Source organism: Bradyrhizobium sp. i1.15.2, from assembly GCF_040548425.1.
GTDB lineage: Bacteria > Pseudomonadota > Alphaproteobacteria > Rhizobiales > Xanthobacteraceae > Bradyrhizobium > Bradyrhizobium canariense.
This window is the reverse complement of record NZ_JBEPRQ010000001.1, coordinates 296,740-352,525: the sequence shown is the minus strand read 5'-3', so window position 1 is coordinate 352,525 and position 55,786 is coordinate 296,740. Positions and strand designations below refer to the sequence as shown.

The 55,786-nt window shown below is 64.9% G+C and carries 53 protein-coding genes (2 of these 53 running past the window's edge); 33 read left to right on the top strand and 20 right to left on the bottom strand.

From position 1 onward, the window contains the following. Nucleotides 1–183: the 5' portion of a hypothetical protein gene (locus ABIB80_RS01705; protein WP_354126953.1), read on the bottom strand. 42 nt of this gene lie to the left of the window's left edge; 183 of the gene's 225 nt are visible here — the first part of the coding sequence; its start codon is at nt 181–183; its stop codon lies off the left edge, out of view. A 276-nt stretch (nt 184–459) separates the two neighbouring features. Here ABIB80_RS01705 and ABIB80_RS01700 point away from each other — a divergent pair, with 276 nt between their 5' ends. Further along, nucleotides 460–906: a hypothetical protein gene (locus tag ABIB80_RS01700; protein WP_354126952.1), complete on the top strand. Its 447-nt coding sequence runs from the start codon at nt 460–462 to the stop codon at nt 904–906. Nucleotides 907–981: 75 nt separating this feature from the next. Here ABIB80_RS01700 and ABIB80_RS01695 read toward each other — a convergent pair whose 3' ends face one another. Then, on the bottom strand, nt 982–3,276 hold the full coding sequence (locus tag ABIB80_RS01695) for an MHYT domain-containing protein (protein WP_354126951.1): 2,295 nt from the start codon (nt 3,274–3,276) through the stop codon (nt 982–984). Between the two features lie 447 nt (nt 3,277–3,723). Here ABIB80_RS01695 and ABIB80_RS01690 point away from each other — a divergent pair, with 447 nt between their 5' ends. Continuing rightward, nucleotides 3,724–3,882, top strand: a complete 159-nt coding sequence (locus ABIB80_RS01690; protein WP_354126950.1) for a hypothetical protein — start codon at nt 3,724–3,726, stop codon at nt 3,880–3,882. Between the two features lie 30 nt (nt 3,883–3,912). On the opposite strand, the gene ABIB80_RS01685 is transcribed toward ABIB80_RS01690, so the two are convergent. From ABIB80_RS01685 to ABIB80_RS01675, 3 genes are all read right to left on the bottom strand, one after another. After that, nucleotides 3,913–4,935 (bottom strand): LLM class flavin-dependent oxidoreductase, encoded by a 1,023-nt coding sequence (locus tag ABIB80_RS01685; RefSeq protein WP_354126949.1) that lies wholly within the window; start codon nt 4,933–4,935, stop codon nt 3,913–3,915. A gap of 75 nt (nt 4,936–5,010) precedes the next feature. Then, complete coding sequence (locus ABIB80_RS01680; protein WP_354127104.1) at nt 5,011–5,973, bottom strand: AraC family transcriptional regulator; 963 nt, start codon at nt 5,971–5,973, stop codon at nt 5,011–5,013. Between the two features lie 135 nt (nt 5,974–6,108). Beyond that, nucleotides 6,109–7,077, bottom strand: coding sequence for an AraC family transcriptional regulator (locus ABIB80_RS01675; RefSeq protein WP_246648925.1), 969 nt, complete (start codon nt 7,075–7,077; stop codon nt 6,109–6,111). 355 nt (nt 7,078–7,432) lie between these two features. Here ABIB80_RS01675 and ABIB80_RS01670 point away from each other — a divergent pair, with 355 nt between their 5' ends. Both ABIB80_RS01670 and ABIB80_RS01665 read left to right on the top strand, forming a co-directional pair. Beyond that, nucleotides 7,433–11,068, top strand: a complete 3,636-nt coding sequence (locus tag ABIB80_RS01670; protein WP_354126948.1) for an autotransporter domain-containing protein — start codon at nt 7,433–7,435, stop codon at nt 11,066–11,068. A gap of 45 nt (nt 11,069–11,113) precedes the next feature. Beyond that, on the top strand, nt 11,114–11,980 hold the full coding sequence (locus tag ABIB80_RS01665; protein WP_354126947.1) for an outer membrane protein: 867 nt from the start codon (nt 11,114–11,116) through the stop codon (nt 11,978–11,980). A gap of 4 nt (nt 11,981–11,984) precedes the next feature. Here ABIB80_RS01665 and ABIB80_RS01660 read toward each other — a convergent pair whose 3' ends face one another. Both ABIB80_RS01660 and ABIB80_RS01655 read right to left on the bottom strand, forming a co-directional pair. After that, nucleotides 11,985–12,668: a class I SAM-dependent methyltransferase gene (locus ABIB80_RS01660; RefSeq protein ID WP_007597664.1), complete on the bottom strand. Its 684-nt coding sequence runs from the start codon at nt 12,666–12,668 to the stop codon at nt 11,985–11,987. A gap of 27 nt (nt 12,669–12,695) precedes the next feature. Continuing rightward, nucleotides 12,696–13,154: an Rrf2 family transcriptional regulator gene (locus tag ABIB80_RS01655; RefSeq protein ID WP_007597663.1), complete on the bottom strand. Its 459-nt coding sequence runs from the start codon at nt 13,152–13,154 to the stop codon at nt 12,696–12,698. A 141-nt stretch (nt 13,155–13,295) separates the two neighbouring features. Here ABIB80_RS01655 and ABIB80_RS01650 point away from each other — a divergent pair, with 141 nt between their 5' ends. Further along, nucleotides 13,296–14,537: an MFS transporter gene (locus tag ABIB80_RS01650; RefSeq protein ID WP_354126946.1), complete on the top strand. Its 1,242-nt coding sequence runs from the start codon at nt 13,296–13,298 to the stop codon at nt 14,535–14,537. A gap of 218 nt (nt 14,538–14,755) precedes the next feature. On the opposite strand, the gene ABIB80_RS01645 is transcribed toward ABIB80_RS01650, so the two are convergent. After that, the gene (locus tag ABIB80_RS01645) at nt 14,756–16,777 is read right to left on the bottom strand and encodes a YgiQ family radical SAM protein (RefSeq protein ID WP_354126945.1); all 2,022 of its coding nucleotides are present in this window, start codon (nt 16,775–16,777) and stop codon (nt 14,756–14,758) included. Nucleotides 16,778–17,043: 266 nt separating this feature from the next. Between ABIB80_RS01645 and ABIB80_RS01640 the strand changes: the two genes are divergently transcribed. Further along, a complete protein-coding gene (locus tag ABIB80_RS01640; RefSeq protein ID WP_007597654.1) occupies nt 17,044–17,208 on the top strand; it encodes a hypothetical protein in 165 nt (54 codons plus the stop codon). 6 nt (nt 17,209–17,214) lie between these two features. On the opposite strand, the gene ABIB80_RS01635 is transcribed toward ABIB80_RS01640, so the two are convergent. Next, entirely contained in the window at nt 17,215–17,880 is a 666-nt protein-coding gene (locus tag ABIB80_RS01635) for a GntR family transcriptional regulator (RefSeq protein WP_354126944.1), read from the bottom strand. Nucleotides 17,881–17,888: 8 nt separating this feature from the next. After that, the gene (locus ABIB80_RS01630) at nt 17,889–19,301 is read right to left on the bottom strand and encodes an FAD-binding oxidoreductase (protein WP_007597645.1); all 1,413 of its coding nucleotides are present in this window, start codon (nt 19,299–19,301) and stop codon (nt 17,889–17,891) included. Between the two features lie 180 nt (nt 19,302–19,481). On the opposite strand from ABIB80_RS01630, the gene ABIB80_RS01625 reads away from it, so the two are divergent. From ABIB80_RS01625 to ABIB80_RS01615, 3 genes are all read left to right on the top strand, one after another. Continuing rightward, nucleotides 19,482–20,366: a dihydrodipicolinate synthase family protein gene (locus ABIB80_RS01625; protein ID WP_354126943.1), complete on the top strand. Its 885-nt coding sequence runs from the start codon at nt 19,482–19,484 to the stop codon at nt 20,364–20,366. A gap of 206 nt (nt 20,367–20,572) precedes the next feature. Then, nucleotides 20,573–22,897 (top strand): TonB-dependent siderophore receptor, encoded by a 2,325-nt coding sequence (locus tag ABIB80_RS01620; RefSeq protein WP_354126942.1) that lies wholly within the window; start codon nt 20,573–20,575, stop codon nt 22,895–22,897. 63 nt (nt 22,898–22,960) lie between these two features. Further along, the gene (locus tag ABIB80_RS01615) at nt 22,961–24,154 is read left to right on the top strand and encodes a PepSY-associated TM helix domain-containing protein (RefSeq protein WP_354126941.1); all 1,194 of its coding nucleotides are present in this window, start codon (nt 22,961–22,963) and stop codon (nt 24,152–24,154) included. Nucleotides 24,155–24,211: 57 nt separating this feature from the next. Here ABIB80_RS01615 and ABIB80_RS01610 read toward each other — a convergent pair whose 3' ends face one another. Then, complete coding sequence (locus tag ABIB80_RS01610; protein ID WP_219682492.1) at nt 24,212–24,880, bottom strand: hypothetical protein; 669 nt, start codon at nt 24,878–24,880, stop codon at nt 24,212–24,214. A 182-nt stretch (nt 24,881–25,062) separates the two neighbouring features. On the opposite strand from ABIB80_RS01610, the gene ABIB80_RS01605 reads away from it, so the two are divergent. The 3 genes from ABIB80_RS01605 to ABIB80_RS01595 all read left to right on the top strand — a co-directional run bounded on the left by ABIB80_RS01605 (nt 25,063) and on the right by ABIB80_RS01595 (nt 29,377). Then, complete coding sequence (locus ABIB80_RS01605; protein ID WP_354126940.1) at nt 25,063–26,295, top strand: rhodanese-like domain-containing protein; 1,233 nt, start codon at nt 25,063–25,065, stop codon at nt 26,293–26,295. A 99-nt stretch (nt 26,296–26,394) separates the two neighbouring features. Next, a complete protein-coding gene (gene serA, locus ABIB80_RS01600) occupies nt 26,395–27,639 on the top strand; it encodes a phosphoglycerate dehydrogenase (RefSeq protein WP_007597639.1) in 1,245 nt (414 codons plus the stop codon). Nucleotides 27,640–27,715: 76 nt separating this feature from the next. Beyond that, on the top strand, nt 27,716–29,377 hold the full coding sequence (locus tag ABIB80_RS01595; protein ID WP_354126939.1) for a tannase/feruloyl esterase family alpha/beta hydrolase: 1,662 nt from the start codon (nt 27,716–27,718) through the stop codon (nt 29,375–29,377). Between the two features lie 25 nt (nt 29,378–29,402). On the opposite strand, the gene ABIB80_RS01590 is transcribed toward ABIB80_RS01595, so the two are convergent. After that, nucleotides 29,403–30,170, bottom strand: coding sequence for an AAA family ATPase (locus ABIB80_RS01590; protein ID WP_354127103.1), 768 nt, complete (start codon nt 30,168–30,170; stop codon nt 29,403–29,405). Then, nucleotides 30,152–31,111 (bottom strand): ATP-dependent Clp protease adaptor ClpS, encoded by a 960-nt coding sequence (locus tag ABIB80_RS01585; protein WP_354126938.1) that lies wholly within the window; start codon nt 31,109–31,111, stop codon nt 30,152–30,154. The genes ABIB80_RS01590 and ABIB80_RS01585 overlap by 19 nt, the downstream gene beginning before the upstream one ends. Nucleotides 31,112–31,331: 220 nt before the next feature. Here ABIB80_RS01585 and ABIB80_RS01580 point away from each other — a divergent pair, with 220 nt between their 5' ends. The 6 genes from ABIB80_RS01580 to ABIB80_RS01555 all read left to right on the top strand — a co-directional run bounded on the left by ABIB80_RS01580 (nt 31,332) and on the right by ABIB80_RS01555 (nt 38,244). Then, nucleotides 31,332–31,805: a MarR family winged helix-turn-helix transcriptional regulator gene (locus tag ABIB80_RS01580; RefSeq protein WP_354126937.1), complete on the top strand. Its 474-nt coding sequence runs from the start codon at nt 31,332–31,334 to the stop codon at nt 31,803–31,805. Between the two features lie 11 nt (nt 31,806–31,816). Then, complete coding sequence (locus ABIB80_RS01575; RefSeq protein WP_354126936.1) at nt 31,817–32,587, top strand: enoyl-CoA hydratase; 771 nt, start codon at nt 31,817–31,819, stop codon at nt 32,585–32,587. A 130-nt stretch (nt 32,588–32,717) separates the two neighbouring features. After that, nucleotides 32,718–34,799 carry a methyl-accepting chemotaxis protein gene (locus ABIB80_RS01570; protein ID WP_007597630.1) on the top strand — a complete coding sequence of 694 codons (2,082 nt, stop codon included), beginning with the start codon at nt 32,718–32,720 and terminating at the stop codon, nt 34,797–34,799. Nucleotides 34,800–34,923: 124 nt separating this feature from the next. Continuing rightward, nucleotides 34,924–35,865 carry a dihydrodipicolinate synthase family protein gene (locus ABIB80_RS01565; protein WP_007597629.1) on the top strand — a complete coding sequence of 314 codons (942 nt, stop codon included), beginning with the start codon at nt 34,924–34,926 and terminating at the stop codon, nt 35,863–35,865. 307 nt (nt 35,866–36,172) lie between these two features. Next, nucleotides 36,173–37,573, top strand: coding sequence for a selenium-binding protein SBP56-related protein (locus ABIB80_RS01560; protein ID WP_354126935.1), 1,401 nt, complete (start codon nt 36,173–36,175; stop codon nt 37,571–37,573). Between the two features lie 77 nt (nt 37,574–37,650). Then, nucleotides 37,651–38,244, top strand: a complete 594-nt coding sequence (locus ABIB80_RS01555) for a hypothetical protein (protein WP_088941049.1) — start codon at nt 37,651–37,653, stop codon at nt 38,242–38,244. Between the two features lie 3 nt (nt 38,245–38,247). On the opposite strand, the gene ABIB80_RS01550 is transcribed toward ABIB80_RS01555, so the two are convergent. From ABIB80_RS01550 to ABIB80_RS01540, 3 genes are read right to left on the bottom strand one after another with little or no spacing between them, the layout of a single operon-like run. Next, nucleotides 38,248–38,946 (bottom strand): DUF1045 domain-containing protein, encoded by a 699-nt coding sequence (locus ABIB80_RS01550; RefSeq protein WP_007597626.1) that lies wholly within the window; start codon nt 38,944–38,946, stop codon nt 38,248–38,250. 18 nt (nt 38,947–38,964) lie between these two features. Beyond that, nucleotides 38,965–40,158 (bottom strand): alpha-D-ribose 1-methylphosphonate 5-triphosphate diphosphatase, encoded by a 1,194-nt coding sequence (locus ABIB80_RS01545; protein WP_354126934.1) that lies wholly within the window; start codon nt 40,156–40,158, stop codon nt 38,965–38,967. After that, entirely contained in the window at nt 40,155–40,814 is a 660-nt protein-coding gene (locus ABIB80_RS01540; protein WP_354126933.1) for an LbetaH domain-containing protein, read from the bottom strand. The genes ABIB80_RS01545 and ABIB80_RS01540 overlap by 4 nt, the downstream gene beginning before the upstream one ends. 183 nt (nt 40,815–40,997) lie before the next feature. Between ABIB80_RS01540 and phnC the strand changes: the two genes are divergently transcribed. The 4 genes from phnC to phnE (ABIB80_RS01520) all read left to right on the top strand — a co-directional run bounded on the left by phnC (nt 40,998) and on the right by phnE (ABIB80_RS01520) (nt 44,612). Next, nucleotides 40,998–41,807 carry a phosphonate ABC transporter ATP-binding protein gene (gene phnC / locus ABIB80_RS01535; protein ID WP_007597623.1) on the top strand — a complete coding sequence of 270 codons (810 nt, stop codon included), beginning with the start codon at nt 40,998–41,000 and terminating at the stop codon, nt 41,805–41,807. A gap of 63 nt (nt 41,808–41,870) precedes the next feature. Next, nucleotides 41,871–42,806 carry a phosphonate ABC transporter substrate-binding protein gene (gene phnD / locus ABIB80_RS01530; RefSeq protein ID WP_007597622.1) on the top strand — a complete coding sequence of 312 codons (936 nt, stop codon included), beginning with the start codon at nt 41,871–41,873 and terminating at the stop codon, nt 42,804–42,806. A 76-nt stretch (nt 42,807–42,882) separates the two neighbouring features. Continuing rightward, a complete protein-coding gene (gene phnE, locus ABIB80_RS01525; RefSeq protein ID WP_354126932.1) occupies nt 42,883–43,767 on the top strand; it encodes a phosphonate ABC transporter, permease protein PhnE in 885 nt (294 codons plus the stop codon). Beyond that, entirely contained in the window at nt 43,764–44,612 is an 849-nt protein-coding gene (gene phnE / locus ABIB80_RS01520) for a phosphonate ABC transporter, permease protein PhnE (RefSeq protein WP_473367338.1), read from the top strand. The genes phnE (ABIB80_RS01525) and phnE (ABIB80_RS01520) overlap by 4 nt, the downstream gene beginning before the upstream one ends. Before the next feature lie 109 nt (nt 44,613–44,721). Here the strand turns inward: phnE (ABIB80_RS01520) and phnF are convergent, their stop codons facing one another. Beyond that, nucleotides 44,722–45,453 (bottom strand): phosphonate metabolism transcriptional regulator PhnF, encoded by a 732-nt coding sequence (phnF, locus tag ABIB80_RS01515; RefSeq protein WP_035993736.1) that lies wholly within the window; start codon nt 45,451–45,453, stop codon nt 44,722–44,724. Nucleotides 45,454–45,623: 170 nt separating this feature from the next. On the opposite strand from phnF, the gene phnG reads away from it, so the two are divergent. The 11 genes from phnG (at nt 45,624) to ABIB80_RS01460 (ending at nt 54,230) form a co-directional block, all read left to right on the top strand. Then, a complete protein-coding gene (gene phnG, locus ABIB80_RS01510) occupies nt 45,624–46,037 on the top strand; it encodes a phosphonate C-P lyase system protein PhnG (RefSeq protein ID WP_219682478.1) in 414 nt (137 codons plus the stop codon). Nucleotides 46,038–46,041: 4 nt separating this feature from the next. Beyond that, the gene (phnH, locus tag ABIB80_RS01505) at nt 46,042–46,650 is read left to right on the top strand and encodes a phosphonate C-P lyase system protein PhnH (RefSeq protein WP_007597614.1); all 609 of its coding nucleotides are present in this window, start codon (nt 46,042–46,044) and stop codon (nt 46,648–46,650) included. A 2-nt stretch (nt 46,651–46,652) separates the two neighbouring features. Beyond that, complete coding sequence (locus ABIB80_RS01500) at nt 46,653–47,756, top strand: carbon-phosphorus lyase complex subunit (RefSeq protein ID WP_354126931.1); 1,104 nt, start codon at nt 46,653–46,655, stop codon at nt 47,754–47,756. Then, a complete protein-coding gene (locus ABIB80_RS01495) occupies nt 47,753–48,649 on the top strand; it encodes an alpha-D-ribose 1-methylphosphonate 5-phosphate C-P-lyase PhnJ (RefSeq protein WP_354126930.1) in 897 nt (298 codons plus the stop codon). Before ABIB80_RS01500 ends, ABIB80_RS01495 begins: the two co-directional genes overlap by 4 nt. Then, the gene (phnK, locus tag ABIB80_RS01490; protein ID WP_007597609.1) at nt 48,642–49,439 is read left to right on the top strand and encodes a phosphonate C-P lyase system protein PhnK; all 798 of its coding nucleotides are present in this window, start codon (nt 48,642–48,644) and stop codon (nt 49,437–49,439) included. The genes ABIB80_RS01495 and phnK overlap by 8 nt, the downstream gene beginning before the upstream one ends. A gap of 22 nt (nt 49,440–49,461) precedes the next feature. Continuing rightward, entirely contained in the window at nt 49,462–50,160 is a 699-nt protein-coding gene (gene phnL, locus ABIB80_RS01485; RefSeq protein ID WP_007597608.1) for a phosphonate C-P lyase system protein PhnL, read from the top strand. 11 nt (nt 50,161–50,171) lie between these two features. Beyond that, on the top strand, nt 50,172–51,326 hold the full coding sequence (locus ABIB80_RS01480; protein ID WP_007597607.1) for an alpha-D-ribose 1-methylphosphonate 5-triphosphate diphosphatase: 1,155 nt from the start codon (nt 50,172–50,174) through the stop codon (nt 51,324–51,326). Beyond that, nucleotides 51,323–51,919 carry a phosphonate metabolism protein/1,5-bisphosphokinase (PRPP-forming) PhnN gene (gene phnN, locus ABIB80_RS01475; protein WP_354126929.1) on the top strand — a complete coding sequence of 199 codons (597 nt, stop codon included), beginning with the start codon at nt 51,323–51,325 and terminating at the stop codon, nt 51,917–51,919. Before ABIB80_RS01480 ends, phnN begins: the two co-directional genes overlap by 4 nt. Nucleotides 51,920–51,941: 22 nt before the next feature. After that, nucleotides 51,942–52,553: a pyridoxamine 5'-phosphate oxidase family protein gene (locus ABIB80_RS01470; RefSeq protein ID WP_007597605.1), complete on the top strand. Its 612-nt coding sequence runs from the start codon at nt 51,942–51,944 to the stop codon at nt 52,551–52,553. Between the two features lie 480 nt (nt 52,554–53,033). Beyond that, complete coding sequence (locus ABIB80_RS01465; RefSeq protein ID WP_354126928.1) at nt 53,034–53,255, top strand: hypothetical protein; 222 nt, start codon at nt 53,034–53,036, stop codon at nt 53,253–53,255. A gap of 21 nt (nt 53,256–53,276) precedes the next feature. Then, entirely contained in the window at nt 53,277–54,230 is a 954-nt protein-coding gene (locus ABIB80_RS01460; RefSeq protein ID WP_007597603.1) for an aliphatic sulfonate ABC transporter substrate-binding protein, read from the top strand. A gap of 11 nt (nt 54,231–54,241) precedes the next feature. On the opposite strand, the gene ABIB80_RS01455 is transcribed toward ABIB80_RS01460, so the two are convergent. The 3 genes from ABIB80_RS01455 to ABIB80_RS01445 all read right to left on the bottom strand — a co-directional run. Further along, nucleotides 54,242–54,745 (bottom strand): DUF6496 domain-containing protein, encoded by a 504-nt coding sequence (locus tag ABIB80_RS01455; protein WP_354126927.1) that lies wholly within the window; start codon nt 54,743–54,745, stop codon nt 54,242–54,244. A 69-nt stretch (nt 54,746–54,814) separates the two neighbouring features. Next, nucleotides 54,815–55,597, bottom strand: a complete 783-nt coding sequence (locus ABIB80_RS01450; RefSeq protein ID WP_354126926.1) for an alpha/beta fold hydrolase — start codon at nt 55,595–55,597, stop codon at nt 54,815–54,817. A gap of 4 nt (nt 55,598–55,601) precedes the next feature. Beyond that, nucleotides 55,602–55,786, bottom strand: partial view of an O-acetylhomoserine aminocarboxypropyltransferase gene (locus tag ABIB80_RS01445; protein ID WP_354126925.1) — the 3' end only. Its footprint extends 1,111 nt past the window's final position; only the last 185 of its 1,296 coding nucleotides appear in the window; its start codon lies off the right edge, out of view; it ends in the stop codon at nt 55,602–55,604.

Sequence of the window (55,786 nt, the reverse complement as noted above, 5' to 3'; positions counted from 1 at the left end):
CCCCTTGCTGGTCAGCAAACGGTTGAACTGATCCGCGAAGAAAAGCTGCCCGTTCGGAGCCGTGATCGAAACCACAAAACCATTCAGCGCGTGCTTGCGGGCCAGGATCACCGCAACGATCGCGCTGTCACGGAAATCCACGGTGCGGCAGTCGTCTTTAATAGCTTCGATGATAAATGTCATTTGGCCCATGACCACAATTGGCGCGCGCCAATTGCGCGCCCGGCAACTCAACCTCGTATCGGTGAAAATGATGTTGCCGACAAGCCAGCTATTGACCCGATGGAACCGCGACCATACCCATATTGGGGGAAACAGCAGACCGGTCCTGCCTCACGCGGTGCGCCAGGGAGACATATAACTGGCTTGCAACCGACTTGTGGACGTCGGACCGGACATCCGTAGAAGCGGGCACTGGCCATGGTTGGTACGACTGAAGGCGAGGACATCGCGGCGGATTTGATCCGAACCGTCTCCCGCCACTCGTTGGCTTACATGCTGTGCGCAGCCAGCGAAATGTTCCGCCACTACGATTTCGATCCGCTGGACTTGATGATCATTCATGCGGTCTTGAACGCCAACGTTCTCAATATCATGAAGAACCCCGAACTGGACCGGCAATTTGGCAGCATCCAGGCGGTTGAGCCGGACAAGATCAAGCAGGGCGTTTCCCGTGCCGCCCTGTCCCGCTTTTTCGGTCTGCCGATCGAAACCGTCCGGCGGCGCGCCGATCGCTTGAAGAAGCAAGGCATTTTCCGCGAGACCGACCAGGGACTGATCGTGACCGAAGCCAATCAGTTCAAGTTCGGCAATAATCACGAGCTGCAGAGAACCAACATGCTCCTGGTGCGGAAATTCCTCCGTGACCTGACGGAAGCGGGCGTCGAGCTTCCCGGCGGGATTTGACGGACCATTGCCTTGGAGTCTCCGAACCGGGACCGCACCGCGCGCAGGCGGCGTGCGCCATTCATCATCCGGCTTTCACGCGCTCTTCGGCCGAAAGGCGACGATGGATCCGGTTGGCTCGTCTTCGCGCATTGCCGCCTCGATGGCCTTCGCCAACGCAGCCTGGTCGAATGGTTTTGACAATCGCGGCAGGCTGGATCGTTCGTCGCTGGGAATCTCTGCGTATCCCGTGCTCAGGAGGATGACCGTCCCGGGGCGCTCCGCGGCGACAGCGCTGGCCAGCTGCAGTCCAGTCATCCCAGGCATGGCATAGTCGGTCACGACCAGGTCGACGGTACGGGTGCGGCGGAGCAAAGCCAGTGCCTCGTCGCCCGAGCGCGCCTCGACCACGATGTGCCCAAGATCGTCCAACATCGCTGCCGTGTTCTCGAGCACCAGGAGATCGTCGTCGACGACAAGTACGGAAAGCTGTCGGCTGGCCCGCGGTACGGGCGCCGGAGCTTCCGCGCGCGGGTCAGGCACCGCGGTCTCCCCGGCCATCGGCAGCCAAATTTCGGCTGTCGTGCCCTCCCCGGGAAGGCTCCTCAAAGCGAGCTTGCCGCCGGACTGCTCGGCAAGTCCGTGGACCATTGACAGGCCGAGCCCGGTGCCTTTGCCGACGCCTTTGGTCGTAAAGAACGGCTCCTGGGCGTGCCTGAGGGTCTCGTCATCCATGCCGCAGCCGGTGTCGCTCACCGAGAGCGCAACATAGTCGCTCGTCCGAAGGCCGCCATCGCCCCGCTCTTCGCGAGCGGCAATGGTAATCAGGCCACCGCCCGGCATCGCATCACGTGCGTTGACCGCCAGGTTGAGGACAGCCAGTTCGAGCTGGTTCGCGTCGACCCTCACCTTCGGCAGGTCCATCGGAAACAGCGTCTCGACACGAATTCCGGCCTCGAATTTCAGCAATGAGGCCATGCCGTGCACCAATTCGTGGATATCGACGACCGCCGGCCTGAGATCCTGTTTACGCGCAAAAGCGAGCATACGCTGGGTCAGGGACGCGCCCCGCTGCGCGCCTAGCGTCGCGTTGTCCACCAGGCGCTGCACCTTCGCATCGCCCGGCGGCAGGCGCCTCTTCAGAAGTTCGAGGCTGCCGAGAACGGCTGCGAGCAGGTTGTTGAAGTCGTGGGCCACACCGCCGGTAAGCTGGCCGATGGTTTCCATCTTCTGCGACATCATCAGTGCTTCGCGCGCCCGATCCAGCGCATCCTGTGCCCGTCGCCTTTCGCTGACGTCGCGCACGATCTTCGCAAAGCCGGCGATTGCGCCGCTCTCGTTCCGTACCGCAACGATCGTTGCTTCCGCCCAGAAGCGGCTGCCGTCCTTGCGGATACGCCAGCCTTCGATTGCCGACTTCCCCTCGCGCTCGGCTTCAACAAGGGCGCGCGCCGGGGCCCCGGCCGCGCAATCTTCCTCGGTGTGAAAGATCGTGTAGCTCGTCCCTACGATGTCATCGCCATAGCCCATCAGCCGGTGCGCGCCGAGATTCCAGTTGCCCACGCGCCCGTCCGGATCGAGCATGAAGATCGCGTGGTCGACGATACCTTCGACAAGGAGCCGAAAGCGTTCTTCGCTGCGCCTCAGTGCGTCGGCCTCGCGTTGAGCGCGCTCCGCGGAAGCCCTGTCATAGACGGCAGCCGCGATTCCGATGCTCAGGATCACAATGGTGATGCCGGCGAGCAGGAACGCGAGCGGCGCCTGACCGACGCCGAGATGTCCTGCCTGCCGGGCCATGGTGTTCGTCGGCAGGAACATGGCGCCTTCCATCGCGGCGTAGTGCATGCCGGAGACCGCAAGGCCCATCACCAGTCCCGCGAACAGCCGCTGGACCGCGTTGGTGTTGCGAAAGGCGAGCCAGAGCGCCACGACGGAGGCGCTGATCGCGATCAGGATCGAGAGCACAACCCATCGGGGATCGTACTCCATGAGCGCCGCCATGCGCATCGCGGCCATGCCGGTATAGTGCATGCCGGAGATACCAAGTCCCATCGCGAAGCCGGATGCGAGGAGCGCCCGTGGCCGTCGTCCGACGACGGCAAAGGCCGCAGCGGCGACGACGATCGGAATGACAAGCGAGAGGAGAGTCAGGAATGGATCGTACGAGATCTCGATTCCAGGCAGGCTGAAGGCCAGCATACCGACGAAATGCATGGACCAGATGCCGCCGCCCATGGCGATCGCGGCGGCTACCAGCCAGGATCGGCGGGCCCTTCCCGAAGCAGCTCGCATTCGGGTCGCCAGGTCCAACGCCGTATAGGAGGCGAGTGCCGCGATCAGAATCGATAACGCGACCAGAACGGGATCGTGAAAAGCCGCATGATGATGCATTTCGGCCGACGCTAGCCGAACTTACGTTCGCGTTCGCGTTCCCGCAAATTGTCCTCCCCCGACGACGCCGAATCATCCTCGGCACCAAGATCGTTTCCGCCTGACAGGACGGCGCCGATGACCGGCCGCGGCATCCGTACCTCGCCAGACGAGAATCAGTTGAGAATAGTACCGACGACGAGCCTGCACCGCAAAGGTGGCAGCAAGTCGGCTGGTTCCCGCAAAAGATGCATGACGAGCAGCCGCTCGTCATACGCGAGGGCGGCGTCACGCGCTGCTACGCCGGCAAGGGCGTGGTGCGCTACCGATGGTAAGATCCAGGCAGGCTCGGCCGGCGGTGTGAGGTGCAGCACGCGAGATCACCTGTAATCTGCTTCACACGCAAACGCGCCCAATGACGCTAGATGGAACCAGGCGCGCCTCCGCGCGGCCTGTTCGGAGCTGGCGATGATGGCTGCACTGGCAAAGGCGATATCCCGCGCGACGAGAACCGACGTTGATGTCGAAACTCTGAAAGTCCTCGTGATCTTTTCGGGCGCGGGCTTGCTGCTCTCTCTCGTGGCCGCAATGATCTACGGACAGGCTGTCAGCGCCGCCTTGTTTTGAGAGCGCGCTTCGCCAAATCGACCATTCGCCTCACCGCCACCCGAGCGCCGGCGCCACGTGCGTGAGGATCGCCTCGATGGCGTGCGCGCAATAGTCGACGCCGAGCTGGTTCGGGATGGTCAGCAGCAACGTGTCGGCCTCGGCGATCGCCTCGTCCGCTCGGAGCTGCTCGATCAGCACATCCGGCTCCGCCGCATAGGAGCGGCCGAAGATCGCGCGGGTGCGCGGGTCGATGAAGCCGACCTGGTCCTCGCTCCCGCGCTCGCCGCCGAAATAGGCGCGGTCGCGATCGTCGATCAGCGCGAAGATGCTGCGGCTGACGGAGACGCGGGGCTCGCGGGGGTGGCCGGCTTCCTTCCACGCAGCGCGATAGTTACGAATCTGAGCGGCCTGCTGCACATGGAAGGCTTCGCCGGTCTCGTCGTTCTTCAGCGTCGAGCTCTGCAGATTCATGCCGCGCCTGGCGGCCCAGACCGCCGTGGCGTTCGAGCCGGCCCCCCACCAGATCCGTTCGCGCAGGCCTTCCGCATGCGGCTCGAGCCGCAACAGGCCCGGCGGATTTGGGAACATCGGCTGCGGGTTGGGTTTTGCAAAACCTTCGCCGCGCAAGATATCGAGAAACACTTCGGCATGACGCCGGCCCATATCGGCGTCGCTCTCGCCGTCGGCCGGCTGGTAGCCGAAATAGCGCCAGCCGTCGATCACCTGCTCGGGCGAGCCGCGGCTGATGCCGAGCTGCAGCCGCCCGCCGGCGATGAGATCGGCAGAGCCGGCGTCCTCCGCCATGTAGAGCGGATTCTCGTAGCGCATGTCGATCACGGCCGTGCCGATCTCGATCTTGCTGGTCTTGGCGCCGACCGCGGCGAGCAGCGGAAAGGGCGAGGCGAGCTGCCGCGTGAAATGATGCACCCGGAAATAGGCGCCGTCGGCGCCGAGTTCTTCCGCCGCAACCGCAAGCTCGATCGATTGCAGCAGCGTGTCCGCGGCCGAGCGGGTCTGCGATTGCGGCGAGGGCGTCCAGTGCCCGAAGGAGAGGAATCCGATCTTTTTCATGGGCGCAATCTAATGACGATCAGGACGGTTTGCGAGACCATCGTCGGCCCAATCGCCTAAGACTCGCGCCTCGCCTCACGCGCCGCGCATGTCGGACGGTGTGACGCTGAAGCGCCGTCGAAACACGCGGTTGAAATAGGAGACGTCGGCGAATCCGGCCGAATGGGCGAGGTCGCTGATCTTGCGCCAGCGGTTGAGCGGGTCGAGCAGCAGCCTGCGTGCCAGCAGCAGGCGCTGTTCAAGCAGAAACTCGGTGAACGTTGTTCCGGTCTGTTCGAACGTCCGCTGGGCATGACGCGGACTGAGACCGGCCTTCCGTGCGACCGAATAGATCGTCAGGTCAGCTCGGCCGAGATTGGCGATCACGTCGGCGCGCATGAGGTCGAGCCGCGCGGCGGCATGTCCTCGGCCGTTCGCCAGTTCGGCGCGATCGGCGTCGGTTCCCAGCAACAACGCAATCAGGTCGACCATGTGCTGCGACATCAGGTGCCGACTGACCATGTCCGTATGCGGGCCAACACTGGCGGCTAGGGCGTGGTAGCGAACGATTGCTTCACTGATGGGACCTTGATCGCCAACAACTGTCCCCAGCCGATCCTCGGCCTTCGGGCAGATCGCCAGGAGCAGGGATCGCGGGATGCGTATGGCCTTGGCCTCGCAATCGTCGCTCATGCGCGTGCCACAGAGCACGCCCATGTCCCCCAGACCCATTTGCGATTCCGACAATTCGATCGAACACTTCTCCTGCGATACAAGCACGCGTCCGGACGTGGCGATGACCAGGCATAGCCCGTCGTAGCCGTCCTTCAAGGTTTCGCGCGTGCGCGAGAATTCAACAGACGATCCGCTGGCGACGGCCATCATGATGTCGCCCAGCAGGCTGACCTGCAATTTGCAGTCGATGCTGTCGCCGGCGCCGGGCTGGACGTCGATCCGGAACGTCCATCGATACATTTCCTCGCGCCATCGCTCGTAATCGCGCCCGCTGGGCGGACCCGTGTAACGGTCGACAAAAAAATTCGGCGCGCTTGTTTGCATCATGCTTCCCGTCGATTCCGGCTGCCCACAATATCCGGAGATTCCCCGAGCGAAAGGCCGGGAGACGTGGTTGGCGCCTCATTCTACACGATTGGCGCTGGAGTCCAATCGCACCGCGCCGGTATCGCCCGCACCTCAGGCGCCGCGCAGGTCGGACGGAGTGACGCCGAAACGCCGTCGAAACATGCGGTTGAAATAGGACACGTCGGGGAAGCCGGACGAGTGGGCGAGATCGCTGACCTTGCGCCAGCGGTTGAGTGGATCGAGCAACAGCCTGCGCACCAGCAGCAGGCGCTGTTCGAGCAGGAACTCGGTGAACGTGGTTCCGGTCTGTTCGAACATCCGTTGCGCCTGGCGCGGGCTGAGCCCCGCCTTCTGTGCCACCGAATAGATCGTGAGCTTGTCCGTGCTCAGATTGGCGATGATGTCGGCACGCATGAGGTCAAGCCGTGCGGCGGCATGTCCCCGGCTGTTCGCCAGTTCGGTGCGATCGCCGTCCGTCCCCAGCAACAGCCCGATCAGATCGACCATGTGCCGCGCCATCAGGTGCTGCCCGACCACATCCGCGTGCGGACCAATGCTGGCGGCCAGCGTATGGTAGCGTGCGATCGCTTCTCGTATCGGAGCCTGGTCGACGAGAGCCAGCGCGAGCCGGTCCTCGGCTCTGGGGCAGATCGTCAGGAGCAGCGACCGCGGGATGCGTATGGTCTTGACCTCGCAATCGCTGCTCATGCGCGTGCCGCAGAGCACGCTCATGTCGCCGAGACACATTTGCGATTCCGACAGTTCGATCGAATGCTGCTCGTGCGATATGAGCACGGGGCCGGATGTGGCGATGACGAGGCACATGCCGTCGTAACCATCCCTGAGAATTTCGGGGGTGCGCGAGAATTCAGCCGACGTTCCGACAGTGGTGCCCAACAGGATGCCGCCCAACAGGCTGATCTGCATTTTGCAATCGATGCTGTCGCCGGCGCCGGGCTGGACGTCGACCCGCAGCGTGCACCGGTACATTTCCTCGCGCCACCGTTCGTATTCGCGTCCGCTTGGCGGACCCGTGTAACGGTTGACGAAGACGTTCGGCGCGCCCGCACGATCCATCATGGGTCCCTTCAATTGCGATCGCACACCATACCGGGAGATTGCCGAACCGAAAGGCCGGCGCCGGAGGATAGCGCCTCAATCTCGACGATTGGCGCTGGAGTCCAATTGTACCGGTGCCATTCGAGAGTGCGCAGGAAGCCGCCGCTTTTAGGGGCTTTCGTCCGTGGCCGTTCTGCATCAGAGCGCCGCTGTTGCGCTCGCGGGGCGCTGGGAGTGAAGCGAATGGCGTTGCGTTCCAAGACAGAAAACCCCGCATACCTCATTGATGCCACGCGAAGTTTCAGTGCGATTCAGTCTCGCCAAACGGCCGGGCCGGTTCGCGCGAGATCGATGTTCGATTTGTGCGAGGTCATGCATGCCGCATCTTTCATTCAACCGCGACGCGGCTGCGCAACTGGCTCCCGCGCGGAGCCGCTTTGCCTCACGCGCGGCGTCGTTGATGGCATTGATGATCGGCTCGACCGCGCTGACGGTGGTGTCGCTGGCGCTGATCAGCCCCGCAAGCGCCGGCAATCCGGTCTGGGTCGGCACCATCTCGACCGACTGGTTCACCGCCGGAAACTGGAATACCTCGGCGGTGCCGAACGCGACCGATACGGTCACAATCGATACGACAACGCATCTCACATTCATCAACGGCGGAACGGCAGCGGCGCAGCAGACCTTCGTGGGTGGCGTGAGCACGGGCAACCTGTCCATCGGCGGTGGCGGCATCCTGAACGACGCCTTCGGCTACCTCGGCTATCTCCAGAACAGCATCGGCAGCGTCAACGTGTCCGGGGGCTCGGCCTGGAACAATACGGCCGATCTCAGCATCGGCCGTCTTGGCGCCGGCAACCTCGGGATATCCGGCGGCAGTACCGTGGCCGACGTCAACGCGTCGATCGGCGGAGGCGTCGGCGGCTCTGGCAGTGTCACGGTGGCCGGTGCGGGGTCGACCTGGATCAATGCTGGCGACGTCAATGTCGGCGACATCGGCACTGGCAGCCTGACGGTTATCAACGGCGCCAGCGTCATCACGGTCGGAAACAGCTTCATCGGCAATCTCGGCGCCGGTACGGCGACGGTCACGGGGGCCGGCTCGACCTGGGCTGCCGGCGCGAACCTTCTCGTCGGTGCGGGCGCCAGCGGCACATTGCAGGTGTTGCAGGGCGGCTCGGTGAGTGCGACGATCACCGAGATCGGCTCCGCGGCGGGCGTCCACGGCGACGTCACGGTGGACGGTGTCGGCTCAACCCTGAGTACGGGAACGCTAACCGCCGGGCTCGACGGTATTGGCCAGCTGACCGTTTCCGGCGGGGGTCATGTCAACAGCACCGGCGTTTTCCTCGGATACTATGGCGGTTCGGGCACGGCCTCGGTGGATGGCGCGGGATCGATCTGGACCAACACCGGCACGCTGACCGTGGGTAACGCCGGCACCGGCACGCTGACGATCACAAATGGTGCCTTCGTGCAGAGCTCAGGCGCTATCAGTATCGGCAACGGCGTCGGCTCAACCGGCAATGTTCGGGTCGATGGAGCAGGGTCGGGCCTCGGCCTGACCTCAAATGCCAACTTGTCTGTCGGCGTGGCCGGAATCGGTACACTCGCGATCACCAATGCCGGCCAAGTCGCCAGCAGCAACAGCATTGTCGGCGCGGCGACCGGCGCGAGCGGTTCTGTTCTCGTCGACGGCGCAGGATCGGAATGGTTCGCCGCCAATTTGCTCGTGCTCGGGGGCGCCGGCCGGGGAACGCTGATGCTCTCCAATGGCGGCATAGCTCTGGGCGCCACTGCTGTGCTTGGCCTGACTGCCGGCGGGAGCGGCGGATCGGCCGTGATCGACGGCACGGGCTCGTCATGGACCGTCAATAGCCTCTATGTCGGCATGAACACGCTCGGCTCACTTGCGGTTATGCATGGCGGCAGCTTGAGCAATCTCAACACGGGGATCGGACAGGGCAGCGGCTCGAACGGCAGCGTCACCGTGGACGGTGCGGGTTCGTCCTGGACAAATTTTGTGAACATCACGATCGGAAACGCCGGAACAGGCTCACTGACGATCTCGAATGGTGGCGCGGTTTCCGCCGCTGGCCAGTTCGTGATCGCCAATCAGGCGGGCTCGACCGGCGCGCTCAACATCGGGGCGGCGCCGGGCTCGGCTGCGGCGGCGCCCGGCACCTTGGCGACGGCCACGGTCCAGTTCGGCGCCGGCATCGGCGCCATCAATTTCAATCACTCCTCGTCGAATTATCTGTTCTCGCCTGACATCGTCGGCAACGGCGCCGTCAACCAATTGTCGGGCACCACCATCCTCACCGGCAACAACACCTATACCGGGCCGACCACCGTTGATGGCGGTACGCTGTTGGTGAACGGCACGATTGCAAGCTCCACCACCACCGTGAACGCCGGCGGCACACTGGGCGGCATTGGCATCGTCGGCGACACCACCATCAGCGGCGGCACGCTGGCGCCGGGCACCAACGCGATCGGCACGCTCACCATTGCGGGCAATCTGGTGCTGTCCACGGCGGCGACCTACATGGTCCAGGTCTCTGGCATATCGGCCAGCAACACGGTGGTCGCAGGCGCCGCGCAGCTCGCCGGCACCGTCGCGGTGAACCTGACCGGCCGGATCGCGGCGACCACGACCTATACCATCCTCAGTTCGGCGAACACGACCGGGACGTTCGGATCGGTCGCGGTGAGCAACTTGGCCTACGCACGCAACGCGCGGGTCACCTACTCCGGCAATAACGTGCTGCTGACGCTCGATGCCGGATTGCTGTCGCCGTCGCTGCCCGGCTTCGCCAACATAAACCAGAGGAATGTCGCCGCCGGGATCGACAATGCCCTGCTCTCGGGCGCTTCGCTGTCGACCGGCTTCAACACGCTGTTCAACGCGACCGGCCAGAATCTCCTCAACCGGCTGACGCAGGCCTCCGGCGAAGCCGCCACCGGTGCGCAGCAAGGCACCTTCAATGCCATGGGCCAGTTCCTCAACGCGATGCTCGACCCGTTCTTCGGCGGCCGCCACGATGCCGGCGCGCCGGTGAACGGGGCCTCCCGATATGCCGAGGGTGGCGCCGCCACGCGCACGAACCCGAGTCGGGACGCCTACGCGGCAATCGATAAGGCGCGGGGTGCCGGGGATTCGTTCGCACGGCGCTGGAGCGTGTGGGCGGCCGGCTATGGCGGCGCGCAGACCACCGACGGCAATGCGGTGATCGGTTCGAACACCGCGACCAGCCGCATCGCCGGCGTGGCCGCGGGCGCCGACTATCAGATATCGCCGAACACGCTGGTCGGCTTCGCGCTCGGCGGCGGCGGCACCAGCTTTGGCGTCGCCAACAGGCTCGGCGGAGGCAGCTCCGACCTGTTCCAGGCCGGCGTCTACGCACGCCACACCATGGGCAACGCCTACGTTGCCGGCGCACTCGCCTATGGCTGGCAGGACGTGACGACGGATCGCACGGTGACGATCGCGGGCGCCGACCATCTGCGGGCCCGCTTCGACGCCAACGCGCTGTCGGGACGCCTCGAAGGCGGTTATCGCTATGCCACGCCCTGGATGGGCATCACGCCTTATGCGGCGGCGCAGTTCACGACGCTGTTCCTGCCGGGCTATGGCGAGCAGGCGATCTCCGGCGCCAACACCTTTGCGCTGAATTATGCCGGCAGGGATGTCACCGCCGCGCGCGGCGAACTCGGTCTGCGCACCGATCGCTCCTATGCACTGGAGACGGCGGTTCTCACGCTGCGCGGCCGTGCGGCGTGGGCGCATGATGTCAATCCGGATCGTGCGGTCGCGGCCACCTTCCAGACCCTGCCAGGCGCGAGTTTCGTGGTGAATGGCGCCGCGCAGGCGCCCGATGCCGCGCTCCTCACGGGCGCGGCCGAGCTGAGATGGCTGAACGGCTTCTCGCTGTCCGGCACCTTCGAGAGTGAGTTCTCGAGCGTCACCCGTAGCTACGCCGGCAAGGGCATCGCCAGATATCAGTGGTGAAGTGCACCAAGCGCCTTTCAGGGAATTCGTGCTGAGGAGTTTTTGATGAATCGGATCGTGATTGGAATGGCGGTGTCGCTGCTTGCAACGGGCGCGACGGCTGCCGATCTGGCGCCAGGAAGCAACGTACCAAGCCCGCACGTCAAGGCGCCGCCGATGGTCGATCCCGGCTACAACTGGACGGGATTTTATGCGGGGTTGAACGGCGGCTATAGCTGGGGCCGCTCCAACGCAACGGTCCTGCCGATCACACCGCTGGCCGTGAGCATCGGACAGAACGCTGACGGCGGGCTTGGCGGTGGCCAGGCCGGCTACAGCTGGCAGATCGATCCGAGATGGGTTCTGGGTGTCGAGGCCGATCTTCAAGCAACCGGCGAGAGCGGCCGTTCGACTGACGCGCTGACGGCGGTCAGGATCGGTTTGGTTGGGGTTACCGGCATGACTACCAGCAGCACTGATTTCCCGTGGTTTGCAACCTTCCGCGGTCGCGCCGGAGTTTTGGCCGATCCCAGCCTGCTGCTCTATGCAACCGGCGGCCTGGCAGTCGGAGAGGTTAAATTCGGAACACAGGCAACGCTGACCGCGCAATTGTTCGATGGTGCCAATGCGCCCGTCGGAGCGCCGGTGACGATTGCCGGTGCGATAGTCTCGGAGAGCCGGACCCGCCTGGGCTGGACCGCCGGCGCCGGCATCGAAAAGAAATTCAACCGCAACTGGTCAGCCAAACTCGAATACCTCTATCTCGATCTGGGCTCTGCCACTTACTTCAGTGGCACTGCCAACGAAAGACAGTCGGCTTCCACGATCATATCCTGCGGGCCGGCTTCAACTACCAGTTCGCGCCTGGACCGGTGGTCGCGTGGTACTGATTCCGAGTATTTCTTCCAGATACCTACATCAACGTTGCCGTGACGCCTCAGGCGTAGGCGACCCAGCCGCGGAAAGTGAAGCCGGTATAGAACAGCGTCGGGTCGGAGAATCCGGCCTGCCGCAAAATCGCTTCATCCTGCGCGGGCGCGAGGATTTCCAGATGGTTGGTGACGGCGTTCCGCGCGGCCGCCGCCTGATCCGGCTCGACGCCGGACGCGGCGAGGTACGCGGAGTATCGCGAGAGCCACAGCGGGCGTTCCTCTTCGCCATTGGGCGCGCTCAAATGCGCGACCACGAAAGGCGCGCGCGGCTTGAGCCGGCGGCGGATCTCCGAGGCGATACGGCGTCGCTCCTCGACATCGACGAAGTGCAGGGTCAACAGGCAGGTGGCGCCGTCGAACGGGCCTTCCGGAGCGTCGTCGATGTAGCCCTGATGAAGACGCGCACGTGGCGCGAACGATCCGAGGGTTTGCCTCGCTAGCCCCAGCATGGCCGCGGACGGATCGACGCCATCGAAGCTCCAGCCTCCATGCGCTTGCGCAAAAGCCTTCAGCTCCAGGCCGCCGCCGGCTCCGAGAACGAGAATCCGTGCATCGTCACGCGCGCGCTCGGCCAGTAGGATCGCCGCCATGGACAGCATGGCATTGTAGCCGGGGACGAACCGTGGCGGTCCTTCGGTGTATCTCGCCACCGCTTGCGGATCGGAAAACACGTTCTGAACGTCGGTCATGATGTCGTCCTTGCTGAAATGGGCCAATCACGCGCCATGCGCGCTCATGCCCTGAAGCTTTCGCGAGCCGAGGCGCTTGCGCAGATCGTCGCCCAGCATCGCCAGCGTTACCTCGCCAAAGCGCGACAGCAGCAGCGCCTGCGCATCGCCAAACGCCTGATCGAGGGCGGCATTGACGGACTGTTCGACGAGGCAGCCCGGCGCCTCCGTCCGGTTACCAATCGCCAGAAGCGAGGGACTGCCGAGCGCGATGTAGACGTCGCGCAGCGTCACCTTCGCGAGGTCGCAAGCCAACGTCCAGCCGCCGCCGTGGCCTTTTTCGGAGCGGACGTAACCAAGGTCCCGAAGCCCGGCCATGATCCGCCGGATCACCACCGGGTTGGTATCCATTGCTTTTGCCAGGGTCTCGGACGTGAAGGGACCAGGCTGCTGTGCCATGTGCAGCAGGACGTGCAGCACGCCCGATAATCGACTGTCTCGTTTCATGTAACTTTATATGTTACATGATTTCATTCAGGTCAAGCGATTTCGGCGCGAGCCTTCCGATCTCACGCTTCGACCGGAAGCGAACTGCGCGCCGCCAGGTCTGTGCAGAATCTCGTCGCAAAGCTCAGGCGGCTGACGACGATGCGAAGCGGAACGTTCTATGGATGGCGCGTTGTCGCCGCGGCGTTCGGTCTCGCCGTTCTCGGCCTGGGGTTCGGCTTCTATGGACCGCCGATCTTCCTGAGTGCCGTTCGCGAAGCTCACGGCTGGCCGCTGGCCCTGGTCTCGACGGCCGTCACCGTGCACTTCCTGGCGGGGTCGATCGTGACGGCCAATCTGCCGACGCTCTATCGGCGCTTCGGCATTCCGGCTGTCACAAAGGCCGGGGCGCTGTCGCTGGCCGTCGGCGTCTTTGGATGGGCGATAGCAGCGACGCCGTGGCAATTGTTCGGCGCGACGGTGTTGAGTGGTGCAGGGTGGGTGACGATGGGCGTGGCCGCGGTCAACGCCATCGTGTCGCCCTGGTTCGTCCGCCGTCGTCCCGCGGCACTCGCGGTCGCCTATAACGGCGCAAATGTCGGCGGGATCATCTTTTCGCCGCTCTGGGCTGCGGCCATTGCCAAGCTTGGGTTTGCCGTTGCAGCAGCAGCCATCGGCCTGATCTTGGTCGTGGTAGTGTGGCTGCTTGCGAGCACTGTGCTGTCGCGCGCGCCGGAGCAGACCGGATCGATGCCGGACGGCGCGGCCCCGGCCGAAGAGACTGTCTCGGCGAAGAGCGCACGGCCGCTGCCGGGATCGCTGCTCTGGCGGGACCGCAAATTCCTGACGCTCGCGGCTGGCATGAGCCTGGGGCTGTTCGCACAGATCGGCCTGACCGCGCATCTCTTCTCGCTGCTGCTGCCTGCGCTCGGTGCGCAATGGACTGGTCCGGTGGTGGGACTGATCGGCGTCATGGCGATCGCCGGCCGGACGCTGCTGGGCTGGCTCATGCCTGGAAGCATCGACCGGCGGCTGGTTGCCTGCGCCAGCTACGCCGTTCAAATCGCCGGCACGATCACATTCATTGCCGCGGCCGGAACGAACATTCCGCTGTTGATCCTCGGTGTTGTCTTGTTCGGCCTCGGGTTCGGCAACGGGACGTTCCTTCCGCCGCTGATTGCGCAGCTCGAATTCGCTCCGGACGACGTGCCGCGTGTGGTCGCGCTGATCGTTGCGATGTCGCAAGGCGCCTATTCATTTGCGCCGGCGGTCTTTGGTTTGATCCGGGAATGGCTTCCGGCCGGTACGGGCGCCACGCCCGGCTTTTATGTTGCCGCGGCGCTGGTGCAGGGATTGGCGATCTGCGCATTTTGGGCGGGGCGCCTCCGAGCCGATGCGGCTTGAAACGCCGCGCAATGGCCAATGCGTCCGATGATGGCATCCTGCTCCTGTTTTGCCCGACGGAGCAACGACTTTTTGTCCGGACGGATCAACGTCTCAGCAAGGCGCCTAAGCCATTGATCCCGCTCATGCCGGCTACTGTGCATGGGGTTGTTTTCGAGATTTTTGTTTTTGAGGGCACGAAAGCGGCAGGCTGAACCGGACCTGATCCGGCTCGCCCGCTACTTCATCACCCGCAGATTCTTGGTCGTGAACCGCTGCGTCTTGTCGCCGGGACGAACCGGCCGCCGCGTGCCGGCGGCCTTGCCGGTGCCCGGTGGCTGGTGCGCGGGGACCAGCTGGTCGGGGCGGGAGCCGATCAGATCAGCGCGGCCCATCTCTTTCAGCGCCTCGCGCAGCACCGGCCAATTGTCGGGGTCGTGGTAGCGCAGGAACGCCTTGTGCAGGCGGCGCTGGCGCAGGCCCTTGATCGCCTCGACCTTGTCGCTGCCGCCGCGCCGCACGCCGCGCAGCGGGTTGACGCCGGTGTGGTACATCGCCGTTGCGGTCGCCATCGGCGAGGGCAGGAAGGTCTGCACCTGGTCGGCGCGGTAGCGATTCTTCTTCAGCCACAGCGCGAGGTTCATCATGTCCTCGTCGGTCGTGCCCGGATGCGCCGCGATGAAATACGGGATCAGATAGTATTTCTTGCCGGCCTGTTCGGCCGCCGCATCGAACATCCGCTTGAACTGGTTGTAGGCGCCGATGCCGGGCTTCATCATCTTGTCGAGCGGCCCGCGCTCGGTATGTTCAGGCGCGATCTTGAGATAACCGCCGACGTGATGGGTGACGAGCTCCTTGATGTATTCGGGGCTCTCGACCGCGAGGTCGTAGCGCACGCCGGAGGCGACCATCACCTTCTTGATGCCCTTGGTCTCGCGCACCTTGCGATAGAGCCGGATCAGATCGTCATGCGAGGTGTTGAGGTTCGGGCAGATCTCGGGGAAGACGCAGGACGGCCGCCGGCACGCGGCCTCGACCTTCGGGTCCTTGCACGCCATCCGGTACATGTTGGCGGTGGGGCCGCCGATGTCCGAGATCACGCCGGTGAAGCCGGGCGTCTTGTCGCGGATCTTCTCGATCTCGCGCAGGATCGAGCCCTCGGAACGGTTCTGGATGATGCGGCCCTCGTGCTCGGTGATCGAGCAGAAGGTGCAGCCGCCAAAACAGCCGCGCATGATCGTTACCGAGAATTTGATCATGTCCCACGCCGGGATCTTCGCGTCACCGTAGGACGGATGCGGGGCGCGTGCATAAGGAAGATCGTAGACCGCGTCCATCTCGTCGCTGGTCAGCGGGATCGGCGGCGGGTTGAGCCAGAGGTCGCGATCGCCGTGGCGCTGCACCAGCGGTCGCGCATTGCCGGGATTGCTCTCCCGGTGCAGCACGCGTGACGCGCGCGCATAGGCTTCCTTGTCCTGCTCGACTTGCTCCAGCGCCGGCAGCCGGATCACGGTCAAGCCTTTCGTCCGCGAAGCGCCCTCGTCGGCGGAATCGAGATCGTCGGCGTGCAGTTCGACATAGTCCTCAGGCACGCGGCGGAACAGCGCGACGCCCCTGATGTCGTCGAGCTCGCGCGGCGCCTCGCCGGCGGCAAGACGGTTGGCCACTTCGACCACGGCGCGCTCGGCATTGCCGTAGAGCAGCAGGTCCGCCTTGGCGTCGGCCAGCACCGAGCGGCGCACCTTGTCCGACCAGTAATCGTAATGCGCGATCCGGCGCAGCGACGCCTCGATGCCGCCGAGCACGACCGGGACGCCCTTGAACGCCTCGCGGCAACGCTGCGCGTAGACGACGGTGCAGCGGTCCGGCCGCTTGCCGCCTTCGCCGCCCGCGGTATAGGCATCGTCGCTGCGGATGCGGCGGTCCGCGGTGTAGCGGTTCACCATCGAGTCCATGTTGCCGCCGGTGACGCCGAAGAACACTTTTGGCTTGCCCAATACCTTGAACGGCTCGGCCGAATGCCAGTCCGGCTGCGAGATGATGCCGACCCGAAAGCCCTGCGCCTCCAGCAGGCGGCCGATGATGGCCATGCCGAAGCTGGGATGGTCGACATAGGCATCGCCCGTCACCAGCACGATGTCGCAGGCATCCCAGCCGAGCGCATCCATCTCGGCGCGGCTCATGGGGAGGAACGGCGCCGGCTTGCGCGGGCGTGCCTGCGCCATCAGGGGTTTTTCGGCGGCGATGATCTGGATGTCCATGGCGCATACGCATAGGACTCCGGGACGGCGAATACAACCGACGGGCACGTGAAAGATCCGGTTCCGTGGCCGGCAGCCCAGGCGTGCGACCGCGTTAACCGTTCGCGAACGCAGCCATCAGCTGTGTGCACCTTCTCGGGTCACACGCAGGAACCAACTGCCCTCGCGAACATTCTGATGCAGGGTTTGCGCCGGCCCGGCTGGCGCGCGCTCGCGCCCGGGGTCTAGTATCGCCTCGATGTTCGCCTCGGGCGGATGGGGGAGCCGTGAGTACAGTCATAGAGAACTTGCTGCTCCGAAAGCAGAAGCTCGTTGAGCAGCTCGAGAAGGCGCCCACGGTCGAGGACCGCGACAAAATCGAGCACCAGCTCGAACAGATCAACACCGCGCTGGATTTTCTGGACAGGCCCGGCACGAAAGGTGCGCGGTAGCAGCGCTCAATCCACCTGCAGTGCTCTTGCGTAGACCACGCCCGAATTGGTGACGTGCGTGGTCATCAGCGTCGCGAAGGCGGCAAACTCGCCGCGCGCGAACAGATCGAGCAGCTTGCGATGCTCGTCGAAGGACGTGCGGGTGCGCACGTCGATCGGCGAAGTCAAATTGGTGCGGAGTGCAGCGACGCGGCTGGATGCGAGCTGATAGGATTCGGCGAGATAGCGGTTGCCGCAATGGGCGAACAGCGCCTCGTGGAAAGCGGCATCGGCGCGCCCGTAGGCGATATTGTCCCGGGCCGCAATCGCCGGCTCCATCGCCGTGATCGCCTCGCTCATCGTCGCGGTCGCACCCTCGCGATCATGGTGGAAGGCGAGCTCGGCGGCCTCGGGCTCCAGCGCGATCCTGAAAGTGCAGAGCGCGGTGATGTCTTCGGCGCTTGGCGTGAAGACAAAACTGCCGACCTGCGGCCGGATCACGACGAGGCCCTGCGCCTGCAGCTGGCCCATCGCCTCGCGCACCGGGGTGCGGCTGACGCCGAAGGAGTTGGCCACCATCTCCTCGGAGATGGCGGCGCCGAGCGCGAACTCGCCGTCGATGATGGCTTGGCGCAGCCGCTGCATCACCCGCTGCGACAGCGATTTCGGTGCATCGAGCTTCAGCGATCGCATCGGCTCTCTCAGATCACCTTGCCGGGGTTGAGCAGATGATCGGGATCGAGCGCGGCCTTCAGCGTCCGCATCAGCGCGATCTCGGCCTCGCTCCTGGCATGACCCAGCCACTTCTTCTTCAAGGTGCCGATACCGTGCTCGGCGGAGACGCTGCCGCCCATCTCGCGCACGAGACCGTAGATGATCGCGTCCATCGCTTCCTTCGGCTGCTGCTCGACGGCAAGGCCGGTCACCCAGGAGACGAGATGCAGATTGCCGTCGCCGATATGGCCGTAATAGACGCTCTCGCATCCGTCGATGCCGTCCGCCAGCGCGGCCTTGCAGCGCGTGACGAACTCGTCCATCCGCGCCACGGCGAGCCCGATATCGTAGGAGATGTGCGGCCCCAGCACTTGGCCGAACTCGGCGCAGATGTCGCGCACGCGCCAGAAGCTCTGCGTCTGCCCCAGCGATTGCGCCACGGCAGCGTCGGCGAGCAGGCCGCGCTCCATCAGCTCTTCGAGCCAGCTTTGGAACCGCGGTGCGTCGAGGCTCTCGTCGGTGCCTTGCGCTTCGACTAGCACGTAGAGGCCGTGGCCTGTGGCGACCGGCGGCTTGACGCCGGCGCGAGTCGTAATGACGTCCCAATAGTCCGGCCACATCACCTCGAATGCCGACAGCAGCGGGCCGAGCCCGCTTCGCGCGGCGCCGAGCAGCGCGATCACCGCGGCATAGTCCTCGAGCGCGCAGAGCGCGGCCATGGTCGAGCGCGGTTTTGGAAACAGCCGCAGCACCACGCGGGTGATGATGCCGAGCGTGCCTTCCGAGCCGATGAACAGATGCTTCAGGTCATAGCCGGCATTGTTCTTCATCAGCTTGTTGAGGCTGGTGATGATGGTGCCGTCGGGCAGCACGACTTGGAGCCCGAGCACCAGCTCGCGCGTCATGCCGTAGCGGATCACGCGGTTGCCGCCGGCATTGGTCGAGAGGTTGCCGCCGATCGCGCAGGAGCCGCGCGAGCCGAGATCGAGCGGAAAGAAGAAGCCGGCTTCGTCGGCCGCCTGCTGGATCGTCTGAAGCGGCGTGCCTGCTTTCACCGTCATCGTCATCGAGGCGTGATCGATCTCCTCGATGCCGCTCATGCGCTCCAGCGAGATCGCGACCCAGCCTGCCTCAGGCGATGCGCCGCGGCACAGCCCGGTCAATCCGCCCTGCGGCACGAACGGCAGATGTGCCTGCCGGCAAGTCGCGATCGCATCCGCAACGCCTTGCGCGTCGACCGGGCGGATTACCGCGAGCGGCGTTTGCGGCAGGCTCGCGCTCCAGTCGTTGCAATTGCGCGCGGGCACGTCGGTGCCAACAAGCACGGCTGCGGCGCCGAGCCTGCCGCGCAAGGCGCTAAGCAACTGGGCGGGCCGCTCGACGGGGGTCACCATGTCCATGCGAGACCTCCTCGGAATCTGGCTGCGTGTCATGCGCGCCATGACGATGGAAAGGATTTGCGCCTTTCTTGTATGTAAGGTACAAGGTGGAAAGTAAAGCAAAAACAAGGCTTGCCAAGCCCCTGGTTCGATCGTCCGAGATCAGAGGCCTGGTCCGAAGCCACAGCAACGGATGGTGTGATGACGGAGGCAATTCGCGGGTTCTGGGTGGCGTCGGCGACGCCGCTTGCCGCCGACGGCAGCGTGGACTCCGCCAAGCTCGCGGCCCACGCCAAGCAACTCTTCGGCAAGGGCGTCGACGGTGTCGTGCTGTTCGGCACCACCGGCGAGGGCACCTCCTTCAATGTCGCCGAACGGGTCGCGACCATCGAGGCCGTGCTCAAGGCCGGCGTCGCGCCGGACCGAATTGGAATCGGCGGCGGCTTCCCCGCAATCAGCGACAGCATCGCATTGACGCGTGCCGTGCTCGGACTCGGTCTGCGTCACGTGCTGTATCTGCCGCCTTACTTCGACCGCAGCGTCACCGCTGAAGGCATCGAGGATGCCTTTGCGGCGATCCTCGACGGCGTCGCCGACGATCGCCTGCGCGCCTACCTCTATCATATCCCGCAGATCTCGGGTGTCGCGGTCCCGACGAGCGTCGCCGCGAATCTGCGCAAGCGCCACGGCAAGGTCGTTGCAGGCCTGAAAGACTCCAGCGGCGACTTCAAGCAGTTCCAGGCGTTCCGCGCCGCCGCTCCTGAGCTCGCCATCACCGTCGGCAACGAGGTTGACATCACCCGCGCGATCGCCGCCGGCGGCGCCGGCACCATCTGCGGCATGGCCAACATCGCGCCGGAGCTGGTCAAGGCCATGATCGACGGCAAGGATGTCGAAGCACGCATGCAGGCTGCCGTGGACATCGTGGTGAAATCGCCATCCTTCCTCACGACGCTGAAAGCCATCCTCGCGGCACAGACGGGCGATGCGAGCTGGCTGCGTGTGCGGCCGCCGCTCCGGGCCTTATCCGACGGCACCGTGCTCAAGCGGAAGCTCGACGAGCTGACGGCTCCCGCCATCGCGTGAGATCGCGCAAAACCGCGACACGTTGCCGCAAATTCGCGCGCTGCGTGTCGCGCTCGCTGCGCAATCAATCGAAGATTGCCGAACAGCGGGATCGGAATCTAGAACCCTTCAACACTAGAGCGATTCAAGTTCGCTTGCGGTTCTCTTCACGAACAGCGGCTGTTAGACGCGCCAGCTTCTGCGTCTGACTTGGAAGTGAATCGAAAGTGCGTGTCTATCTGGACGGCCAGCGCGTCAGCGGCCGTCGAACGCTTGCCGGCGAGAGCCGCGCGGGTCTTCTCATTGGAGCGGCCGTGCTGCTCGCCGAATTTCTCTCCAGCTCGGCGACCGCGCAGGCCCAATCCGCACTTCCGCCGGTGACGGTGGAAGCGCGGGCTCCGCGGCCGAAAGCGGCGCGTGCATCGGACCAGTCTCCGCGCCGCACGCAAACCGCCGCGCGCCAGCGCAATCACAATCCAGCACCCGCAGCGCCGACGCTCTCGGAGCGCGCCGCCGCGGAAGCCGCCGCGCAACAGGCCGCCAAGCTCGGCTACCGCGCGATGCCGAGCGCAACCACGTTGCGCAGCGGCGCCTCGCCGCTCGACACCTCGCAGGCCGTCAACGTCGTCCCTGCGCAAGTGTTGAAGGACCAGCTTCCGCGCAACATCGACGATGCGCTCGTCAATATCTCCGGCATCACCCAGACCAACACGCTCGCCGGCACCCAGGACGCCGTGATCCGTCGCGGATTCGGCGACAACCGCGACGGCTCGATCATGCGCAACGGCATGCCCCTGGTGCAGGGGCGCAGCCTGAATGCAGCCGTCGACAGCGTCGAGGTGCTGAAGGGGCCGGCCTCGCTGCTTTACGGCATCATGGATCCCGGCGGCATCGTCAACACCATCAGCAAGCGTCCGGAGCTCTATCAGCACGGCTCGGTCACGCTGCTCGGCTCGACCTTCGCGAACAACCGCAGCGGCGCTGACGGCACGCTCGACATCACCGGTCCGATCGGCGACGGCGGTCTCGCCTATCGTTTCATCGGCTACGGCGTCAGCGAGGACTATTGGCGCAATTTCGGCCGCCACAGGGAAATGCTGGTCAACCCGTCGCTCGCCTGGTACGGCGACACCACGACGGTCCAGCTAACCTACGAGCACCGCGAATTCATCACTCCGTTCGACCGCGGCACCGCGTTCGTCAACGGCGCTCCGCTGGCGATCCCGAAGACGCGCCGGCTCGACGAGCCCTTCAACAACATGTGGGGCACCTCCGACCTGGTGCAGGCCTCGGTTGAGCAGAAGCTCGACGACAATTGGAAGGTCACGGCGGCCTATAGCTACAACACCGAAACATATAGCGCCAATCAGCTTCGCATCACCGGCGTCAACGCCAAGAGCGGTGTGGAGACCCGCAGCAATGACGGCACCCAGAACTCGCTGAGCAACGCCAGTTACGGCACCTCCTATTTACAGGGTGACGTCTGGGTGGGCGGCTTCCGCAACGAGATCCTGTTCGGTGGCGAGGCGCTGTATCGCACGATCGATCGCCACGACTTGATCCGTCAGGCGACCCCGAGGTTCAATTTCTACAACCCGGTCTACGGACTGATCTCGCCGGGCACGGCTGTTTCGCCAACGGACAGCGAACAGACTGACAAGCTCGGCACCCGCGGCTTCTTCGCTCAGGACACCTTCCATCTGACCAACTGGCTGTCCGTGGTCGGAGGCGTGCGCTGGATGGAATACGAGCAGCTCGCCGGAAAAGGCCGGCCGAACTTCATCACAAACACTAATTTGGCGGGTGACAAGGTGCTGCCGCTCGGCGGCGTCATCTTCAAGCTGAACGATCAGCTCTCCTACTACGTGAGCTATACGCAGTCGTTGAAGCCGACATCGGTCATCGCAGCGTTCACCTCCGGCTTTGTCGTCGACTCCACCATCGCGCCCGAAGAAGGAACGCAATGGGAAACCGGTCTGAAGTTCGATGTCAACAAGCGGCTGTCGGGCACCCTGGCCGTCTACGACATCCAGAAGAAGAATGTCCTGGTGCTGGATGACATCGGCGGAGGCAAGTCGGCGGCGCGCGCCTCTGGCGCGGCCAAGTCGCGCGGCGTCGAATTGGACGTGACCGGCAAACTGACTGATCAATGGAGCCTGATCGGAAGTTATGGGTATACCGATGCCCGGCTGATCAATGATCCCGCTGTCGGTAACGCCAAGCTCCTGAACGCCGCCATGAACACGGCTTCGCTCTATCTCGTCTATGATTTCGGCGATGCGCTGCCCGGACGTCTGCGGCTCGGCGGCGGCGCGCACTATGTCGGTGACCGACCGGGCGACTCCCTCAACACGTTCTTCCTGCCGGCCTATACCGTCGCGGACATCTTTGCGACTTACGACACCAAGATCGACAATCTGCCGGTGACCTATCAATTCAACGTCAAGAACCTGTTCGACAAGGTCTACTATACGTCCACCACCGGAAACGCTCTGAACGTCGCGATCGGCGACGCGCGCAGGATATCCCTGTCGGCGACGGTGAAGTTCTAGCGATGACGGTGTGGCGCGAGGAAGCCGATTTCCCGGTCGTGCAGACCAGAAGGGCCGGCGCCGATGCATGAGTGCTGGCGCGCGATCAAGGCCGTTCTGCTTCAGGTCCATTCCATCGCGGGCCTCGCGCTCGCGCTGCTACTCGCTGTGATCGCGCTGACCGGTGCGATCATGAGTTTCGAGGACGAGATCGGCGACTATCTGAACCGCGGCATCATGCAGGTCGCGCCGCGCCAGGCAGCGGCGCTGATGCCGGACGAACTGGTTGCGCGCCTGACTGCGGCGCAGGATGTCGGCAAGGTCTCCGCCGTGACGCTAGCAAGTGATCCGTCCGCCGCGGTGCATGTGCGCTTCGCCCGCGACGAACGAGGCGCGCGGCCGTCCTCGCTCTATGTCGATCCCTATGACGCGCGCGTGTTGGGCGCACCGCGCGGCGAAGAGTTTTTCGCGACCGTGCGCAAGCTGCATCGCTGGCTGTTGATTCCCGGCGACGCCAAGGGCTGGGGGCGTCAGATCACGGGCGTGGCCGCGCTCGGCTTGATCGTGATGCTCATCTCGGGCCTCGTGCTGCGCTGGCCGCGGCGTGCAGGCAGCGTGAAGATGTGGCTGAAGCCCAATGTCCGGCTCAGCGGGCGCGGGCTGCATCGGTCGCTGCATGCGGTGATCGGCACCTGGGTCCTGCCGGTCTATCTGGTGATGACGCTCACCGGGCTCTGGTACTCGTTCGACTGGTACAAGGATGGCGTCGTCTGGTTGCTGTCGCGGCCGCAAGTCGCCGCCGCTAAGATGCAGCCCAAGATGCCCACAAAGGCGTCGCGTGCCACCGGCGCCGGCGAGACGGCGCCGCCGATCGGCTTTGATCGCGCGTGGGCCGCCTTCCTGCACGAAGAGGGCAGCCGCTTCTCCAAGGCGTTACTGACGCTGCCCGCCGGTCCGGGCACGGTGATACGGATCCGCTCCTGGGGGAAAGACTCCACCCTCGATACTACCCGCGACGAACTCCGCATCGACGCCGTGACCGGTCAGTTGGTCTCTGCGGAACGCTACGCCGACAAGACGTTCGGCGAGAAGATCATCGCGAATGTGCTCGACATCCACCGCGGTGCGATTCTGGGTTGGCCCGGCAAGCTCGCGTTCATGGTCGCGGCTGCGCTGATGCCGCTGTTCGCGGTCACCGGCGTCCTGCTCTATCTGTCGCGCCGCAGGATGCGGCGCCCTGTGCAGCCGCGGCTCGGCCGGCTCGTGCCGGGCGAGTGAACGGACGAACTGCTTCGACACGGCTTGGGGTCGCCCGGCTGACCTGCCGCCCTCATGTCACTTCGCCTGCATGCGCCGTTCGTCAATGACGATGTCGTTGTTGATGGCGTAGACGAAGCAGCCGCCATCTCGGCCGTTCCGCGCGGGATCGCTGTTGCATTTCGCCAACGCGGAGGTCTGGGCGTCTTTCAGGCTGGGATCCCCTGCCGAGATGAATAGTTTGCCCCAGGGATGGATCGCGATCGCCTTGGGCTCCATGGCCTTGTCGTAGTTCTGCACGTCAGGGCGCTGTCGCGTGATCCGCCGGATGATCGGAATCTGCGACAAGTCGTACTTGCCTGCATAGTGCAGCCGCGGCATGTCTCTCGACGCGAGCTCGCCTTCGGCGACGATTTCCTCGTTGACGGCCAGCAGGGCGCATGGCTTGCCGTAGCGGAGCTGACACGCTTCGAGCGAGCGGTCGCCGGTGACAGACGGGTCTTCATGCTCGCAGGAGCGAAAATAGCTTGCGCGGATGAGCTCCACGGCCTGTCCCTTGTTGGGTTTGCAGGCGAGATAGTCCTTGATCAGCGTGTCGCGAAGCGTTGGGTGTACGGCCGGCGTCGCTGCGGCCATGATCGAGGCCATTGCCCGCTCGAATTGCGATTTGCGTTCGGCATTGGTGAGCGCGGCCATGGCGACGCCCGGAAGCGCCAGAAATATCACCAGGAATTTCAACATTTTCATATTGCGCCCCCCAGACGATTTGGAAACTCTAGCCCCCAAGCGCGGCATACGAAACGATTTTTCAGCGAGGGGCCAGGGCGGGCGCGCCGCCGGGCGGGGCCATGCCCCGGATCGGGCTGGCCAACCGGACGGCAATCATTCAAGAACCAGTCCCGTTCAAGTCTCCTAAGGTTGCCTACCCCATGAAGCTCACCACCGTCACCCCCGCCGACATTCGCCGCGCGCTGCTGCTTCGCGAGGAGATCGCGCTGCTCGATCTCAGGCACGAGGCTGGTTTCGCGACGGGACATCCATTGTTCGCCGCCAATTTGGCCGCCGATCGGATCGAGATCGAAGCCGAGGTCAGGCTGCCGCGCAAAAATGTGCCGATCGTGCTCTATGACGACGGCGAGGGATTGGTCACTGCCGGCACCGAGCGGCTGGCCGCGCTCGGCTATACCAACGTCCGCGCGCTCGATGGCGGGCTGAAGGCCTGGCGCGACGCGGGCTATCAGGTGTTCGAGGACGTCAACTCCTACTCAAAAGCCTTTGGCGAGCTGGTCGAATCGCGCAGGCATACGCCGTCGTTCAGTGCCGACGAGGTGGCAAAACTCATCGCGGACAAGGCCAACATCGCCATCCTCGACGTTCGCCGCTTCGACGAATATGCCACCATGAACATTCCGGGCTCGGTCAGCGTGCCCGGCGCGGAGCTGGTGCTGCGGGCAGGGCAGGCGGCACCCGATGCCGACACCACCATCATCGTCAATTGCGCCGGCCGCACCCGCTCGATCATCGGCACCCAATCGCTGATCAATGCTGGCGTGCCGAACAAGGTTCGGGCGCTGCGCAACGGCACCATCGGTTGGACGCTGGCGCGGCATACGCTTGATCATGGTGCCGACCGGCGTGGCGCGATCGGATCGTTCGCGGGCGGCCGGGCCAATGCGCGCGACGTCGCCTATCGCGCCGGTGTCCGGCATATCGGCGCGAGCGAGATGGCTGCGCTTGTCGCGCAGACCGATCGCACGCTCCATCGCTTCGACGTGCGTGACGCCGAGGAATATGCCGCAGGTCATCTCCCGGGGTTTCGCCACTATCCTGGCGGCCAGCTCGTCCAGGAGACCGATATGGCAGCACCAGTGCGCGGCGCGCGCATCGTGCTGACCGACGACAGGGGCGTCCGCGCCGACATGACGGCGTCCTGGCTCGCGCAGATGGGTTGGGAGGTCTATGTACAGGAAGGTGGCTATGACGGCGCCCTCGAAATCGGTCCGCCGCACGTCCTGCCCAAGCCCGACCCCGCCCACCGTTACCGCCGCCCCTATGAAGGCACCGGCGTCGACGAGCGCGCGATGCAGGCCTATCTCGACTGGGAGTATGGTCTGGTCGATCAGTTGCGGCTTGACGGAACGCACGGGTTTTATGTGATCTGACGACCGCTCCGCCATCTTCTCCCCGTATCCGAACCCTATTGTGCTGCGCATCCCCCGCGGTCTATGAGCTGCGGCAAAGCTGTGACCCACGGAGATTTCATGCCAGTCCCAGGCCAAAGCCCTGAGCGGAGCGCGAAGGCGCTGCTGCTCGAAGGCGTCAACGACAGCGCCGTGGACCTGTTCAGAACGGCGGGTTTCACCAATGTCGAGCGCCTGACCAAGGCGCTGGACGGCGAGGATTTGCGGCGGGCGCTTAAGGGCGTGTCGCTGCTCGGCATTCGCTCGCGCACCCAGATCACCGATGAGGTGCTGGAAGCAGCCGACCAGCTTCTCGCCGTCGGCTGCTTCAGCGTCGGTACCAACCAGGTCGATCTGCTGGCGGCGCGCAAGCGCGGCATTCCGGTGTTCAACGCGCCGTTCTCGAACACGCGGAGCGTCGCCGAGCTCGTGATCGGCGAGATCGTGATGCTGCTGCGGCGCATCTTCCCGCGCTCGGTGTCGGCCCATGAGGGCGGCTGGGACAAGTCGGCGACCGGCAGCCGCGAAGTGCGCGGCCGCACCCTTGGCATCATCGGCTACGGCAACATCGGCTCGCAGCTCTCGACGCTGGCCGAAGCGATCGGCATGCGCGTGATCTATTTCGACCGTACCGACAAGCTCCGCCACGGCAACACTGAGCCGGTCGAAAAGCTGGAAGAGCTGCTGGCGCAGAGCGACGTCGTCAGCCTGCACGTGCCGGAGACGCCGGAGACCGCTGGGATGATCGGTGAGAAGGAGCTGCGGGCGATGAAGCCCGGCTCCCTTCTGATCAACAACAGCCGCGGCACCGTCGTCGATCTCGATGCGCTGGCGGGGGCTCTGCGCGACGGTCATCTCGCGGGTGCCGCCATCGACGTGTTTCCGGTCGAGCCGTCCTCGAATTCGGACCGCTTCAAGAGCCCGGTGCAGGGCCTCGGCAATGTCATCCTCACGCCGCATATCGGCGGCTCGACCGAGGAGGCGCAGGAGCGCATCGGCGGCGAGGTGGCGCGCAAGCTGGTCGATTTTTTCATCACCGGCTCGACCACGGGGGCGGTGAATTTTCCGGAGGTGCAGTTGCATCTGCGTCCCTCCGGCGCGCGCTTCAGCCACGTCCATCGCAACGTGCCCGGCATGCTGCGCCGGCTCAACGAGGTCTTCCTCCAGCGCGACATCAACATCGCCGCGCAGTATCTGGAGACCTCGGGCGACCTCGGTTACGTCGTGCTCGATGCCGACCTCGGCGGCCAGGATTCAGGCGCGCTGCTGCAGCAGATCCGCAGCCTCGAGGGGACCGTCGGCGCGCGGCTGGTGTTTGAGCACTAGCACTGCATTGACGACCGGCCGCAGGCGCCTTGAATGCGGCCTTCTGGCGGAACGAACAGGAACTCAGGGGGAAACGATGGCGCAAATCCATGTGACACTGTGCGCATTGCTGGTGGGCGCAGCGGGCGTGCTCGGCGCGAATTCGGCTTCAGCGGCGACGCTGGCCGAGGATGCGGACACCGTCTGCAAGGGCCTCGTCGGCGGCATCGACGCCGTGAAGATCGATTCGGCGACGTTGCTGGCGCCGTCGCAGCTTGCCGTCGCCGAACGCGGCCCGACGCCGTCGCAGCGCGTCACGCCCGCCAATCCCGGCTTCTGCAAGCTGCTCGGCCATATCGATCCCAGCGATCCCAAGGCGCCGCCGATCAAATTTCAGGTCAATCTGCCCGTCGAATGGAACGGCCGCTCGCTGCAATATGGCGGCGGCGGATTCAACGGCGTGCTGATCACGGGCCTGACGCTGCCGCCGGCCTATCCCTTCGACAAGCCGTCGCCGCTCGCGCGCGGCTTCGTCACCTACGGCACCGATTCCGGTCATGAGTCCAAGCCGGGCGAACCGCCGCAGCTGTTCGCGCTCAACGACGAAGCCTTCGAGAATTTCGCCCATCGCGCCTACAAGAAGGTGCGCGATGCCGCCGTCACGCTGATGCAGCGCGCCTACGGCAAGAGACCTGAGAAGATGTACTTCATGGGTTCGTCCGAAGGCGGCCGCGAAGGCCTCACCATGGCACAGCGCTATCCTGACGATTTCGACGGCATCTTTGCCCGCGTGCCTGTCATCAACTGGGTCGGCCTTCAGCATGCCGGCACGCGTTCCGGGCTCGTGACCATGGGTGACGGCTGGATCAACCCGGCGCAGGTGAAGCTTGTGGGCGATGCCGTGCGCGCGGCTTGCGACAAGGCCGATGGCTCCGATGACGCGCTGGTGCAGGATCCTGTATCCTGCAAGGCGGCGTTCAAGGCGGAGACGCTGCGTTGCGCGAGCGGCAAGACCGGCGATCAGTGCCTCACCGACGCACAGATCAAGGCAATCGAGACCCTGCATGCGACCTACAAATTCCCGTTCGCGCTTGCCAATGGCCTCGACGACTATCCGGGCTGGGGCGTGTCGGGCGAGGACACGCCGGCGGTTGGCCCGACCGGCGGCTGGGTCGCGTGGTGGCTCGGCACGGCGCCCCCGGCGCAGCCACCCGCGCCCAATAACGGCATCGCCTGGATCTACGGAGCCGGCGGCATCCAATATGTGTTCGCGCGCGATCCCAAGCTCGACGTGACGACGTATAAGCCGGAACAGCACAAGGCGCGGCTGCTCGAGGTCTCCAGTCTGATGGATTCCACCGACCCCGATCTCAGCCGCTTCCGCGCTCGCGGTGGCCGGCTGATCATGCTCGAACATATGGCGGACTATGCGCAGAGCCCTTATGCCGGCATCCGCTATTTCGAGAACGTCGAACGCAAGCTCGGCAAGGCCGAGACGGCCGAGTTCGCGCGGCTCTACGCCGCGCCCGGCGTCGACCATGTCGGCTCCGGCGCGCCGGCCAATGTCGACATGCTGAGCGCGCTGGTCGACTGGGTCGAAAAGGGCAAGGCGCCCGGCGATTTGGAAGTCGCCGAGCAGAAGGTCGAGGCGCCGTCGTTTGCGACGCTTCGCGCGCTGCCGCTGTGCCGCTGGCCGGCCTGGCCGCACTACAAGAGCGGTCCGGTGACGGAGGCGTCGAGCTTCACCTGCGCGCCGTAACAGGCGCGCCACGTCGGAGGAAGCGTCACCCGGTGGCCATTGCCTGCGCGCCGCCGAGCAGCTGCGCGTTAAGCCGGCCGCCGGAGAACAGCATGTCGTCGAGGGCTTCGTCGATATCGGCGGAGACCACGGTGTTGCCGCCGTCCCGCGCAATGCTTCCTTGCGCCAGCCGCCGCATCAGCTCCTTGATGAAGGCGCAACTCGTGCCGTCGCTACGCCGGGCAGCCTCTGCGATGACCGCCTCGTCGAGCGGCAGTCCCTTGCCGTAGAGCCGGACCAGCTTGCCGCGGCCGGTCTCGTTGGGTAGCGGCACTTCGATGGCTTGGTCGATGCGGCCGGGGCGACCCGCGAGAGCACCTTCGAGGTCCTCCGGCCGGTTGGTGGTCAGGACGAACAGGATGTCGGCATCTTCCTTCAGCCCGTCCATCTCGTTGAGCAGCTTGTTCAGCATGGATTCCTCACACGGCCCCATGTCATCGCGGTCACGGGCGATGAGATCGACATCCTCGATCACCACCATCGACGGCTGGAGCAGCCGTGCCAGGCTCATATAGGCGCCGAGCAGACCGATCTGTTCGGCCGTGATGATCAGCGTCGTATGCCCGGGCAAATGCGTTGCGAGATAGCGGATCGTGTGGGTCTTGCCGGTGCCCGGCGGGCCGTACAGCAAGATGCCTTTGCGGGTCGATTGGCCCAACCGGCGCAATTGGTCTCGGGTGTTGACGAAGGTCAGAACGTTGCGATCGAGCAGCCGCAGGGTCTGCTCCGGCAGGATCACCTCGTCGCGCGACACCTGCGGCAAGCGATGCACCGTGATGCCGCGCGAGCGACCGCGATAGTCGGAGTCCGCATCGAGCGACAGGATCTTGCCGCGATAGGTCCGCGCAGCCTGTACGGCTTCTTCCAATTCACTGAAGCATTGCTGGACCAGAGCCGCGCCTGCGGAACCTGAAGGCACCAGGATCTCGATTCGAATTCGGGCTCGCGACTGTATTCGCGGTGTGCGCAGAGCAAAACCGCATAGCGGAGATGATCCTGCTCACACAGCCATAGTCCGTTATCCAGACACTTGACCGGGCTCTTCTCGCCTACGTCGACGTCGGAATATTGCAGCGGGGCAATCGCGATCGCATAGCGGCCCTCCTTGAGCAGCCGTGGAATCGACAGCGTTTCGTAGCGCTGCTCCTCGTTCAATCCCACCAGCCGGATGGCCTTGCCGAAGAGCCGGTCGACTGCGGCCTGGAGATCGACCCGCATGTGGCCGGGAAATTGGCGGATCGTGGTCACGAGTTTGCTGCGCGCGGTGCTGGCAAGGTGCCAATCGAGAACGTCGCAAGCAAAGTCGAAATCTTCCTCTTGTTCGTTCGAGGGCTCATCCGCCGCACGCATGCAGTCGCTGCACAGCCAGACCGTGCGGTCGCCGATACGCACGTCCATCTGTCCCTCAGGCTTCCCGCAGAGTTCGCAAGGAGTTTTGACCGCCTCAAGCGTGACCTGCAGTCGATGGCCGGCCAGGCCGATGGATTGTTGCGCAGATTTGAAAAGGGCTTCGGCGACGGATTGAGGGTAAGGTCCGCAAACCGCCTTTTCCTTCTGCTCGATCTGGGTGATCAGCGCGGTCGCTTCACGGTCTGATTTGCCGAAGACCTGCCGAAGCAGATCCATCACGAATTGGTCCGGCGTATCATCGTCATTATGAATTACGAGCTGGGTCGGCTGGTTCTCGCCACGCACACTGTTCATCACGAAAGACCTCCGGGACAATCTATGATTGAATAGAACGAACAGGGAACACAAAAAGAAGCGACCGTCAAGCGGGGCGGCGGCGACTAATTGCGATTGGTGGCTGAGGTCCTGGTGCGCCGGTGCGGCCCTGTTCCTCGACGACTGCCGCGGCACATCGACCTAGCCGCCGCTCTTTGACAATCTGAACCGCTTCGACTATCTATTTCGCATGCGAAATAAAGCAGCCGGCGCGGGGCATCATCGGCTGATCTACCTGTTGAGCGTTGCGCAGCGGCGCTTGCAGCGCTGGATGGCGACGCAGCCTTCGACCGAGGTCACGCCGGCGCAGGCAGGACTCCTGTTCATCCTCGGCAAGCGGGACGGCGTCCTGATGGGCGAGGCGGGCACGGCGCTCGATCTGGGGCCGGCCGGCATCTCCGGCCTCGTCGATCGCACGGCGGCTGCAAGATTGATCGAGCGACGGGCCGATCGCGAGGACGGGCGCGCCTGGCGTATCTGGCTGACGCCGAAGGGCCGTGCAGCGCTCGCACAGGCAAAGGCCAACGCGGCACAGGTCAACGCTGCCTTGACGGACGGATTCACCAGTGCGGAGATCGATACCATCGCGCGCTGGCTGACCAGCATTCAGGACAAGTTTCCAAGAGAACTTCCAACAGAGCCTTTGAGAGATCCAGAGGAATAGAGGAGAGACCCATGACCGAGCACGTCCGGATCGAGAACGACGGCGGAATTCTTACGCTCACGCTGGCGCGACCCGACAAGAAGAACGCGCTGACGGATGCGATGTACGGCAAGCTTGCCGATGCCATCGAGTCCGCCGAGTCCGATGCGTTGGCCCGCGTGATCCTGATCCGCGGCGAAGGCGACATGTTCACTGCCGGCAACGACGTCGGCGAATTCGCGGCGGTCGCAGCGGGCAAGTCGGAAGGAAGCCGCAACGTCGTGCGCTTCATCCAGTCGCTGGCGCGCTGCACCCGGCCCTTGGTTGCCGCGGTGCAGGGCCGCGCCGTCGGCGTCGGCGCCACGATGCTGCTGCATTGCGACCTCGTCGTACTCGCCGACAACGCGCAATTGTCGACTCCCTTCGTCAGCCTTGCGCTGGTGCCGGAAGCCGCCTCCAGTCTGCTGATGCCGGCGCGCATCGGCTACGCGCGGGCCTACGAGATGTTCGCGCTGGGCGAGACGGTGCCGGCCAAATCCGCGCTGGAATGGGGGCTCGCCAACCGCGTGGTGCCGCTCGACAAGCTCGATGCCGAGGCGCTCGCGCTGGCGCAGCGTCTTGCCCGTCAGCCGGCCGGCGCGCTCACCGCCACCAAGAAGCTGATGCGCAATGGCGAGGCGCTGGTCGCGCAGATGAATGCCGAAGGCGAGCAGTTCGGACTGCGCCTGCGCACCGCCGAGGCGCGCGAGGCCTTCACGGCGTTCGCGGAACGCCGCCCGCCGGATTTCACCAAGGTTGCGTGATGGCCGGGGCCGGGGCTCCTTGGGCCGGAAACTCACGCCCATTCGATTAAAACCTTAACGGAACATTGGCATGTCGCGGGGCAAGGTGGTGCCCGAAGAATAGGCCCCCGACACCAGGCCCCCGACAACCATGGCAATGTTTAAGAAATCGGTAAGTTCGCTTCTCCTGACCTTGATGGCCCTGCTGGCCGCGGGTGCGCTGGCCTCTACGGCGATCCAGATGGTTGGGGCGTTCGGCCGCTATAGCGACAGCCTGGAGACCGCGCGGCTCGCCGCCGCCGACAAGGCGATCTTCCAGGGCGTGCTGGCGCTGCGCCACAATCGCGGCGATGCGCAGAGCGCAATCCTCGGCGAGGACGACCCGCGGGCAAAACTCGGCGAGGTGGAAAAGGCTGAGCAGGGAGGTTACGACGCGATTGGCGCTGCGCTCGCCACCGTCGATTTCGCCCGCCGCGACGAACTCGCTGGCACATTGAAGCAGGGCTGGAGCGCCGCCTCGCCGCAATTCCAGCTGTTCTACGATGAAGCCAAGCGCCCGCGCGCGGAGCGCAAGATCGAGCGCACCAACTCCTGGTATGATGCCGTCACCAAGGTGATCGACACGGCCAATCTCGCCTCCACCGCGGTCTCGAACCGTGCCTGGATGAACGACCCCTTCATCGCCCGCATGATCCAGGTTCGGCGCTTCGCCTGGCAGGTGCGCGATCGTTATGGAATCCATTGTTCGTCCCTTCGCTCCAACGTCAACGCCAGCAAGCCGCTCGATGACGCTCAGAAGCGGTCAGTGGCGCAATGGGATGGCACGATCGCCTCCGGCTGGGCGGGCATGGCCGAGTTGCTGGCTGCGCCGGACGTGGCGGCAGAGCTGGTGACGGCAGCGACGGACGCAAAGGCCACGACCGACGGTGCCCTCAAGCAGATCGGCGACCTCACGAAAAATTTTGACGGCAGCGGCAAGCCCGCGATGCCCGCCGCGGAATGGAATACGCTGTGTCAGTCACCCTTCGCGTCCATCGTCGCGGTGGCGAACAAGGCGCTCGACCAGTCGATCGTCCGGGCGGAAACGGTGCAGGCCAAGGCGCTCACCAATCTCGTCGTACAGTCGCTCGCGTTCCTGCTCGCGCTGGCCGTGACCCTGGCCGGCGTGTACGTGGTCCGCAACCGCCTCATGCGCCCGGTGCGCGCCATTGTGGACGCCATCGCCAAGATCAGCGCCCGCGACTACGCAACGCCCGTCCCGCAATCCAGGTATCCCGACGAGTTCGGCACCATGGCGGCCGCACTCGAAAGCCTGCGCGAGAGCGCGGCGACCGCGGAACGCCTGGGCCGGGAGCGCGAAGCGCAGCAGGCGCTCCAGCTCGCCCGCTCCGGCACCGTCGATGCGGCTTGCCGCAGTTTCGACGACACCGTGCAAGCCGTCATTCACAGCGTTGCGGCCTCGACGAAGGAACTCGATGCCACCGCGACCGACGTGCGCTCGCTGGTTACGGAATCGAGCAGCCAGACCGCGGCGGTCTCGTCCTCCGCCGAACAGGCCACCAACAATCTCGAGACCATCGCGGCCGCGACCGAAGAACTCTCGGCGTCCGTCGGCGAGATCTCCGCGCAGGTGCAGGCCAGCGCCCGCGAGGCCCGCGAGGCCGTGTCGCAGGCAGCGCAGACCAATGCGACGGTCGAGATCCTCGATCAGACCGCTGGCCGCATCGGCGAGGTCGTGAAGATGATCAACGCCATCGCAGGGCAGACCAATCTCCTGGCGTTGAACGCCACCATCGAAGCCGCGCGCGCGGGCGAGGCCGGCCGCGGCTTCGCCGTGGTTGCCGGCGAGGTCAAGAGCCTCGCCTCGCAGACGGCGACGGCGACGGAAGAGATCTCCCGCCAGGTCGCGGAGATCCAGGGCGCGACGGGCCAGGCGGTCACTGCCATCCGCGCGATCGGCGGCGCGATCAGCGGCATCGACGAGAAGATGACGGCGATCGCCGCCGCCGTCGAACAGCAGCGCGCGGCCACCACCGAGATCTCCCGCAACTTCCAGCAGGCCGCGCAGGGAACCCGCGAGGTCACCGACACCATCGGCAGCGTCGCCAGGCTCAACCAGGAGACAGGCAATGCCGGTTCGGTCCTGTCGGTGTCCGTGACGAAAATGTCCGCCGATGCCGATCGTCTCCGCGTCGCGGTCGAGGGCTTTTTGGGCGCGGTGAGGACCGCATAGCTTCGACAATCTTCCGTCCCTACGTCGCGCGATCGGCATTGCCGCCGATGCGCGCGGCGGGTACATCTGTGACGCTGCGCGAGCGTCGCGGCAGATGTAAGAGATATCAGGGATGGAGAGTTCGATGCCGGTCACGCCTCAACACAAGGCCCAGCGCCCCTATCGCGGCGTGTTCCCGGTCGCGCCCACCATCTTCGACGAGCGCGGCGAGCTCGACCTCGAGGGACAGCGCCGCTGCATCGATTTCATGATCGACGCAGGCTCGAACGGTCTGTGCATTCTCGCCAATTTTTCCGAGCAGTTCGTGCTCACGGACGCCGAGCGCGAGACCGTGATGCATGCAGTGCTGGAGCATGTCGCGGGCCGGGTTCCCGTGATCGTCACCACCACGCATTTCAGCTCGGCCGTCTGCGCCGCGCGGAGCCAGCAGGCCGAGGCGGCCGGTGCCGCCATGGTGATGGTCATGCCGCCCTATCACGGCGCGACCTTCCGCGTGCCCGAGAAAGGCGTGGTCGAATTCTTCAAGGTGCTGTCGGGCGCAATCAAGATTCCGATCATGATCCAGGATGCGCCCGTCGCCGGCACGCCGCTGTCGGTCGAGCTGCTCGCGCGGCTGGCGCGCGACTTCTCCAACATCCGCTATTTCAAGATCGAGGTGCCGGGCGCGGCTGCAAAGCTGCGTAGCCTGATCGAGGCGGGCGGCAGCGATATCGAAGGTCCCTGGGACGGCGAGGAAGCGATCACGCTGCTCGCCGATCTCGATGCAGGCGCCACCGGCGCGATGACCGGCGGCGGCTATCCCGACGGCATCCGCCAGATTGTCGATCCCTACTTCGCCGGCAAGCGTGAAGAGGCGAAGGCCTCCTACGAACGCTGGCTGCCGCTGATCAACTACGAAAACCGCCAATGCGGCCTGATCGCCTGCAAGGCGATGATGCAGGCCGGCGGCGTGATCAAGTCGGACACGGTGCGGCATCCGCTCCAGCCGCTGCACCCGGCGACGCGGGCCGGGCTGCTGGAGCTCGCGAAAGAACGGGATGCGCTGGCGCTGCGGTGGGGGAAGTAGCCTCTGCCGGCGTCCTGGACAAGCGCGCCCGAAGGTTATGTGTTCCGCCTCCCGTGCGCGATTGCGCACTAGGCCGGGACGACACTGAGTGTGAGGCGCGCTGTGAGGTGCGCGCCCTGGCCTGATCCCGCCGGCTGAAAGCGTCGAATTAACGCGGTTCGGGCGGTTTCGCGCAGCCCGGCGATGACATATTGTTCGCTCGCCAACCAGGCCCGCGGAGCATATCAAGACATCGCGCAACAACTCTTCATTATGCCGCTATTCCGAACCAGGTTGGTGCGAACCAACGAGACAGGGAGGCAGTGCCATGACGATGAGGCCGGATCCCACCTTTCACGCATCGCCCAAGCTTGCGATGGAAGCTCCTGCGGAGAACTTTGCCTACACGTTGCTGCTCAGTCCGGATTTCTCAAAACCGGATGCTCTCGCGGTCATCGACGTCAAGCCGGGATCGCCGACCTACGGCCAGATCGTCCACACCGTGACGATGCCCAACAAGGGCGATGAGTTTCATCACTTCGGCTGGAATGCCTGCTCCTCCGCCTTGTCGCCGCTCACTGGGCATGCCTTCATCGAGCGGCGCTATCTCATCATCCCCGGGCTGCGCTCGTCGCGGATCTACATCATCGATACCAAGCCCGATCCGACCAAAGCCAAAATCCATAAAATCATCGAGCCCGAGGAAGTTTTCAAAAAGACCGGCTATTCGCGGCCGCATACCATCCATTGCGGGCCGGACGGCGTCTATGTGAGCACGCTCGGCGGCGGCGGCAAGGACGGCACCAACGGGCCTCCAGGCGTCTTCATCATGGATTGCGAGACGTTCGAGGTCCTTGGACGATGGGAGATCGACCGCGGTCCGCAGACGCTGCACTATGATTTCTGGTGGAACCTGCCGCGCGACTACATGGTGACGAGTGAATGGGCGTTGCCGCCGCAGTTCGAGAACGGAATCGTCGCGGAAGATCTGCTGGCGAACAAATATGGCCATCGTCTCCACTTTTGGGATCTTCGCGCCCGTCGCAACGTGCAGACCATCGACCTCGGCGCCAATCATCAGATGGCGCTGGAGGTACGGCCGGCGCACGATCCGGTTCGCGAATACGGCTTCGTAGGCGTTGTGGTCGACACCACGAATCTCGAAGCCTCGATCTGGACTTGGTGGCGCGAAGGCGGAAAATTCCATGCGGAGAAGACGGCGACGATCCCGTCCGAGCCTGCGCCAAAGGAGAAGCTCCCGCCGCTGCTTCAGGGCTTTGGCGCCGTGCCGCCGCTGGTGACCGACATCGACCTGTCGATGGATGATCGTTTTCTCTACGTCTCGTGCTGGGGCACGGGTGAGATGCGCCAGTACGACGTGAGTAATCCGCGAAAGCCGAAGCTTGCGGGCTCGGTTCACATCGGCGGCATCGCGCGCCGCACCCGTCATCCGAACGGCAAGGCATTTGCGGCCGGCCCGCAGATGGTCGAGATCAGCCGCGACGGCAGGCGGGTGTACTGGACCAATTCGCTCTATTCCACCTGGGATGACCAGTTCTATCCCGATGGCGTTCCGGGTGTGGAAGTCATGGCCAATGTCGGTCGCAATGGCGGCCTTGAGCTCGACAAGAACTACTTCGTGAGCTTCCCCGACGGATATCGTGCGCACCAGATCAGGCTGGAGGGCGGTGATTGTTCGACGGACTCCTTTTGCTACCCGTCGGCCTAGATTGGGCACACGCGAGCCTCGGCTGGCTGTGGCTCGCTCTTGTTGCGAGCGGTCTCTATCACGGGGTCAATCCGGGAATGGGCTGGCCGCTCGCCGTTTCGGCCGGGCTCATGGACAAGAGCCCGCGCGCGCTCTTTCGTGCTTTGTGGGCTCTGGCGGCCGGGCATCTCCTGGCAACGCTTCTCGTGCTGCTGCCATTCGCGTTCCTTCTCGTGCTGGCCGAGTGGCAGCGTTCGATCCAGCTCGGCGCGAGCCTTCTCGTCATCGGCTTCGGCGTCTATCGGCTGGTCGAGCGGCGCCATCCGCGCGCGCTGGCACGGATTCCGCCGACGCAATTGGCGCTCTGGTCATTTGCCGTTGCCATTGCTCATGGCGCCGCCTTGATGCTCGTGCCGATCTATCTCGGGCTCTGCCAGGCCTTCGAACTCGATGCCGGCCATGAGGCCGCTGGCGCGCTGATGAAGGCGAGTCTCGGGATGGCGGTGCTGGTGTCTTTGGTGCACGTTGCCGCCATGGTCAGCGCCGGCGGATGCCTGGCATGGCTGGTCTACCGCCATCTGGGATTGAGATTCGTCTCGCGAAGCTGGTTCAATCTGGATGTAATCTGGGCGACCAGCCTCATTCTGGTTGGCGTTGTGGCGCTCGGCTTCAATCTCGCGAGCTGGCACTGACGCTTACTGCGTCAAGGCCCACTCGCCGATGATGCGGAAGCGAGCTTTGGCGTCATCCTGCTTGAACAGCGCGACGCGATCGATCGCAAGCGTCTTGAGACCGAGCGCAGCAAACCTTCCCCGCAGCATGTCCAGAATCGGCCCGCGCCGCTCCGCGTCGAGCCGGCCCGTCAGCGTCATGTGGAAGCGGAATTCCTCCATCACGTAAGGATAGCCCCAGCGGTCGAGATAGTCGCGTTGCCGTTCGCTCAGCTTCTCCGGCTTGCGCCGCGCGCGGTCTTCCGCGCTCAGCGGCGCGCGGAAGGAATCGAAGTCGCGCGCGCAATCGGCGGCGAGCTGCTGGAGTTCGCCGACCGGCTCCGCCGGAATGACGGCGATGAAGCCGCTGATGGAATCGACGACCGGGCGGATCACCGGAATTGCGCGTGCCCTGCCGGCGAATGTCGCGCAGGCCGCAACAAGCTCGACCTCGCGCCTGTCGGACGCCAGCGCCATCGGCGCCTTCAGCGTGGCGTGAAAGCCGTATTTGCGGGGATCGGCGGTGACATCACGCCAGTCCGGAGCCGTGCGCAGGGCCTCGTCCGGGAACGGCAGCTCTCGGCCGGTATGCGCATCATAGCCGAGCAGTTCGGCGCCGAAGCGCGAGACGGCGCTGTCGGCACTGGCGGCATGGTAGATCGCGTAGCGGGGAAAATCTGTCATGGACCGAACATAACCGGTTTATGCCGCGGCGACAGCTTCGCGCGGGGCAGCTGCCATGCCAAGCAACCGCGTCGCGTCGGTGAGATGTACGAGCTTGCCGCCTGATATCACGGCGATCAGCCGCGGCCGCAGCGGCACGCGGTCGTCGACCAGCAGAATGTCCGCGCGCCGTCCTTCAGCGAGTACGCCGCGATCGGCAAGGCCGGTCGCGCGCGCAGGCGCGGCGGAGACCAGATTCCAGGCCTCGGTCAACGGCAGCACGCCATCGGCGGCGAGCCGGAACGCTGCGAGCAGCTGCGCGGGATAGTAGTAGTCCGAGGCCAGCACCGAGCAGAGCCCTTTGGCGATCATGTCGGATGCCTTGGTCCAGCCGGTGTGGCTACCGCCGCGCAGGACGTTTGGCGCGCCGTAGACGATGGCATCACCGTGGCTTGTTGCCGCCCGCGCCGTCTCCTCGTTGATCGGAAACTCCGCGATCGCCACGCCCATCGCGCGAAAGCTCTGGCGCATCGCCGGCGTCGCATCGTCATGCGAGAGCATCCGCACGTCGGCGGCGCGCGCCGCCGCGGCGAGTCGCGACACGGAAGCCGGCACATCCGCGGCGCGGGACATTATGTGTCCGACCAGCCGGTCGAAATCTTCACCCGAGAGGCCGGTGCGCTCCACCATGCGGTTGCGCTTGCGGGGCTTGGCCATGTCCCCAACCGTGCCGTCCATGTGGTCGTTGAAGGCGAACAGGTCGACGCGGCCCTCGCTGAGCCACTGCGAGATCTCGGCCTCGGCGTCGAGATTGTAGGTCTCGTGGCGCAGGTGAAAGCGGGTGTCGGCGGCAAACTGCGGGCGCTGCCGTTCGATCGCCTCCATCAGGCCGCGCGCATTGTCGGCGCTGCGCAGGCCCGGCTCCCACGAACAGGTCGTGGCGTGAAACACCGTGGTGATGCCGTTGCTGATCGCCTGGCGATCGCTGTCGGCGAGCGCCACATCGATCGGGAAGTCGACCCCGGCACGCGGCATCATCTGTCGCTCGAAGGCATCACCGTGCAGATCGACGATGCCAGGCAGCACCAGCAGGTCGCGCGCGTCGATCGCAAGTCGTACGCGGCTGCGAGAGCCATCGACCTGCGCGATGTCCGTTCCGGACACGAGAAGCGACGTTTCGACGAATTCGGAGCCGATCAGGGCCCGGCCGCCCTCGAGGAATATGTCTGTCACGCGACCGCGCTTCGTTTGCTGGCAGAGGAAGGTGCCCCTGCTTCGTATGTCGTGAGGAAATCCTCAATCCCGAGCTTGCGGAAATCGGGCAGGGCTTCACACAACTTGTCGTGATCCCAGTCCCACCAGGCGAGCCTCGCAAGCCGCCCCGCAACCTCTTCCGAGAACCGCCGGCGCACGATGCGCGCCGGATTGCCGGCGACGATGGTGTAGGCCGGCACGTCCTTGGTGACGATGGCGCCGGCCGCGATCACCGCGCCGGTGCCGATGTTGCGACCCGGCAGCACGATCGCGCCGTGACCGATCCAGACGTCGTGACCGATATGGACGTGATGCTGGCGCCGCCAGTCGAAGAATTCCGTGTCGTCGCTCTCGCCTTCGAAATAGGCGCTCGACCGATAGGTGAAGTGCGCCTGCGTGGCGCGGTTCATCGGGTGATTGCCCGGATTGATCCGTGTCATCGCCGCGATCGAGCAGAATTTTCCGATGGTGGTGTAGGTGATCTGGGCGTCGTTCACGACATAGGAGTACTCGCCCATCGTCACTTCGTGCAGCATCGTGCGCGCGCCGACCTCGGTGTAGGCCCCAAGCCTGGTGTCGTGCAGCTTCGCCGAGGGATCGATGGTCGGCTGGACCGAAAGAGCTTTGGCGGCCATGTTGCATCCGAACGAGAGGGCGGGCGTTTCCCTTCGAGCGGCTTGATGACAATGTCATGACGACGCGATGACAGGGGATGAACAGGGGATGAGGTGTGTAGGATCGCCGCACCGCAACGTCCGTGTCACACAAGTGTCAAGCGCCGGCGTTAGCGGTGGGTCCCAGCTACTCTGGAGCCCTGCATGCTGGTGGTTGAAGGTCTGACGTGTCGCTTCGGCGTGAAAGCCGCGGTGGACGACGCTTCGTTTCAAGTCTCTCCCGGCGGTTTCGTCGGCGTGATCGGACGGTCCGGCGCCGGCAAGTCGACCCTGCTGCGGACCATCAACCGTCTCGCGACGCCTTCGCAGGGTCGCATCCTGTTCGACGGCCTCGACGTCACCGCGTTGCGCGGCAAGGAGCTGCGGCAGTGGCGAGCGCGCTCGGCGATGATCTTTCAGCAGTTCAACCTGGTCGGCCGGCTCGATGTTCTCACCAACGTCCTGATGGGACGGCTCGCGACGATGCCAGCCTGGCGCTCGCTGTCGCAGACCTGGCCCGAGCAGGACAAGGCGCTGGCGATGTCCGCGCTCGAACAGTTCGATATCGCCCCGCTCGCAGCCCAGCGCGCCGATCAGCTCTCCGGCGGCCAGCAGCAGCGCGTGGCGATCGCCCGCGCGCTGGTGCAGCAGCCCGACATCATTCTCGCCGACGAGCCTATCGCCTCGCTCGACCCGCGCAACACCAAGATCGTGATGGATGCGCTGCTGCGCATCAACAAGCATTTCGGCATCACCGTGCTCTGCAACCTGCATTCGCTCGATCTGGCGCGCAGCTATTGCGACCGGCTGATCGGCATGGCGCAGGGTCGCGTGGTGTTCGACGGCGCGCCGGCCGAGTTGACCGAGCACGTTGCGCGCGAGCTCTACGATCTCGAAGCCGCCGATGTCATGGGCGGCACGCCTGCACCGGTGCGACAAGGCATTCCGGCGCTTGGAACGGCGGCCGCCGCCTGAGCTGCGCCGCTTCAGGACTCACCAGTTTTGCGTCAACCGACCTCAACCAATGAAGAGGCTATCATGATTACTCGCAGATTGATTCTTGCCGGCGCCGCCGCGCTCGCGTTCACGGCTTCCGCGTCCGCCGAAGACTGGAAGGCCAAATATCCCGAGCTGACCTTCGCGGTCATTCCGGCGGAAAACGCCTCGGGCGTCACCGAGCGCTGGGCGCCGTTCATGAGCTATCTCTCCAAGGAACTGGGCGTGAAAGTCACGCTGCGCATCGCCAACGACTACGCTGCCGTGATCGAAGGCCAGCGCGCCGGCAACATCCACATCGCGAGCTACGGCTCTGCCTCGTTCGCCCGCGCCCGCCTGACCGGCGTCAAGACCGACGCCTTCGCCAACGACATCAATTCCGACGGCTCGACCGGCTACTACTCGGTGTTCTTCGTCAAGACGAGCAGCCCCTACAAGAGCATCGACCAGCTCAAAGGCAAGAACCTCGGCCTGGTCGACCCGAACTCGACCTCCGGCAACAACGTGCCGCGCTTCGAGCTCGACAAGATGGGCATCGCGGATGCCGACACCTATTTCAGCAAGGTCGTCTTCACCGGCAGCCATGAGAACGCGATCCTGGCGCTGGCGCAGGGCACTGTCGACGTTGCCGCCAACCAGTGGACCAGCGATGACGATTCGACGCTGGCGCAGATGCTGACCAAGGGCATGCTGAAGAATGCCGACGGCTCGGCGATGAAGAAGGACGATTTCCGCATCATCCACAAATCGGCGCCCATCATCAACGGCCCCTATGCCTACAATTCCGACCTGCCGGAAGAGGCCAAGGCCGCCATCGCCAAGGCGTTCTTCGACGCGCCGGCCAAGGACAAGGCGGCCTTCGATCGCCTCCAGGACGGCCAGAAGAAGGGTTTTCATCCCGCGACCACCAAGGATTGGGATGGCACGATCGAGCTGATCAAGTTCGTCGATGCGCTGCGTAAGAAGAAGGCGTCCTGAGTATCGGGACGATGCCACTGGAGCCGGGTCGATGGACCCGGCTCTTTCTCTTTGATCGACCACCTTTCCTGATCAGATGACCGTCGCGGTTTCGATCCTTCCCGAGCAGCAGCTCGCCGTGCTCAACGCCGCCTATCGCCAGGCGGTCGCGCGCAGGCGGCTCCGACTCCTGTTTGGAGCCGTGATCTTCGCCGCTGCACTGTGTCTGGCCGCGTTCGGCGCCGAAGTGAATCTGCGCACGCTGTTCACCCATTACGGCAACTTCATCAGCTATTTCGACCGCATCCTTACACTCGACAACGGACAGCGGGTCTGGACCGATGTCGGCGAGTGGCTGTGGGGCTGGCGCAAATGGCTGAAGATGCTGGGCGAGACCGTGCTGATCTCCTATGTCGGCACGTTGATCGGCGCGGTTTTTGCATTTTGCCTCAACTTCTTCGCTGCTGAAAACACCTCGCCCGCGCCCTGGCTGCGTTTCACGGTGCGGCGCCTGCTCGAATTCGCCCGCACGGTGCCCGGCATCGTGTTTGCGCTGATCTTCGTGATCGCCTTCGGTCTCGGTCCGATGGCGGGTGTGCTCGCAATTGCGATTCACTCCACCGGCGCGCTCGGCAAGCTGTTCTCGGAGATCGTCGAGAACGCCGACATGAAGCCGGTCGAAGGCGTTCGCTCGACCGGCGCAAGCTGGCTCTCCTGTATGCGCTTCGCCATCCTGCCGCAGGTCATGGCAGGCTATGCCAGCTACGCGCTGCTGCGTTTCGAGATCAACGTCCGCGAGGCCTCCGTGATGGGCTTTGTCGGTGCCGGTGGCATCGGCCAGGAGCTCGTCGTCGCCATCCGCAAGTTCTACTACTCCGACGTCAGCGCGATCCTGCTCACCATCATCGTCACGGTCTTCATCATCGACATCAGCACCGGCTGGCTGCGCGGCCGCCTGTTCGGCAAGGAGGCGCGGACGTGACGGGACCGCAGGAGACCGATACCGCGGCGCTTCGCGCGCGCTATCCTGACGTGTTCGACCGGCCGGCCTCGGCGCGGCTCGCCATGCCGGCGATGATCGTCGCGGCGCTCGCGATCCTGATTTACGGCCTCGTCGATCTCGACTTCTCGCCGTCGCGGTTCGTCGCGGGCCTCAACCAGCTCGGCTGGATCAGCCTGATGATGATCCCGCCGGATCCCGGCTCGTCGCTGCCGGTCTATCTGAAGGCGCTGGGCGAGACGCTGTCGATCGCGCTGCTCGGCACGACGCTCGCCGCGCTGTTCGCACTGCCGGTCAGTCTTCTTGCCGCCCGTAATGTCGTGCCGTCGAGCATTTTGCGCTTCCCGATTCGACGTTTCCTGGATTCGATCCGCGGCGTCGACACGCTGATCTGGGCGCTGGTATGGATCAACGTAGTCGGGCTCGGCCCGTTTGCCGGCGTGCTCGCCATTGCCGTGTCGGATTTCGGCGCGTTTGGAAAACTGTTCTCGGAGGCGATCGAGGGCGCCGACCAGAAGCAGGTCGAGGGCATCCGCGCCTCCGGCGGCAGTGCGCTGCACGAGATCCGCTTCGGTCTGCTGCCGCAGGTTTTGCCCGTGATCGCCGGCCAAGTGCTCTATTTCATCGAGTCGAACACGCGTTCGGCTACCATCATCGGAATCGTCGGTGCCGGCGGCATCGGCCTCCAGCTCGCCGAGCAGATCCGCGTGCTGGAATGGCAGAAAGTGTCGTTCCTGATCCTGATGATCCTGGTCGCGGTCGCCGCGATCGATTTCGTTTCGGGCAAATTGCGGTTTGCGATTATTGGGCGAAGGGCGGTGGCCTGATCACCGATTTCGTAGGGTGGGCAAAGCGAAGCGTGCGCACCACTTCAATCGCGACGTTGGATAGATGGTGGGCACGGCGCAAGCGCGCCTTTGCCCACCCTACGATTCTTCACCCGTTCTCCACCAGAAATTCCACCCGCTCCGCGGCAAAGCGCGAATGCTTGGTCACCAGCGGCTTGCCGTCGAGATCGTGGTCGGTGGCATCGACCACCAGGATCGGTCGTCCCAGCGCCAGATCGAGCCGCGCGGCGTCGGTGGCGTCGACAATGCCGGCGGTGATCCGGGTCGCGCCGCGGCGATAGTCGCGGACGCCGTAATGCTCGAGCAATTTCGTCATCGAGCGGGTGGCAGCAAAGACGTCGCCCGCACCCGGGAACAGCTGCGCCGACAGCCACGTCGTGGAGACGCAGATCGGCGTGCGGTCGGCGAGGCGCATCGCCTCGATCCGCACCAACGGTGCGCCGGCCTTCAATCCAAGTTCCCGCGCGAGTTCGCGGGTCGCGACATCATCGGACGCTTCGATCAAGCGGCCATGCGGTTCGCGGCCGTCCGCGCCGACGATCTCGGAGAAACGGGTCCGCGAGCGCAGTGGATAAGCGAGCTTCTGCGCCTCGACATAGGTTCCGCTGCCGCGTTCGGCCCGCACGATGCCGCGCTCGGCAAGCGCGGCCAGCGCGCGTCGCACGGTGTGGCGGTTCACGCGATAGGTTTCGGCGATCTCCACCTCGCCCGGCAGCTTGTCGCCGGCCGCAAAGCGGCCGTCGGCGATGCCGCGCTCGATGCCGTCGGCAACGAGGCGCCACAACGCCACGCCGGAGGAGGCTGTGTCCTGCATGCTCATGTGGCTCGGAAGCTACTCCAGAAATCACGCCTTTGTCACGAAACAGTCATGGCGCTCCCGTATGAAGTTGTCTAGTATCATAGACAACTTGGATTCGGCAAGTTCTGCAGAAAGTTTCGGTGGATCTGGTGACCCAGCACAACAATCAGCAAGCCCAGCGCAAGGCCGCAATGGCCGTGCTGGCGCACGCGGAGGCGGGCGAGATCGCCGCTCGCCTCCGCGCTCTCGCTTTGCCGGCGCATCAGGATCTGCGCGCGCCGGAAAACGGCCTCGTCATGCTGCGCGGCCGGGTCGGCGGCGACGGTGCGCCATTCAATCTCGGCGAAGCGACGGTGTCGCGGGCTGCGGTGCGGCTTGCGAGCGGCGAGGTCGGTTTCGGTTACACGCTCGGTCGCGACGGTGAGAAGGCGCGGCTGATTGCGCTGTGCGATGCGCTGGTGCAGTCCAGCGATTTCAGTGGCGCGGTGGAGCGGGACATCATCGCGCCGTTGCGCGTGCAGCTGATGGTCAGGCGTAAACAGGCTGCGGCCGAGACCGCCGCGACGAAAGTTGATTTCTACACCATGGTGCGCGGTGAGGGGTGAGATCATGACCACGATTGCGGAACTGCCGCCGGGGTTCGCCGATAAGGTGCTGTCGGCGCAATCGACCTTTCGCTCGGTCATGGACGCGATGGCGCGGCCGGGGTCGGTCCAGCGCATCGTGCCGACATCAGGCGCGCCTCATGTGATGATGCGCGGCACGGCCGCGATCGCGCTGACGCTGTTCGATCACGACACGCCGCTCTGGCTCGATGCGCGCATGTCGGAAAGCACCGACGTGACAAAATGGCTGAAGTTCCACACGGGCGCGCCGGTGGTGCAGGATTCCTCGATCGTCAGCTTCGCGCTGATCAGCGAAGGCGGGGCGCTGCCTTCGCTCGAGCGCTTCGCGCTCGGCACCAGCGAATATCCGGACCGGTCGACCACGCTGATCCTTCAGGTCGAGAGCCTGCATTCGGGGCGCAGCTTCGAGCTGCGCGGTCCCGGCATCGACGGCGTCGCGACGCTCAAGGCCTCGATCAAGCCGTTCGACCTGTTCGAGCGACTTCGTATTAACGAAGCGCTGTTTCCGCGCGGCATCGATGTGGTCCTGGTCGCGGATGATGCCGTGGTTGCGGTCCCGCGCACCACGCGCGTCGTGAGCAAGGGAAGCTAAGCATGTATGTCGCAGTCAAAGGCGGCGAACGCGCCATCGAGAACGCCCATCGCCTGCTCGCCAGTGCGCGGCGCGGCGATCAAGGCGTGCCGGAAATTTCCCTCGACCAGATTTCGGAGCAGCTTGGCCTCGCCGTGGACCGCGTCATGAGCGAAGGCTCGCTCTATGACCGCGAGCTCGCGGCGCTCGCGATCAAGCAGGCGCGCGGCGATTTGATCGAGGCGATCTTCCTGATCCGCGCCTTCCGCGCCACGCTGCCGCGCTTCGGCGCGAGCGAGCCGGTCGAGACCGGCGCGATGCGGGTGCAGCGGCGGGTGTCCTCGACCTTCAAGGACATTCCCGGCGGCCAGATTCTCGGCCCGACCTTCGACTATACCCACCGCCTGCTCGATCCCTCGCTCGCCGAAGGTTTTGTGCCGGAGGCGCCGGCGACGGCCGAAGCCTCCACGGTGCCCACGCCGCGGGTGACGGATATTCTCGGCCGCGACGGCCTGATCGAGCCCTCGCCGCAGGCCGAAGAGGGCGTCAACGTCGGCGACCTCACCCGCGAGCCGCTGAATTTCCCGGCGGACCGCGACCTGCGCCTGCAAAATCTCGCGCGTGGCGACGAAGGGTTTCTGCTGGCGATGGGCTATTCCACCCAGCGCGGCTACGGCCGCAACCATCCCTTCGCCGGCGAAATCCGCTTCGGCGAGGTCGATGTCGAATTTTCGGCGGAAGACGTCGGCTTCGCCGTGCCGCTCGGCTCGATCGAGCTCACCGAGTGTCAGATGGTCAACCAGTTCAAGGGCTCCGCGACGGAGGCGCCGTGCTTCACCCGCGGCTATGGCCTCGCCTTTGGCCAGAGCGAGCGCAAGACCATGTCGATGGCGCTGGTCGACCGCGCGTTGCGCGCGCGCGAGCTCGGCGAAGAGGCACTCGCACCCGCGCAAGACGAAGAATTCGTGATGTCGCATTCGGACAACGTCCAGGCGACCGGCTTCGTCGAGCACCTGAAGCTGCCGCATTACGTCGACTTCCAGTCCGAGCTCGGCCTGTTGCGCAAGCTGCGCAAGGAATTCGCTGATGCCAATGCGCCCGACGCCATGAAGGAGGCCGCGGAATGAACGCGCCGGCCTACAATTTCGCCTATCTCGACGAACAGACCAAGCGGATGATCCGCCGGGCGATCCTCAAGGCGATCGCGATCCCCGGCTATCAGGTGCCGTTCGCCAGCCGTGAAATGCCGATGCCCTATGGCTGGGGCACCGGCGGCGTCCAGGTCACCGCTGCGATCCTCGGGCCACAGGACGTGCTGAAGGTGATCGACCAGGGGTCTGACGACACCACCAACGCGATCTCGATCCGCAAATTCTTCGCCAAGACCGCCGGCGTCGCCACGACAACCGCGACTGAAGATGCGACCGTGATCCAGACCCGTCACCGCATCCCGGAGACGTCGCTGCACGCAAATCAGGTGCTGGTCTATCAGGTGCCGATCCCGGAGCCGCTGCGTTTCCTCGAGCCGCGCGAGACGGAGACGCGGCGCATGCATGCGCTCGCCGAATACGGCCTGATGCATGTCAAGCTCTACGAGGACATTGCCCGCTTCGGCCACATCGCGACGGCTTACGCCTATCCGGTGAAGGTCAATGCGCGCTACGTGATGGACCCCTCGCCGACGCCGAAATTCGATAATCCCAAGATGGACAATTGCCCGGCGCTGCAATTGTTCGGCGCCGGCCGCGAAAAGCGCATCTACGCGATCCCGCCCTATACGCAAGTCGTGTCGCTCGACTTCGAAGACCATCCCTTCGAGCCGTATCGCTTTAATGCGCCTTGCGCGCTATGCGCCGCAGAAAATTCCTATCTCGACGAGATCGTCACCGACGACAAGGGCGGCCGCATGTTCGTCTGCTCCGACACCGATTATTGCGAGGGCCGCCAGGCCGCCGGCCACCACGGCAGCATGAGCGCTGCGCCGTACAAGGAGAAGGCGCAGGGAGGCTCACATGGTTGATCAAGATATGCTCGAACACGATCAGCCGCTGCTGGTTGCGGAGTCTCTCAGCAAATCCTACGGCCGTATCGCCGCGTGCCGCGACGTGTCCTTTGCGCTCTATCCCGGCGAGGTGCTGGCGATCGTCGGCGAATCCGGCTCGGGCAAATCGACGCTGCTTCAGCTCCTGTCAGGTCAGCTCGCGGCCAGCGGCGGCCAGGTGTCCTACCGGATGCGCGACGGCGTCGCCCGCGATCTTGCCACGCTGGGCGAAGCCGAGCGGCGGTTTCTGTTTCGCACCGATTGGGGTTTCGTCCACCAGGATCCCGCGCAGGGTCTGCGCATGGCGGTCTCGGCCGGCGCCAATGTCGGCGAGCGGCTGATGGCAGTGGGCTGGAATCATTACGGCCGCATCCGTGATACCGCGTCGGACTGGCTGACCCGCGTCGAGATCGACATCGCACGCATCGACGATGCACCGCGCACCTATTCCGGCGGCATGCGCCAGCGCCTCCAGATTGCCCGCAACCTCGTCACCGAGCCGCGGCTGGTGTTCATGGACGAGCCGACTGGCGGCCTCGACGTTTCCGTGCAGGCCCGCCTGCTCGACCTCGTGCGCAGTCTCGTCGCCGAGCTGCACCTCGCGGTCATCATCGTCACCCATGATCTCGCGGTCGCGCGCCTGCTGTCGCATCGCGTGATGGTGATGAAGGGCGGCCGCGTCATCGAGACCGGCCTCACCGACCAGGTGCTCGACGATCCCCGCGAGCCCTACACCCAGCTCCTCGTCTCCTCGATTCTGCCGCCATGAGCCTTCCCGGAAGAGTTTTTCAATGATCGCCATGATTGACGTCGCCAACACCAACAAGACCTTTACGATGCACCTGCAGGGCGGCATCGAATTGCCAGTCGTCAGCGGCGTGACCTTCCACGTCAATCCTGGCGAATGCGTCGTGCTGTCGGGGCCGTCAGGCGCCGGAAAATCGTCGATCCTGAAGATGATCTTCGGTAACTACCGCTGCGACTCCGGCCGCATCGGCATCCGCCATCGCGGCGCGCTGGTCGATCTTGCCACTGCCGAGCCGCGGCAGGTCCTCAACATTCGCCGCGCGACCATCGGCTATGTCAGCCAGTTCCTGCGCGCGGTGCCACGCGTCGCCACTGTCGACGTGGTCGCCGAGCCGCTGATCGTCAACGGCCTGGCTCGTGTCGACGCACAGACGCGCGCGGGCGAGTTGTTGCATCGGCTCAATATCCCCGAGCGGCTCTGGCAGCTTCCGCCCGCGACCTTCTCCGGCGGCGAGCAGCAGCGCGTCAACATCGCGCGCGGCTTCATCTCGGATCTGCCGATCCTGCTGCTGGACGAGCCTACCGCCTCGCTGGATGCCGCCAACCGCGCCGTCGTGGTCGAGCTGGTCGCCGAAAAGAAACGCCAGGGCGTCGCCATGGTCGCCATTGTCCATGACGACGAAATCCGTCATCAGATCGCCGACCGCATCGTCGACGTCACCAGCTTCGCCGCCGCGGCCTGAAGGAAATGGATATGAACGCCAAGAAGGACATCGTGATCGCCAACGCCAGGATCGTGCTGGCGGAGCGGGTGATCGAGCAGGGCTGGCTTGCTCTCGCCGATGGACGCATTGCCGAAATCGGTGAGGGCAGGGCGCCCGCCGGGGCCGAGGATGCCGCCGGCGATCTGATCATGCCCGGCCTGATCGAGCTCCACACCGATCACCTCGAGGCGCATTACGTGCCGCGGCCAAAAGTGTTCTGGAATCCGGTCGCCGCCGTCGTCTCCTATGACGGCCAGCTCGCGACATCGGGCATCACCACGGTGTTCGACTCGCTCCGGGTCTGGCGCGAGGATGGCGCCGAGGAAGTCGACGGACGCGCCGGCACGCTCGCCGCCGCGATCACCACCGCACGCGATGCCAATTTGCTGCGTGCCGATCACTTCCTGCATCTGCGCTGCGAAATCCCGATGCCGAGCGTGGTCGAGGAGGCCATGGAGCTGATCGACCGTCCCGACGTGCGGCTGATGTCGCTGATGGACCACACCCCCGGCCAGCGCCAGTTCCGCGACGAAGGCAAGCTGCGCGACTATTATCGCGGCAAGGGCGGCGGCAAGACCGATGCCGAGCTCGACCAGCTGTTCGCGAAGCGCTTCGAATATCAGAAGGCCTATGCGGCGACCAACATGCGCGAGATCGTGGCGCTGGCACACAAGTACAAGATCCCGCTGGCGAGCCATGACGATACCACCGAGGAGAACGTCGTGGACGCCGTGCGCGATGGCGTTTCGGTCGCGGAATTTCCGACCACGCTGGAGGCCGCGCGCGGCCTGCACGAGGCCGGCATCGACATCCTGATGGGCGCGCCGAACGTCGTGCGCGGCGGCTCGCATTCCGGCAACATCGCCGCGGTCGATCTCGCTCGCGAAGGCCTGCTCGACATCCTGTCGTCGGACTACATTCCCTCGAGCCTTCTGATGGCCGCGCTACATTTGCCGGAGCATGTGCCTGCCATCAGTCTTGCGGCGGCGATCCGCACGGTGACGAAGGCGCCCGCCGAGGCAGTCGGCCTGTCCGACCGCGGCGAGATCGCGGTCGGCAAGCGTGCCGATCTGATCCGCGTGCATGTTGCGGGCAGCGTCCCCGCGGTCCGCAGCGTCTGGCGCGAGGGGAGCCGCGTCGCATGAGCGAGGCCGCGACCGTGGCGGAGGACGAGACGGATGCGATCGGCCCTGGCCGGCTCGTGCTCGTGGTCGGCCCCAGCGGTGCCGGCAAGGACACGCTGCTGCGGCTGGCGCGGGCAGCATGCATCGAGGATCACGACATCGTCTTTCCGCGCCGTGTCGTGACGCGCGAATCCTCAGCCGACGAAGACAATGTCGCGGTGAGCCCTGACGAATTCCGGCGCGCGCTCGAGCGTGGGGATTTCGCCGTGCATTGGGAAGCGCATGGGCATTGCTACGCGCTGCCGCTCGACCTCAACGATGATATTCGTGCCGGACGCGCCGTCGTGGCCAATGTTTCGCGCACGGTGATCGGCGCGCTACGCCAGACCTATGCAAACGTCGTGGTGGTCGCGATCACGGCGCCACCGGATGTGCTGGCGCAGCGGCTTGCCGCCCGCGCCCGGGACAGCGACGGCAATATCGCGGACCGGCTGACGCGCAGCGTCGGCGACGCATCGGCGCAGGCCGACGTCACCATTCTCAACGCGGGCAGCGCGGAGTATCATGGCCGCCAGCTTCTGCGCGTGATCAGAAATCAAGGCTGGCACGAATAGCCGGCACAACAAGGAGACTGGAATGTCGGTGATCGAAACGGTCGAGCAGCTGGAGGCCATCTACGGCGTCACCAATGACGCCTCGACCGTGAAAGTCGCCGACCACGTCACCCCGCTCTATCGCGTCTTCATCGAAAAGGCCCCGTTCGCCGCGCTCGCCACCATCGGACCCGAGGGGATCGACTGCTCGCCGCGCGGCGATCTCTCCGGCTTCGTCCGCATTCACGACCCGAAGACGCTGATGCTGCCGGATCGACGCGGCAACAACCGGGTCGATTCCCTGCGCAACATCGTGCGCGATCCCAGGGTGTCCCTGATGTTCCTGATCCCCGGCTCCGGCAATGCGGTCCGCGCCAATGGCCGGGCCTATGTTTCCATCGATCCCGAACTGCTCGCTTCCTTCAAGGTCGACGGCAAGGCGCCGCGCAGCGTCATGGTGATGACGGTCCACGAAATCTACTTCCAGTGCGCCCGCGCCATCGTCCGCTCCGATCTCTGGAATCCCGACAAGCGCATCGACCCCAAGACGCTGCCGACACCCGGCCAGATCCTCGCCGAGATGAGTGAGAACAAGGTCGGCGGCGCGGAGTATGATCGCGCCTGGCCCGAGCGGGCAGCGGCGACGATGTGGTGAGCTCTCTTCCCTCTCCCCCTGCGGGAGAGGGTGGCTCGCCGCGACAGCGGCGAGACGGGTGAGGGGTTCTCTCCGCGCGCGACTCTCTTCAGGATTCGCTGAGGCAACCCCTCATCCGGCGCTTCGCGCCACCTTCTGCCGCAAGGGGAGAAGGAAAGAACTCATCGCGAGATAAATTCGATTGCCTGCGCTCGCGCCCGGAGAAGTGCCGATGCGCGCCGGTGGTAATTATGGATAGCCATTTCATTGACCGATCGCGCCAAACACTCGATAGTCGAGGCATCGAAACTGCTCCTCGAGCCGAAGCCGCGATATGAGAACCGATCAGCAGCGCAATAGGGACGACATGCATGTGTGCATGACGCGGCGCTGTTTCTCGGCGGCCACCGGCGCCTGTTGTTGCTGACCGCCGTCTTCTAGCAGCACCTCACCCAGCAAATCCCGAGACAGGAACGCCGAGATCCCGGCGAACGAGCAGTCATGTCCCAAACTCAATCGAACGCTTACATCATCGAGATCCACGACCGCGCCGCCGGCATCGTCACGAAGGATACGCGCGGCTTCCGCTTCTTCTCCTCCGAGCGTCTGTTCGACAGCCTCGAAGGCAGGCAGTTCCGCTCGGCGCGCGAGGCCGAGCGTGCCGCCCGTGCCGTGTTCTCCGAACGGAGCCGGCGCGCGAATTCTCGCTTCTTTGCCAGCTGAAACCACCGAAAGGACCACATGATGATGACCCGACGATACATCCTCGCAACCAGCCTGCTGCTCGCGACGGCCTTGGCCCCACCTGCGCGCGCGGAGGACAAGCCGGCGGAAATCCGCATCGGTACGCAGAAGGGCGGCTTCTTCCCCGCGGTTCGCCAGCGCCAGACGCTCGAAAGCGCCTTCAAGCCGCTCGGCATCGAGGTCAAATGGATCGACTTCCAGTTTGGTCCGCCGCTGCTGGAGGCCATCAATGTCGGCAGCGTCGATTTCGGGTTCGTCGGCGATACCCCACCGATCTTCGCGCAAGCCGGCGGCGCCAGGATCCGCTACGTTGCGGCGGTGAAGTCGGACGGCGACACTCAGGCGATCATCGTGCCGAAGAATTCACCGATCAAATCGCTCGCAGACCTCAAGGGCAAGCGCGTTGCCTTCGCCAAGGGATCGAGTGCGCACAACCTCCTGGTCGCGTCGCTCGAGAAGGCCGGTCTCGCCTGGTCCGACATCACGCCGGCACCGCTCGCCCCGGCTGATGCGACAGCCGCCTTCATGAAGGGCTCGGTCGATGCCTGGTCGATCTGGGATCCATATCTGGCGCTTGCTGAATTGAAGGAAAGCGCCCGAGTCATCGCCTTCGACAGGGATGTCCACAAGCCGAACGCTTTCTACATCGCCGGGACGGACTTCGTAGAGAAGTATCCTTCGCTGGTGGCAAAGCTCAACGCGAGCTTCGCCTCCGAAGGCGTATGGGCGGAATCTCACCATGAGGAGGTAGCAAAGGCTCAGTCCGAGGCGACCGGCGTCGACATCGAAGCTGTCAGCCGCTTCGTCAACCGCTCCACCTATCGCGTGGTGCCGCTGGATGCAGAGGTGACCAAGAGCCAGCAGGCCGTCGCCGACCGTTTTGCAAAACTGGGCCTGATCCCGAAGCCAGTCAACGTGTCCGACATCGTCTGGAAGTGGACGCCGGGCTCCTGAGGGGACCAGACTTAACTCCGGCGGCGCGCCCTGGTGCGTGCCGCCTTCTTTGCGGCGGCGGAGCGGGCCTTGGCGCCTTTGGTCCGGCTCGCCTTGCGGGCAGTCGCCGAACGCGAAGCAGCGGATCGCTGGCTCGCGGCACGCTTGCCCTGTTTCGACAGTGCACTGCGCGATGCGGTCGAGCGCGGCTCCTTCTTCAAAACCTTTTCAACCGCTCGCGACACGCGCGGTCGGCGCTTCGGGGTGCGTTTGCCCTGACCGACCTCATAGGCATATTTGGCGCTGCGACGCGTCGCCTTCTTGACGCGTCCCTTGCGCGGCGGCGGCAGATCGACGCCGGCGCGGCGCGCTTCGGACAGACCGATGGCGATGGCCTGTTTCGTCGAGCGCGCACCATGCTTGCCCTTGCGGATCTTGTCGATCTGGTCCTTGACGAATTCGCCGGCCTGCGTGCTTGCCGATTTACCGGCACGCTTGTCTTGCCTGGCTTTGCGGATGACTTCCTGTCTTGGCATGGGTCATGTTCCCTCTGGATCTTCACAGGGATATCTGACCGCAACGCGCAAGATGGACGATTGATCCTGTCAGTTCCGTAGCGCCGCCAGCAGTTCATCCGGGCGTTCGGCCATGATCATGTGGCCCGCGCCGGGCACGACGACGGTCTTCGCATGAGGGATCGCGGCGGCAAGTGCCTTGCCGGCCTTTACCGGCGTCATCATGTCCCGCTCGCCGAGGATGAGCGTCGTGGGCACCTTCACGCTCCCGGCGGCGGCAAGCGCATTCGCGTAAGCATTGCAGGCCGACAAATCCCGGAACAGCACGCCCGGCTCGCAGTGTTTCAACACGGCCTGGGCGCCGCCATGCATCCACAGGCCCGGTGCGAGGCTGCCGCCGAGCTCGGCGCTGAAGCCGAGGCCCCAGATCGAGACCATGTCGTTTGCATCCTGCGAATTGGCTTCGGCCGCCTTCAGCAGATCCGGGCCGACCGTCATCGTCGCGGCGGTGCCGATCAGGCTGAGCGCGGAGACCTTGTCGGGGTGACGTGCGGCCGTCTCCAGCGAGATCAGCGATCCCATGGAATGGCCGATCAGATGCGCTTTCGTCGCTCCGGCCGCATCGAGCAGGGCGGCCGTCCAGTCGGCCATTTCGGCGATGCTGCCAAGCGAAGGTCCGGGGGAGCGGCCGTGACCGGGCAGATCAGGCGCTAGCACGCCAAAGCCGTGATGGGCGAACCAGCGCGTGTGCAGCGCCCAGGTCGAATGATCGAAGCCGGCGCCGTGAAGGAAGATGACGGCGGGCAGGGATCTGTCGAAGTCGCGGCCACCGGTTGCGACCAGCACCTCGGCGCCGTTGACGGAGAGCTTCATGGTGTCAGACCTTTTGCGAGATGCGCAGCGCTTGGGTGAGATCGTCGATGATGTCGCTTGCGGTCTCGATGCCGACCGAGAGCCGCACCAGCTCCTCGCCGATGCCGGAGGCCTTGAGCTGCTCGGCGTCCATCTGTTGGTGCGTGGTGGACGCCGGGTGGATCACCAGCGTCTTGGCGTCGCCGACAT

Excerpts from the sequence above, each read along its gene's own strand:
- phnN (WP_354126929.1), top strand. The coding sequence starts at position 51,323 with ATGAGCGAGGCCGCGACCGTGGCGGAGGACGAGACGGATGCGATCGGC.
- ABIB80_RS01455 (WP_354126927.1), bottom strand. The coding sequence starts at position 54,745 with ATGCCAAGACAGGAAGTCATCCGCAAAGCCAGGCAAGACAAGCGTGCC.
- ABIB80_RS01625 (WP_354126943.1), top strand. The coding sequence starts at position 19,482 with ATGACGGAGGCAATTCGCGGGTTCTGGGTGGCGTCGGCGACGCCGCTT.
- ABIB80_RS01650 (WP_354126946.1), top strand. The coding sequence starts at position 13,296 with ATGCGAAGCGGAACGTTCTATGGATGGCGCGTTGTCGCCGCGGCGTTC.
- ABIB80_RS01460 (WP_007597603.1), top strand. The coding sequence starts at position 53,277 with ATGATGACCCGACGATACATCCTCGCAACCAGCCTGCTGCTCGCGACG.
- ABIB80_RS01645 (WP_354126945.1), bottom strand. The coding sequence starts at position 16,777 with ATGGACATCCAGATCATCGCCGCCGAAAAACCCCTGATGGCGCAGGCA.
- ABIB80_RS01665 (WP_354126947.1), top strand. The coding sequence starts at position 11,114 with ATGAATCGGATCGTGATTGGAATGGCGGTGTCGCTGCTTGCAACGGGC.
- phnD (WP_007597622.1), top strand. The coding sequence starts at position 41,871 with ATGATTACTCGCAGATTGATTCTTGCCGGCGCCGCCGCGCTCGCGTTC.
- ABIB80_RS01560 (WP_354126935.1), top strand. The coding sequence starts at position 36,173 with ATGACGATGAGGCCGGATCCCACCTTTCACGCATCGCCCAAGCTTGCG.
- ABIB80_RS01470 (WP_007597605.1), top strand. The coding sequence starts at position 51,942 with ATGTCGGTGATCGAAACGGTCGAGCAGCTGGAGGCCATCTACGGCGTC.
- ABIB80_RS01580 (WP_354126937.1), top strand. The coding sequence starts at position 31,332 with ATGCGAAATAAAGCAGCCGGCGCGGGGCATCATCGGCTGATCTACCTG.
- ABIB80_RS01680 (WP_354127104.1), bottom strand. The coding sequence starts at position 5,973 with ATGCAAACAAGCGCGCCGAATTTTTTTGTCGACCGTTACACGGGTCCG.
- ABIB80_RS01595 (WP_354126939.1), top strand. The coding sequence starts at position 27,716 with ATGGCGCAAATCCATGTGACACTGTGCGCATTGCTGGTGGGCGCAGCG.
- ABIB80_RS01605 (WP_354126940.1), top strand. The coding sequence starts at position 25,063 with ATGAAGCTCACCACCGTCACCCCCGCCGACATTCGCCGCGCGCTGCTG.
- ABIB80_RS01635 (WP_354126944.1), bottom strand. The coding sequence starts at position 17,880 with ATGCGATCGCTGAAGCTCGATGCACCGAAATCGCTGTCGCAGCGGGTG.
- ABIB80_RS01695 (WP_354126951.1), bottom strand. The coding sequence starts at position 3,276 with ATGCATCATCATGCGGCTTTTCACGATCCCGTTCTGGTCGCGTTATCG.
- ABIB80_RS01630 (WP_007597645.1), bottom strand. The coding sequence starts at position 19,301 with ATGGACATGGTGACCCCCGTCGAGCGGCCCGCCCAGTTGCTTAGCGCC.
- ABIB80_RS01555 (WP_088941049.1), top strand. The coding sequence starts at position 37,651 with ATGGGCTGGCCGCTCGCCGTTTCGGCCGGGCTCATGGACAAGAGCCCG.
- ABIB80_RS01690 (WP_354126950.1), top strand. The coding sequence starts at position 3,724 with ATGATGGCTGCACTGGCAAAGGCGATATCCCGCGCGACGAGAACCGAC.
- ABIB80_RS01685 (WP_354126949.1), bottom strand. The coding sequence starts at position 4,935 with ATGAAAAAGATCGGATTCCTCTCCTTCGGGCACTGGACGCCCTCGCCG.
- serA (WP_007597639.1), top strand. The coding sequence starts at position 26,395 with ATGCCAGTCCCAGGCCAAAGCCCTGAGCGGAGCGCGAAGGCGCTGCTG.
- ABIB80_RS01550 (WP_007597626.1), bottom strand. The coding sequence starts at position 38,946 with ATGACAGATTTTCCCCGCTACGCGATCTACCATGCCGCCAGTGCCGAC.
- ABIB80_RS01670 (WP_354126948.1), top strand. The coding sequence starts at position 7,433 with ATGCCGCATCTTTCATTCAACCGCGACGCGGCTGCGCAACTGGCTCCC.
- ABIB80_RS01480 (WP_007597607.1), top strand. The coding sequence starts at position 50,172 with ATGAACGCCAAGAAGGACATCGTGATCGCCAACGCCAGGATCGTGCTG.
- ABIB80_RS01615 (WP_354126941.1), top strand. The coding sequence starts at position 22,961 with ATGCATGAGTGCTGGCGCGCGATCAAGGCCGTTCTGCTTCAGGTCCAT.
- phnL (WP_007597608.1), top strand. The coding sequence starts at position 49,462 with ATGATCGCCATGATTGACGTCGCCAACACCAACAAGACCTTTACGATG.
- ABIB80_RS01540 (WP_354126933.1), bottom strand. The coding sequence starts at position 40,814 with ATGGCCGCCAAAGCTCTTTCGGTCCAGCCGACCATCGATCCCTCGGCG.
- phnC (WP_007597623.1), top strand. The coding sequence starts at position 40,998 with ATGCTGGTGGTTGAAGGTCTGACGTGTCGCTTCGGCGTGAAAGCCGCG.
- ABIB80_RS01495 (WP_354126930.1), top strand. The coding sequence starts at position 47,753 with ATGAACGCGCCGGCCTACAATTTCGCCTATCTCGACGAACAGACCAAG.
- phnK (WP_007597609.1), top strand. The coding sequence starts at position 48,642 with ATGGTTGATCAAGATATGCTCGAACACGATCAGCCGCTGCTGGTTGCG.
- ABIB80_RS01675 (WP_246648925.1), bottom strand. The coding sequence starts at position 7,077 with ATGATGGATCGTGCGGGCGCGCCGAACGTCTTCGTCAACCGTTACACG.
- ABIB80_RS01570 (WP_007597630.1), top strand. The coding sequence starts at position 32,718 with ATGGCAATGTTTAAGAAATCGGTAAGTTCGCTTCTCCTGACCTTGATG.
- ABIB80_RS01655 (WP_007597663.1), bottom strand. The coding sequence starts at position 13,154 with ATGAAACGAGACAGTCGATTATCGGGCGTGCTGCACGTCCTGCTGCAC.
- phnG (WP_219682478.1), top strand. The coding sequence starts at position 45,624 with ATGGCCGTGCTGGCGCACGCGGAGGCGGGCGAGATCGCCGCTCGCCTC.
- phnE (WP_354126932.1), top strand. The coding sequence starts at position 42,883 with ATGACCGTCGCGGTTTCGATCCTTCCCGAGCAGCAGCTCGCCGTGCTC.
- ABIB80_RS01565 (WP_007597629.1), top strand. The coding sequence starts at position 34,924 with ATGCCGGTCACGCCTCAACACAAGGCCCAGCGCCCCTATCGCGGCGTG.
- ABIB80_RS01660 (WP_007597664.1), bottom strand. The coding sequence starts at position 12,668 with ATGACCGACGTTCAGAACGTGTTTTCCGATCCGCAAGCGGTGGCGAGA.
- phnH (WP_007597614.1), top strand. The coding sequence starts at position 46,042 with ATGACCACGATTGCGGAACTGCCGCCGGGGTTCGCCGATAAGGTGCTG.
- ABIB80_RS01465 (WP_354126928.1), top strand. The coding sequence starts at position 53,034 with ATGTCCCAAACTCAATCGAACGCTTACATCATCGAGATCCACGACCGC.
- ABIB80_RS01575 (WP_354126936.1), top strand. The coding sequence starts at position 31,817 with ATGACCGAGCACGTCCGGATCGAGAACGACGGCGGAATTCTTACGCTC.
- ABIB80_RS01500 (WP_354126931.1), top strand. The coding sequence starts at position 46,653 with ATGTATGTCGCAGTCAAAGGCGGCGAACGCGCCATCGAGAACGCCCAT.
- phnF (WP_035993736.1), bottom strand. The coding sequence starts at position 45,453 with ATGAGCATGCAGGACACAGCCTCCTCCGGCGTGGCGTTGTGGCGCCTC.
- ABIB80_RS01450 (WP_354126926.1), bottom strand. The coding sequence starts at position 55,597 with ATGAAGCTCTCCGTCAACGGCGCCGAGGTGCTGGTCGCAACCGGTGGC.
- ABIB80_RS01610 (WP_219682492.1), bottom strand. The coding sequence starts at position 24,880 with ATGAAAATGTTGAAATTCCTGGTGATATTTCTGGCGCTTCCGGGCGTC.